The organism is Halosolutus sp. YCN4 (assembly GCF_059736495.1).
Genome location: NZ_JCASSM010000005.1, coordinates 281,137 through 334,824, shown reverse-complemented (window position 1 = coordinate 334,824; position 53,688 = coordinate 281,137). Strand labels below are relative to the sequence as shown.

The 53,688-nt window shown below is 65.9% G+C and carries 61 protein-coding genes and 1 pseudogene (2 of these 62 cut by a window edge); 34 read left to right on the top strand and 28 right to left on the bottom strand.

All coding sequences use genetic code 11. From position 1 onward, the window contains the following. The 4 genes from AC6I6X_RS19380 to AC6I6X_RS19365 form a co-directional block, all read right to left on the bottom strand. Positions 1-228 carry the 5' end (the start) of a methyl-accepting chemotaxis protein gene (locus AC6I6X_RS19380; protein WP_497932199.1) on the bottom strand. The gene continues 2,193 nt to the left of window position 1, outside the view, so the window shows 228 of its 2,421 coding nt (coding positions 1-228); its start codon is at positions 226-228; its stop codon lies beyond the left edge, outside the window. Further along, positions 228-1,487: an ABC transporter substrate-binding protein gene (locus AC6I6X_RS19375; RefSeq protein WP_497932198.1), complete on the bottom strand. Its 1,260-nt coding sequence runs from the start codon at positions 1,485-1,487 to the stop codon at positions 228-230. The genes AC6I6X_RS19380 and AC6I6X_RS19375 overlap by 1 nt, the downstream gene beginning before the upstream one ends. Before the next feature lie 444 nt (positions 1,488-1,931). Beyond that, on the bottom strand, positions 1,932-2,885 hold the full coding sequence (locus AC6I6X_RS19370; RefSeq protein ID WP_497932197.1) for an electron transfer flavoprotein subunit alpha/FixB family protein: 954 nt from the start codon (positions 2,883-2,885) through the stop codon (positions 1,932-1,934). After that, positions 2,882-3,673 (bottom strand): electron transfer flavoprotein subunit beta/FixA family protein, encoded by a 792-nt coding sequence (locus tag AC6I6X_RS19365; protein ID WP_497932196.1) that lies wholly within the window; start codon positions 3,671-3,673, stop codon positions 2,882-2,884. The genes AC6I6X_RS19370 and AC6I6X_RS19365 overlap by 4 nt, the downstream gene beginning before the upstream one ends. A 203-nt stretch (positions 3,674-3,876) precedes the next feature. Here AC6I6X_RS19365 and AC6I6X_RS19360 point away from each other — a divergent pair, with 203 nt between their 5' ends. From AC6I6X_RS19360 to AC6I6X_RS19350, 3 genes are all read left to right on the top strand, one after another. Next, positions 3,877-4,365 carry a TRAM domain-containing protein gene (locus AC6I6X_RS19360; RefSeq protein ID WP_497932195.1) on the top strand — a complete coding sequence of 163 codons (489 nt, stop codon included), beginning with the start codon at positions 3,877-3,879 and terminating at the stop codon, positions 4,363-4,365. A gap of 172 nt (positions 4,366-4,537) precedes the next feature. After that, complete coding sequence (locus AC6I6X_RS19355) at positions 4,538-5,530, top strand: MBL fold metallo-hydrolase (RefSeq protein WP_497932194.1); 993 nt, start codon at positions 4,538-4,540, stop codon at positions 5,528-5,530. A 228-nt stretch (positions 5,531-5,758) separates the two neighbouring features. Further along, the gene (locus AC6I6X_RS19350) at positions 5,759-6,217 is read left to right on the top strand and encodes a Tfx family DNA-binding protein (protein ID WP_497932193.1); all 459 of its coding nucleotides are present in this window, start codon (positions 5,759-5,761) and stop codon (positions 6,215-6,217) included. Between the two features lie 62 nt (positions 6,218-6,279). Here AC6I6X_RS19350 and AC6I6X_RS19345 read toward each other — a convergent pair whose 3' ends face one another. Then, positions 6,280-6,738, bottom strand: coding sequence for a hypothetical protein (locus tag AC6I6X_RS19345; RefSeq protein WP_497932192.1), 459 nt, complete (start codon positions 6,736-6,738; stop codon positions 6,280-6,282). A gap of 135 nt (positions 6,739-6,873) precedes the next feature. Here AC6I6X_RS19345 and AC6I6X_RS19340 point away from each other — a divergent pair, with 135 nt between their 5' ends. Continuing rightward, positions 6,874-7,659, top strand: coding sequence for an SDR family oxidoreductase (locus tag AC6I6X_RS19340; RefSeq protein WP_497932191.1), 786 nt, complete (start codon positions 6,874-6,876; stop codon positions 7,657-7,659). Here AC6I6X_RS19340 and AC6I6X_RS19335 read toward each other — a convergent pair. After that, entirely contained in the window at positions 7,656-7,868 is a 213-nt protein-coding gene (locus AC6I6X_RS19335) for a hypothetical protein (RefSeq protein WP_497932190.1), read from the bottom strand. The genes AC6I6X_RS19340 and AC6I6X_RS19335 overlap by 4 nt on opposite strands. A gap of 119 nt (positions 7,869-7,987) precedes the next feature. Beyond that, positions 7,988-8,824: an SAMP-activating enzyme E1 gene (gene ubaA, locus AC6I6X_RS19330; protein WP_497932189.1), complete on the bottom strand. Its 837-nt coding sequence runs from the start codon at positions 8,822-8,824 to the stop codon at positions 7,988-7,990. A gap of 158 nt (positions 8,825-8,982) precedes the next feature. On the opposite strand from ubaA, the gene AC6I6X_RS19325 reads away from it, so the two are divergent. The 4 genes and pseudogenes from AC6I6X_RS19325 (at position 8,983) to AC6I6X_RS19310 (ending at position 12,628) form a co-directional block, all read left to right on the top strand. Beyond that, entirely contained in the window at positions 8,983-9,168 is a 186-nt protein-coding gene (locus AC6I6X_RS19325) for an HVO_0416 family zinc finger protein (protein WP_497932188.1), read from the top strand. A gap of 171 nt (positions 9,169-9,339) precedes the next feature. Beyond that, positions 9,340-9,497: pseudogene (locus tag AC6I6X_RS19320) on the top strand (DUF7563 family protein). Positions 9,498-9,680: 183 nt separating this feature from the next. Further along, positions 9,681-11,549: a UvrD-helicase domain-containing protein gene (locus AC6I6X_RS19315; protein WP_497932187.1), complete on the top strand. Its 1,869-nt coding sequence runs from the start codon at positions 9,681-9,683 to the stop codon at positions 11,547-11,549. Further along, the gene (locus AC6I6X_RS19310) at positions 11,546-12,628 is read left to right on the top strand and encodes a M24 family metallopeptidase (protein ID WP_497932186.1); all 1,083 of its coding nucleotides are present in this window, start codon (positions 11,546-11,548) and stop codon (positions 12,626-12,628) included. The genes AC6I6X_RS19315 and AC6I6X_RS19310 overlap by 4 nt, the downstream gene beginning before the upstream one ends. Before the next feature lie 13 nt (positions 12,629-12,641). Here AC6I6X_RS19310 and AC6I6X_RS19305 read toward each other — a convergent pair whose 3' ends face one another. Together AC6I6X_RS19305 and AC6I6X_RS19300 are read right to left on the bottom strand one after the other, a co-directional pair. Then, positions 12,642-12,983 carry a 2Fe-2S iron-sulfur cluster-binding protein gene (locus AC6I6X_RS19305; protein WP_497932185.1) on the bottom strand — a complete coding sequence of 114 codons (342 nt, stop codon included), beginning with the start codon at positions 12,981-12,983 and terminating at the stop codon, positions 12,642-12,644. A 77-nt stretch (positions 12,984-13,060) separates the two neighbouring features. Beyond that, positions 13,061-13,315: a DUF7533 family protein gene (locus AC6I6X_RS19300; protein ID WP_497932184.1), complete on the bottom strand. Its 255-nt coding sequence runs from the start codon at positions 13,313-13,315 to the stop codon at positions 13,061-13,063. Positions 13,316-13,447: 132 nt separating this feature from the next. Between AC6I6X_RS19300 and AC6I6X_RS19295 the strand changes: the two genes are divergently transcribed. Next, positions 13,448-14,104, top strand: coding sequence for a riboflavin synthase (locus AC6I6X_RS19295; RefSeq protein ID WP_497932183.1), 657 nt, complete (start codon positions 13,448-13,450; stop codon positions 14,102-14,104). A gap of 3 nt (positions 14,105-14,107) precedes the next feature. Here the strand turns inward: AC6I6X_RS19295 and AC6I6X_RS19290 are convergent, their stop codons facing one another. Then, positions 14,108-14,458, bottom strand: coding sequence for a hypothetical protein (locus AC6I6X_RS19290; protein ID WP_497932182.1), 351 nt, complete (start codon positions 14,456-14,458; stop codon positions 14,108-14,110). 64 nt (positions 14,459-14,522) lie between these two features. Further along, positions 14,523-15,530 (bottom strand): PrsW family intramembrane metalloprotease, encoded by a 1,008-nt coding sequence (locus AC6I6X_RS19285; protein WP_497932181.1) that lies wholly within the window; start codon positions 15,528-15,530, stop codon positions 14,523-14,525. A gap of 199 nt (positions 15,531-15,729) precedes the next feature. On the opposite strand from AC6I6X_RS19285, the gene AC6I6X_RS19280 reads away from it, so the two are divergent. The 4 genes from AC6I6X_RS19280 to AC6I6X_RS19265 all read left to right on the top strand — a co-directional run bounded on the left by AC6I6X_RS19280 (position 15,730) and on the right by AC6I6X_RS19265 (position 19,642). Then, the gene (locus AC6I6X_RS19280) at positions 15,730-15,882 is read left to right on the top strand and encodes a hypothetical protein (protein WP_497932180.1); all 153 of its coding nucleotides are present in this window, start codon (positions 15,730-15,732) and stop codon (positions 15,880-15,882) included. 90 nt (positions 15,883-15,972) lie between these two features. After that, positions 15,973-16,350, top strand: a complete 378-nt coding sequence (locus AC6I6X_RS19275) for a DUF7532 family protein (RefSeq protein WP_497932179.1) — start codon at positions 15,973-15,975, stop codon at positions 16,348-16,350. Between the two features lie 43 nt (positions 16,351-16,393). Next, positions 16,394-17,836, top strand: coding sequence for a ribonuclease FAU-1 family protein (locus AC6I6X_RS19270; RefSeq protein WP_497932178.1), 1,443 nt, complete (start codon positions 16,394-16,396; stop codon positions 17,834-17,836). 1,152 nt (positions 17,837-18,988) lie between these two features. Beyond that, positions 18,989-19,642, top strand: a complete 654-nt coding sequence (locus tag AC6I6X_RS19265) for a ribonuclease HI family protein (protein WP_497932228.1) — start codon at positions 18,989-18,991, stop codon at positions 19,640-19,642. 180 nt (positions 19,643-19,822) lie between these two features. On the opposite strand, the gene AC6I6X_RS19260 is transcribed toward AC6I6X_RS19265, so the two are convergent. Both AC6I6X_RS19260 and AC6I6X_RS19255 read right to left on the bottom strand, forming a co-directional pair. Beyond that, the gene (locus AC6I6X_RS19260) at positions 19,823-20,398 is read right to left on the bottom strand and encodes an endonuclease dU (protein WP_497932177.1); all 576 of its coding nucleotides are present in this window, start codon (positions 20,396-20,398) and stop codon (positions 19,823-19,825) included. 6 nt (positions 20,399-20,404) lie between these two features. Continuing rightward, on the bottom strand, positions 20,405-20,578 hold the full coding sequence (locus AC6I6X_RS19255; protein WP_497932176.1) for a DUF5786 family protein: 174 nt from the start codon (positions 20,576-20,578) through the stop codon (positions 20,405-20,407). A 208-nt stretch (positions 20,579-20,786) separates the two neighbouring features. Here AC6I6X_RS19255 and AC6I6X_RS19250 point away from each other — a divergent pair, with 208 nt between their 5' ends. Then, complete coding sequence (locus AC6I6X_RS19250) at positions 20,787-21,398, top strand: MBL fold metallo-hydrolase (protein ID WP_497932175.1); 612 nt, start codon at positions 20,787-20,789, stop codon at positions 21,396-21,398. Between the two features lie 139 nt (positions 21,399-21,537). On the opposite strand, the gene AC6I6X_RS19245 is transcribed toward AC6I6X_RS19250, so the two are convergent. From AC6I6X_RS19245 to AC6I6X_RS19235, 3 genes are all read right to left on the bottom strand, one after another. Then, positions 21,538-21,687 carry a 50S ribosomal protein L40e gene (locus AC6I6X_RS19245; protein WP_497932174.1) on the bottom strand — a complete coding sequence of 50 codons (150 nt, stop codon included), beginning with the start codon at positions 21,685-21,687 and terminating at the stop codon, positions 21,538-21,540. A gap of 104 nt (positions 21,688-21,791) precedes the next feature. Next, entirely contained in the window at positions 21,792-22,292 is a 501-nt protein-coding gene (locus AC6I6X_RS19240; protein ID WP_497932173.1) for a DUF367 family protein, read from the bottom strand. A gap of 87 nt (positions 22,293-22,379) precedes the next feature. Beyond that, positions 22,380-24,197, bottom strand: a complete 1,818-nt coding sequence (locus AC6I6X_RS19235; protein WP_497932172.1) for a Rieske (2Fe-2S) protein — start codon at positions 24,195-24,197, stop codon at positions 22,380-22,382. Between the two features lie 172 nt (positions 24,198-24,369). On the opposite strand from AC6I6X_RS19235, the gene AC6I6X_RS19230 reads away from it, so the two are divergent. Together AC6I6X_RS19230 and AC6I6X_RS19225 are read left to right on the top strand one after the other, a co-directional pair. Continuing rightward, positions 24,370-25,260: a redoxin domain-containing protein gene (locus tag AC6I6X_RS19230; protein ID WP_497932171.1), complete on the top strand. Its 891-nt coding sequence runs from the start codon at positions 24,370-24,372 to the stop codon at positions 25,258-25,260. A gap of 45 nt (positions 25,261-25,305) precedes the next feature. Further along, positions 25,306-25,659, top strand: a complete 354-nt coding sequence (locus tag AC6I6X_RS19225) for a nuclear transport factor 2 family protein (RefSeq protein WP_497932170.1) — start codon at positions 25,306-25,308, stop codon at positions 25,657-25,659. Positions 25,660-25,666: 7 nt separating this feature from the next. On the opposite strand, the gene AC6I6X_RS19220 is transcribed toward AC6I6X_RS19225, so the two are convergent. The 3 genes from AC6I6X_RS19220 to AC6I6X_RS19210 form a co-directional block, all read right to left on the bottom strand. Next, positions 25,667-26,806 carry an AI-2E family transporter gene (locus tag AC6I6X_RS19220; RefSeq protein WP_497932169.1) on the bottom strand — a complete coding sequence of 380 codons (1,140 nt, stop codon included), beginning with the start codon at positions 26,804-26,806 and terminating at the stop codon, positions 25,667-25,669. 227 nt (positions 26,807-27,033) lie between these two features. Then, on the bottom strand, positions 27,034-27,207 hold the full coding sequence (locus AC6I6X_RS19215; protein WP_497932168.1) for a hypothetical protein: 174 nt from the start codon (positions 27,205-27,207) through the stop codon (positions 27,034-27,036). 121 nt (positions 27,208-27,328) lie between these two features. After that, positions 27,329-28,471 (bottom strand): MBL fold metallo-hydrolase, encoded by a 1,143-nt coding sequence (locus tag AC6I6X_RS19210; RefSeq protein WP_497932167.1) that lies wholly within the window; start codon positions 28,469-28,471, stop codon positions 27,329-27,331. A 185-nt stretch (positions 28,472-28,656) separates the two neighbouring features. On the opposite strand from AC6I6X_RS19210, the gene AC6I6X_RS19205 reads away from it, so the two are divergent. From AC6I6X_RS19205 to AC6I6X_RS19195, 3 genes are all read left to right on the top strand, one after another. Continuing rightward, complete coding sequence (locus AC6I6X_RS19205) at positions 28,657-28,935, top strand: hypothetical protein (RefSeq protein ID WP_497932166.1); 279 nt, start codon at positions 28,657-28,659, stop codon at positions 28,933-28,935. A gap of 80 nt (positions 28,936-29,015) precedes the next feature. Next, positions 29,016-30,539: a stage II sporulation protein M gene (locus tag AC6I6X_RS19200; protein WP_497932165.1), complete on the top strand. Its 1,524-nt coding sequence runs from the start codon at positions 29,016-29,018 to the stop codon at positions 30,537-30,539. Between the two features lie 51 nt (positions 30,540-30,590). Further along, positions 30,591-30,821 carry a YgaP family membrane protein gene (locus AC6I6X_RS19195; protein WP_497932164.1) on the top strand — a complete coding sequence of 77 codons (231 nt, stop codon included), beginning with the start codon at positions 30,591-30,593 and terminating at the stop codon, positions 30,819-30,821. A 15-nt stretch (positions 30,822-30,836) separates the two neighbouring features. Here AC6I6X_RS19195 and AC6I6X_RS19190 read toward each other — a convergent pair whose 3' ends face one another. After that, positions 30,837-32,213, bottom strand: a complete 1,377-nt coding sequence (locus AC6I6X_RS19190; protein WP_497932163.1) for an MFS transporter — start codon at positions 32,211-32,213, stop codon at positions 30,837-30,839. A gap of 129 nt (positions 32,214-32,342) precedes the next feature. Here AC6I6X_RS19190 and AC6I6X_RS19185 point away from each other — a divergent pair, with 129 nt between their 5' ends. From AC6I6X_RS19185 to argS, 5 genes are all read left to right on the top strand, one after another. Further along, positions 32,343-33,302 (top strand): succinylglutamate desuccinylase/aspartoacylase family protein, encoded by a 960-nt coding sequence (locus AC6I6X_RS19185; protein WP_497932162.1) that lies wholly within the window; start codon positions 32,343-32,345, stop codon positions 33,300-33,302. Position 33,303: 1 nt separating this feature from the next. Then, positions 33,304-34,449 carry a pyridoxal-phosphate dependent enzyme gene (locus AC6I6X_RS19180; RefSeq protein ID WP_497932161.1) on the top strand — a complete coding sequence of 382 codons (1,146 nt, stop codon included), beginning with the start codon at positions 33,304-33,306 and terminating at the stop codon, positions 34,447-34,449. Between the two features lie 26 nt (positions 34,450-34,475). After that, entirely contained in the window at positions 34,476-35,012 is a 537-nt protein-coding gene (locus tag AC6I6X_RS19175) for an NUDIX domain-containing protein (RefSeq protein WP_497932160.1), read from the top strand. A 69-nt stretch (positions 35,013-35,081) separates the two neighbouring features. Then, positions 35,082-35,756 (top strand): uridine kinase, encoded by a 675-nt coding sequence (gene udk / locus AC6I6X_RS19170; RefSeq protein ID WP_497932159.1) that lies wholly within the window; start codon positions 35,082-35,084, stop codon positions 35,754-35,756. 149 nt (positions 35,757-35,905) lie between these two features. After that, positions 35,906-37,696 carry an arginine--tRNA ligase gene (gene argS / locus AC6I6X_RS19165; protein ID WP_497932158.1) on the top strand — a complete coding sequence of 597 codons (1,791 nt, stop codon included), beginning with the start codon at positions 35,906-35,908 and terminating at the stop codon, positions 37,694-37,696. Positions 37,697-37,874: 178 nt separating this feature from the next. Here argS and AC6I6X_RS19160 read toward each other — a convergent pair whose 3' ends face one another. Continuing rightward, on the bottom strand, positions 37,875-38,441 hold the full coding sequence (locus AC6I6X_RS19160; RefSeq protein WP_497932157.1) for a DUF8159 domain-containing protein: 567 nt from the start codon (positions 38,439-38,441) through the stop codon (positions 37,875-37,877). Between the two features lie 337 nt (positions 38,442-38,778). Next, entirely contained in the window at positions 38,779-39,669 is an 891-nt protein-coding gene (gene minD / locus AC6I6X_RS19155) for a cell division ATPase MinD (RefSeq protein ID WP_497932156.1), read from the bottom strand. Between the two features lie 209 nt (positions 39,670-39,878). On the opposite strand from minD, the gene prf1 reads away from it, so the two are divergent. Both prf1 and AC6I6X_RS19145 read left to right on the top strand, forming a co-directional pair. Beyond that, on the top strand, positions 39,879-41,138 hold the full coding sequence (gene prf1, locus AC6I6X_RS19150) for a peptide chain release factor aRF-1 (RefSeq protein ID WP_497932155.1): 1,260 nt from the start codon (positions 39,879-39,881) through the stop codon (positions 41,136-41,138). Between the two features lie 260 nt (positions 41,139-41,398). Further along, on the top strand, positions 41,399-42,157 hold the full coding sequence (locus AC6I6X_RS19145) for a helix-turn-helix transcriptional regulator (RefSeq protein WP_497932154.1): 759 nt from the start codon (positions 41,399-41,401) through the stop codon (positions 42,155-42,157). Positions 42,158-42,281: 124 nt separating this feature from the next. On the opposite strand, the gene AC6I6X_RS19140 is transcribed toward AC6I6X_RS19145, so the two are convergent. Then, positions 42,282-42,527, bottom strand: coding sequence for a DUF8593 domain-containing protein (locus AC6I6X_RS19140; protein WP_497932153.1), 246 nt, complete (start codon positions 42,525-42,527; stop codon positions 42,282-42,284). 284 nt (positions 42,528-42,811) lie between these two features. Here AC6I6X_RS19140 and AC6I6X_RS19135 point away from each other — a divergent pair, with 284 nt between their 5' ends. After that, complete coding sequence (locus AC6I6X_RS19135; protein WP_497932152.1) at positions 42,812-43,558, top strand: TraB/GumN family protein; 747 nt, start codon at positions 42,812-42,814, stop codon at positions 43,556-43,558. A gap of 21 nt (positions 43,559-43,579) precedes the next feature. On the opposite strand, the gene AC6I6X_RS19130 is transcribed toward AC6I6X_RS19135, so the two are convergent. The 3 genes from AC6I6X_RS19130 to AC6I6X_RS19120 form a co-directional block, all read right to left on the bottom strand. Continuing rightward, positions 43,580-43,909: a HalOD1 output domain-containing protein gene (locus tag AC6I6X_RS19130; RefSeq protein ID WP_497932151.1), complete on the bottom strand. Its 330-nt coding sequence runs from the start codon at positions 43,907-43,909 to the stop codon at positions 43,580-43,582. A 168-nt stretch (positions 43,910-44,077) separates the two neighbouring features. Then, positions 44,078-44,401 (bottom strand): DUF7577 domain-containing protein, encoded by a 324-nt coding sequence (locus tag AC6I6X_RS19125; RefSeq protein WP_497932150.1) that lies wholly within the window; start codon positions 44,399-44,401, stop codon positions 44,078-44,080. 140 nt (positions 44,402-44,541) lie between these two features. Further along, complete coding sequence (locus AC6I6X_RS19120) at positions 44,542-45,441, bottom strand: acyltransferase (RefSeq protein WP_497932149.1); 900 nt, start codon at positions 45,439-45,441, stop codon at positions 44,542-44,544. A 448-nt stretch (positions 45,442-45,889) separates the two neighbouring features. Here AC6I6X_RS19120 and AC6I6X_RS19115 point away from each other — a divergent pair, with 448 nt between their 5' ends. Further along, positions 45,890-46,945: an aldo/keto reductase gene (locus AC6I6X_RS19115; protein WP_497932148.1), complete on the top strand. Its 1,056-nt coding sequence runs from the start codon at positions 45,890-45,892 to the stop codon at positions 46,943-46,945. An 85-nt stretch (positions 46,946-47,030) separates the two neighbouring features. Here AC6I6X_RS19115 and AC6I6X_RS19110 read toward each other — a convergent pair whose 3' ends face one another. Then, positions 47,031-47,651, bottom strand: a complete 621-nt coding sequence (locus AC6I6X_RS19110) for an SDR family oxidoreductase (RefSeq protein ID WP_497932147.1) — start codon at positions 47,649-47,651, stop codon at positions 47,031-47,033. Next, a complete protein-coding gene (locus AC6I6X_RS19105) occupies positions 47,584-47,811 on the bottom strand; it encodes an NAD-dependent epimerase/dehydratase family protein (RefSeq protein WP_497932146.1) in 228 nt (75 codons plus the stop codon). Before AC6I6X_RS19105 ends, AC6I6X_RS19110 begins: the two co-directional genes overlap by 68 nt. 206 nt (positions 47,812-48,017) lie before the next feature. On the opposite strand from AC6I6X_RS19105, the gene AC6I6X_RS19100 reads away from it, so the two are divergent. The 6 genes from AC6I6X_RS19100 to AC6I6X_RS19075 form a co-directional block, all read left to right on the top strand. After that, positions 48,018-49,004 carry a bile acid:sodium symporter family protein gene (locus tag AC6I6X_RS19100; RefSeq protein WP_497932145.1) on the top strand — a complete coding sequence of 329 codons (987 nt, stop codon included), beginning with the start codon at positions 48,018-48,020 and terminating at the stop codon, positions 49,002-49,004. Between the two features lie 113 nt (positions 49,005-49,117). Beyond that, entirely contained in the window at positions 49,118-49,576 is a 459-nt protein-coding gene (locus AC6I6X_RS19095; RefSeq protein ID WP_497932144.1) for an NUDIX hydrolase, read from the top strand. Between the two features lie 303 nt (positions 49,577-49,879). Beyond that, complete coding sequence (locus AC6I6X_RS19090) at positions 49,880-50,356, top strand: hypothetical protein (RefSeq protein WP_497932143.1); 477 nt, start codon at positions 49,880-49,882, stop codon at positions 50,354-50,356. 482 nt (positions 50,357-50,838) lie between these two features. Beyond that, on the top strand, positions 50,839-51,156 hold the full coding sequence (locus AC6I6X_RS19085; protein WP_310905238.1) for a nickel-binding protein: 318 nt from the start codon (positions 50,839-50,841) through the stop codon (positions 51,154-51,156). 791 nt (positions 51,157-51,947) lie between these two features. Beyond that, positions 51,948-52,550 carry a uracil-DNA glycosylase gene (locus AC6I6X_RS19080; RefSeq protein ID WP_497932142.1) on the top strand — a complete coding sequence of 201 codons (603 nt, stop codon included), beginning with the start codon at positions 51,948-51,950 and terminating at the stop codon, positions 52,548-52,550. A gap of 218 nt (positions 52,551-52,768) precedes the next feature. Further along, positions 52,769-53,688: the 5' portion of an ABC transporter substrate-binding protein gene (locus AC6I6X_RS19075; protein ID WP_497932141.1), read on the top strand. 94 nt of this gene lie beyond the right edge of the window; the window shows 920 of its 1,014 coding nt (coding positions 1-920); its start codon is at positions 52,769-52,771; the stop codon falls past the right edge of the window.

Sequence of the window (53,688 nt, the reverse complement as noted above, 5' to 3'; positions counted from 1 at the left end):
CGTCTGGACGCGCATCGTTCCGACCCATTCGCCGATCGCGTCCGCCTGTAACTCGGCGGTCGATTCGAGCTGATCGTTCGACTCGGTCCGGACTGTCCCGTCGATTTCGGCGTAGCTGACGGCGCCGACTGCACCAATGACGAGGACGACTGCCAGAATCGAGACTACGAATTTCACGAGATACCGGCGTCTGATGAACGACGGTACCAGTTCTTCGAGTTTCGTCATCACGTACTCACCCTGTCGATTTCGGTAATTCCGCTGTCCGCACTCTCGTCGAACTCCCAGTACTCGAACGTCGCGTCCTCTACGTCGCCGTACTCGTCGAAGACGATCGAACTCGAGGCACCACGATACTCGACGTTCTCCCCCTGCGCTGCGAGTTCGAGTCCCTTCGGGAGCTGTTTCGGGTAGATTACTTCGCCGGGGCCCCAGGTTACCCGCTGCATCGCGTTCCTGATTGCCGTCCCGTCGTTCTGCCCGGCGAAGGCGTTCGCGAGTAACAGGACGGCCGTCGCATCGTAGGCGTGGGCCGTGAAGATTCCAGGTTCGGCGTCGTAGGTGTCCTCGAACAGCTGTACGAAGTCGTCTTCCCTGGGTCCGGCATTGGCCGCTGCGACGCCTCGGATTCCGTCGATCGAGTGGTCGGTCGCCTCGTGGAGACTACCGTCTCGCAGTCCGTCGGTGACCAGAATGTCACCCTCGTAGCCGCCGCCGATCAGGTTGTCGAACAACTGCGCACCCGTCTCCGGGTAGCCAATCACGACCATGAGTTCCGGATCGTCGGCCGTCGCCCGCTCGATGACCTCGGTGTAGGAGTCCTGTCCGGTTTCGACGGGGACCTGTGTGAAGACCGTTCCGCTGTGGGAGTTCTGGAACGACCGGGTGAACGCCCGACTTAGCTGCCAGCCGTAGTCGTTGTTCACGTAGAGCGTGGCCGCGTTCTCGCGATTTAGGTCCGTTGACGCCTGTTCGGCGAGGACGGCTGCCTGCAGTGAGTCGGAGAGAGCCGTCCGATAGACGAGTCCGGCATCGTTCAACGCCGTAATCGTCGGCGACGTCGACGCCGGCGAACAACTGACGACTCGGCGGGGAATGAACACCTGCTGGGTCGCCTGTAACGTCACGTTGGAGGCCGCCGGTCCGTTGACCATCGGATACCCGGCTTCGACGAGGCGAGCAGCCTTCTCGACGCCGGCCCTTGCGGACGTCTCCGTGTCCGCCACCTCGTAATCGATACCGAGATCGATCTCGCCCTCGACCTGTTCGATCGGCAGTAACGCGGCGTCTCGAATCGGTTTCCCCACAGAACCGAGATCCCCACTGATCGGCTGCATCACCCCTAGTTTAAGCGTACGATCGGTACCACCACCGTCTTCGTCGTCGACGTTCGGACCGGGAATCGAACTCAGACAACCGGCGAGGCCGCCGCACCCGGCGACGCCGATTGTCGTCAGCAACTCCCGCCGACTCGATCGGTACGACATAGGTGCGATATCCAATCACGGGTATATATTTGTTCTGGGCACTCGCTGAAATATTCATATTGTATCTGTCATATTTGTCGCCGTCCGTGCGGTTTCGTCCGGTGTTTTTCACCACCTACTTACTAGAATCCTGTATGTAAAGCGAGAACTCATTTGGGGTGATCCTGCACCTTCGGAGGAGGGCTTGATCGTCGTTTCGGTTCTCGATCGCAGGGCGACGATCGGTCCTCGTTCGCCACGTCGCGGTTCTCGGCAGTCGGGGCGCACGGGTCACTGCGTTCCCCGTTCGCCACGTCGCGGTTCTCGGCCTTCGGCCTCCGAACCGCGCTCACTCCGAACCGCGCTCACCGCTCGCGCAAAAACCTCGATCTAAGAGGCCGCTCAGTTCGGTCGCGGGTCGTTTCTCCCGCGCTCCCGAGATCTGCGCGATGCGTAGATTTCGCGTTACTGGAATTCTTCGGTCAGCGCCGGGACGACGTCGAAGAGGTCGTCGTGGATCGCGTAGTCGGCGATGTCCATGATCGGCGCGTTGGGGTCCGTGTTGATCGCGACGATCGTATCGGAGCCCTTCATGCCGGCGACGTGCTGGACGGCGCCGGAGATGCCGATCGCGATGTAGACGTCGGGCGTGACGACCTTCCCGGACTGACCGACCTGCCGGTTCTTGGGGAGCCAGCCGTTGTCGACGATCGGGCGCGAGGAGGAGACCGTCGCGTCGAGCGCGTCCGCGAGGTCCTCGATGATCTCGAGGTTCTCCTCCTCTTCGATGCCACGACCGACGGAGACGAGCACGTCGGCCTCGCTGATGTCGACGTCGCCGCCGCCGACTTCCTCGAAGCCGGTGACGGTCGAGCCCTGCTGGCTCTCGTCGATGTCGGCCTCGAAGGCCTCGATCGCGGCGTCACCGGTGCCCTCCGCGGCGGGCCACTCGGCGCTGCGGATGGTGACGACGGCGTTGTCGGCGAGTTCGGTCGTCGTCTCGACCTTGCCACCGTACATTTCGCGGGTCGCGATCAGCGTCTCGCCGTCGGTATCGAGGTCGACGGTGTCGGTGACGATCGGCAGACCGAGGCGGTTGGCGACGGCCGGCGCGTAGTCGAGGCCGTTGACGCTGTTGGGCGTGAGGACGTACTGGGGGGCGAGTTCGTCGTACAGCTGGGTGACGACCTGCGTGTAGACGTTGTGGTTGAACTCTTCGCCCTCGTCGACGGTGTGGATGACGTCGACGCCGTCGCGATCGAGTTTGTCGGCGAACTCGTCGACGGTGCCGCTGATGACGGCGAGGTGGAGGTCGCCGCCCGTTTCGTCGGCGAGCTGGCGGCCGGCGGTGATGATCTCGTAGCTGACGTCGCGCAGGTCGCCGCGGCGGTGGTCGGTGATTGCGAGGACGTCCGTCATGGTGCCACCCCCTTCTCGCGGAGCAGTTCACCGAGCTCTGCGGCCGTCTCGTCGGCACTGCCCTCCCAGACGGTGACGTCGCTCTCGCTCTCGGGTTCGTACATGTCCGTCAGTTCGAGTTCGGACTCGATCGCGCTCTCGTCGACGCCGAGGTCGGCGAGGCTCTGGACGTCGAGTTCCTTGCGCTGGGCCTGGCGGATGCCCCGCAGGCTGGCGTAGCGGGGCTCGTTGATCCCCGTCTGGATCGTCAGCACGGCGGGGAGTTCGATCTCGGTGAGTTCTTCGACGCCGCCTTCGAGTTCGCGCCGGACCGAGGCAGTGTCGCCGTCGAAGTCGTGTTCGAGGTGGTTGACGACCGCACCCCACTCGTAGCCGAGGTCCTCGGCGAGCGAGACGCCGGTCGCGGCGAAGCTGTCGTCGCCGGCCTGGACGCCCGTAAGTACGAGGTCCGGGTCCTCCTCCTCGACGACGGCGCGGAAGATCTCGGTTTTCGCGCCGACGTCGAGCAGGTCGACGTCCTCGAGGGCGTCGTCCCAGACGCGAACGGCGCGATCGGCACCCTTCGCGAGCGCCTGGCGAATGGTCTGTTCGCAGTCTTCGGGACCGATCGTGACCGTGACGACCTCGTCGGCGATGCCGTCTTCCTGGAGCTGGACGGCCTCTTCGATGGCGTAGTCGTCCCACTCGTTGAGGTCGGCACCGAGGTACTGGTCGGCGATTTCGGTTCCCTCGATTTCGAACTCGTCTTCGACGGTCGCAACCTCCTTGACCGTAACGAGGATTTTCATCATCTATCACTGCGTCTTCCCCCCCCGTAAACGTTTTCGAAACGCCCCGTTCCGCACTCGACGTTCACTTGACAGAACAGACGCTCGTCGACCGATTTCGGATTTTCGGCGTCGCCTCGTCGCCGCCCACACCCGTCGTTGCAGAGACTCCTTGCCGTTCTCAAGACGGAAACGGTTTAACGTCGCCACCGGTAGTACTGGGCATGGCAGACTGTCCACTCGCCGACGACTGTCCGAGCTTTTCCGAACGGATCTCCGGAATGGGCTGTCAACACTACGGCGATCGGGGTGGCAAGGAGTGGTGTAATCATTACAGCCAGCCGATCGAGGACCTGAAGACCCAGCCTGTCAAACCGGGCGAAGAGGTCGTCATCGACGTGGTCGACATGCACGAGAGCGGTGCCGGCGTCGGGCGAACCGAGGACGGGTTCATCGTGATGGTCGACGGCATCCTCCCGGAAGCGCGCGCTCGCGTCCAGATTACCCGCGTTCACAGCAACCACGCCCGTGCGGAGGAACTGGAACTCCTGCCGATGGACGAGGAGGAGTCGGACGACGCAGACGACCTCGCGGACGCCGAAGACGACGAAGCGTCGGACGACGCAGACGAATCCGAGGCGGAAGCCGACGAGGACGATCCGGCAACCCGTCGCGAACGGCTCGGAAGCCGCGAGAACTTCTGGGGCTCGTAACGCGCCCCGGTGGACAGTCGCTGGACAGCGTCGCGACGCGCCGTTTTTGCAGTATCTCGTCCGTCTCAGGCACCGTCGGTGGACGGTACCGAACGGCGATCGATCGACGCTCTGCGGGGGAGCCGACAGGACACTCGCAAGGATTTTCTCGCTTCCCACGCCACAGGGAGGCATGGATCGGATTCCGCTGTCGAACTCCGCGTTCGAGGGCGACAACAACGCGTATCTCTTCGCGGACGGCGACGAGACGGTACTGATCGACACCGGCGACTGGATGGCGACGACCCGGGAGCAACTCGAGGCCGCCTTCGCGGACCGCGGTCTCGAGTTCGCCGACGTCGATCGGATCTTTCTCACGCACTGGCACCACGACCACGTCGGCCTGGCGGGCGAAATCCAGGCCGAGAGCGGTGCCGAGGTCTACGTCCACGAGAACGACGCACCCCTCGTCGCGGGCGAGGCGGATGCCTGGGAGGAGATGTTCGACCAGCAGGAGACCTACTTCGAGCAGTGGGGGATGCCAGAAGCCGGCCGCGAGACGCTCCGGAATCTGATGGCGGGCCCGGAGGTGTCGACCGAGAACCCGACCGTGACGCCGATCGAAGACGGCGAGACGTTCTCGGTCAACGGTCACGAACTCTGCGTCGTCCACACGTCGGGCCACGCCGCGGGGCTGTGTCTCTTCGAGACGGAACTCGACGGCCGGCGCGAGGCCTTCACTGGCGACGCCCTGCTCCCCGTCTACACGCCAAACGTCGGCGGCGCGGACGTCCGCGTGGAGAATCCGCTCCCGAAGTACCTCCGCGCCCTACAGGGGATCGTCGACGCCGACTACGATCGCGCCTGGCCCGGCCACCGCGACCCGATCGACGATCCGGCCGATCGGGCCGCCTACATCATCGACCACCACGAGGAGCGGTCCTACCGGGTGCTCGACGCGCTCGATCGGTTGGGCCCGTGTGACACCTGGACCGTCAGCGCCGATCTGTTCGGCGACTTAGAGGACATTCACATCCTCCACGGTCCCGGCGAGTCCTACGCCCACCTCGAGCACCTCGAACGGGCCGGAACGGTCGTTCGCGAGGGCGACGAGTACCGACTCGCCGAGGGCGTCGCGGAGGAACTCGCGGCGATCGACGACGAACGCTGGCCGCTCCAGTACTGACCCCTCGCAGTCGCCCGGTCCGGGGGACCTCGACGCTATTCGACACTCGACGATCGTGCGGCTCGCCGACGCGTTCCGGGACTCGCGGCTCGCCCGAACGGATCGGTTCCGGTGCCCGGTTCCCGAGACCCGTCGGATCGATTTCGGGGACAGGGGACCGTGGAAACTTTGGTCTCGCCGTCGTTTAGCCTGACGTATGAGCGTGGGAGTTCCCCGGAGGCGGTCGCCGTGATGGACGACGTCGAGGCGTTGCTCGATGAGATCGGCTTCGATCCCGAGACGAGCGTGTTGACCCACCGGCAGGCCCAGGTCCTCGCGCTCCGCGAGCGCGACGTCTCGCAGGCCGACATCGCCGACGAACTCGGCACGTCGCGGGCGAACGTCTCCTCGATCGAGGCCAGCGCCCGCGAGAACCTGGCGAAAGCCAGGGAGACCGTCGCCTTCGCGGAGGCACTGCGTGCGCCGGTTCGCGTCCGCGTTCCCGCCGGAACCGATCTCTACGACGTGCCCCAGATGGTCTACGACGCCTGCGACGAGGCGGGCGTCAAGGTCGACCACACCGCCCCGGATCTGATGAAGGTGGTCAGCGACGCCGCCGGCAACGCCGTCTCCGGTCGAAAGATATCGACGCCGCTGATCGTCGGGGTGACGTCGGAAGGAGTGGTTCGGGTCCGTCATCAAGAGTAGCCGCACCGGTCGTCACACGACCGGTACCGATGGGACGGATCGGACCGAAAAGCCGACTTTCGCTATCCACCGACGGTGTGCTGGGTTCCCCGTTCGTTCCAGAAATCCCAGATCGTCCACGGCTGGAATCCCCACTCGGTGGCGAAGTGCTCGCGAATGCCGCGGCCGCAGTGCTCGTCGTTCTCGTACTCGTCGTACCGTTCGCGAACCTGGTCCGTGTCGTCGTACAAATACGCGATGCCGGTATCAGTCGTATCGTTACAGACGGCGACGACGAGACGATCAATCGCGTACCCGTCGAAAAGTCGGCGAAGAACGTCTTCCGACCGGGGATCGGGTAGGGAATTCACGACGACGCCGGCCGCGTTCCCCTCGACGCCACAGCACCGGATCTCACCCGCCTTCCGTCCGTAGCTATCGGGCTCGCCCGCCGGGACGGGCCAGGACTCGACGATCGCCTTCGGCCCGGCGACCCCGTTCGAGTCGGACGGGACGAGCGTGTACAGCTGGTAGCCAGCCATACCGGTCGGTTCGAAGTACTATCGGATATTTACAGGGGTAGATCGACGAGACGCTACCACAGTGTCGGTTTCTCGGCTTCGACGACGATTGCCAGGTCCCGGAGAGATTAGTACACCGCCGCTGTGGATCCCGACATGGATCTCGAACTCGACGGGAACGCGGCACTGGTGACGGCGTCGTCGAGCGGTCTCGGCTTCGCATCCGCCCAGGCGCTCGCCGAGGAGGGTGCGAACGTGACGATCTGCGGTCGCGACGCCGATCGACTCGAGGCGGCGCGCGACGAACTCGAGGAAACGGCGGAAGGCGACGTACTCGCCGTCCAGACCGACCTCACCGACCCCGACGACGTCTCCCACCTCGTGAGCGAGACGGTCGATGCCTTCGGGGGAATCGATCACCTCGTCACGTCCTCGGGCGGGCCGCCGAGCACGACTTTCCTCGAGACCGACGAACAGGACTGGTACCAGGCCTACGACCTGCTGGTGATGAGCGTCGTCTGGACGATCGAGGAGGCCCACCCGCACCTGCTCGACTCGGCGCACGGGACGATCACCTGTATCACCTCGCGGACGGTGCGGGAGGTCGCGGACGGCCTGCTCCTCTCGAACTCGGTACGCCGGGGCGTGATCGGCCTCGTCAAGACGATCTCGCGGGAGTTCGCGCCCGAAATCCGGGCCAACGCGGTGCTTCCGGGGACGATCGAGACGCCACGCATCGAGGAACTGATCGAGGCCCGCGTCGAGCGCGGCACCTACGACGACTACGAGGAGGGCCTCGCCGACATGGCGAGCGAGATCCCGATGGATCGCATCGGCGACCCGCGCGAACTCGGCGAGATCGTCGCCGTCCTCTCGAGCCCGCGCGCCAGTTTCGTCAACGGGGTCGAACTGCCGATCGACGGCGGCCTGTTGCGGAGCTAATCGAACGGATCCACGGTGCCGAACCAGGGCCGGAGCAACCAGGCCCCGCCACAGACGAAGCCGACACCCACCACGAAGAGCGCTGTGTGAGCGACGATGCCGGCCCCGATCGACGCGACTCCGAACGCGCAGTAGAGGGTCCCGAGGACGGCCCGTTTCGTCACGACCCGCTCGCGTCGGCCTGCCGGGGACCCTGTCGAGGGTAGCATCGATAATTGTTTCTCAGAAGAACAATTCTCATCTTAGCACGTAAACGGGATACCAAAACGATTCGGGTCGCCGATCGACGTTCCGGACCGGGCTACCGACCCGTCGGATCGAGACGCGCTCAGTCCGCCGAAATCTCGCAGGTTCCCTCGTAGGCCACGTCCTCGACCGACTCGATCTCGGGATCGTCGCCACAGACCGGACAGGCCGGGTTCGGTTGTACGGGGACCGTCTCGAACGTCATGGCCATCGCGTCGTACATGAGGAGGCGTCCCTCGAGGAGATCGCCCTTCTCGAGCAGGCACTTCACCACTTCGGTGGCCTGGATACAGCCGACGGTACCGGGGAGGACGCCGAGCACGCCCGTCGTGGCGCAGTCGGGGACGGTGCCGGGTTCGGGGGCCTCGGGGAAGATACAGCGGTAGCAGGGCGGGTCGTCGTCGCCGGATCGCTCGTTCGTGAACGTCGTCACCTGCCCCTCGAAGCGGTAGATCGCGCCGTGGGCCAGCGGCGTCTCGGTGAGCACGCAGTGATCGTTGAGCAGGTACCGGGTCGCGAAGTTGTCGCTGGCGTCGAGGACGACGTCGTAGTCGCGGACCAGGTCGGCCACGTTCTCGGTGGTGAGGCGGGTCTCGTAGGTCTCGACGTCCACGTCAGGGTTGAGCGCGGCCACGTAGTCCGCCGCGCTCTCCACCTTGGGCTTGCCGACGTCGGCGTCGCCGTGGACGATCTGTCGCTGGAGGTTCGATCGCTCGACGACGTCGTCGTCGACGATGCCGAGTCGGCCGACCCCGGCCGCCGCGAGGTACTGGATCGCGGGCGAGCCCAGTCCTCCCGCCCCCACGACGAGGACGTTCCCCTCGAGGAGCCGTTGCTGTCCCTCGGGACCGATCTCGTCCATGATCACGTGTCTCGAGTAGCGATCGAGTTGGGTCGCGTCGAGGCGCAGGTCGCTCATACGTCTCCGTTGGGCCGAGTCGGGCAAAAACCCGCGGGTCGATCGCCGCTCTCGAGGCGTTCTCCCCGACCGATCGAGTCGGTGACCTGTCCGGAACCATGAGGAAGGTTTCTCGGCCTTCCCAATCATTTAATAGTATGGTGTGCTTTGACACACCTATGGCAACCTCACCCAACGATGCCGGTGACGATGTCCTCGATCAATTCCTCTCGGATCGCGGTCACACGGTAGAACGAATCGGGTGGGAGCAAGAGTATAACAAGAAACAGTGTCCCGAGTGCGGCGGGCTCCACGACCCGTCCGCGTCCACCTGTGCCGTCTGCGGGTGGGAGCCGACCCGGTAACCCCGCGAACCGATCGACTCCGTTTTCGCCAGGGTCTGCCGGTTTCGCCGCCGGTTTCGACCCGGCCTAACGCCGGCCCGGATAGCGCGCCGGTCGACTTCGACTGTTTTCAGCCACCAACAGGCGACACAATTATAACTCGCTCAGTTACTACAGGAAACGCACAGGACAATGCCGGAATGCCAGAACTGTGTGCGTTCGTGACCGACGCCTACGCGCGCGTCTTCACGCCGCCGGATGTCGACGATCCCCGTGTCTGTCCGGACTGTCAGGACAGGATCCGTGACGGTGCCGACGTTCGAACCGCCCGTTCGTCCCGGAATCCCTGATACGGACTGCTGTACCGAGGTACCGGCCCGATCGGACGGATCGCGGGCGTGCTGGAACTGGCGTCCAGCAGTCCGTCCGACGCACCGCTCCCGGTCGATCACGACGCGTCGAACAACGCGCCGTACGTTTCTATCGTCGTCAACCCACGTGACTTATGGGTATTGCGACCCTGAACAGGGATAATGGCTACCACGGAGACGAAGGTGACCCGGCTGTTCGGAGGCCCGGGCAGCGGGAAGACGACCGCCCTGCTCGACCACGTCGAAGAAATCCTCGAGGAGGACGGCGTTACTTTTCGGGACATCCTCGTCGTCTCGTACACGCGAGCGGCTGCACAGGAGGTTCGCGAACGACTGGCCGAACGGCTCGACGAGAGTCCCCGCGCCCTGCAGGGGAACGTCTGTACGATGCACGCGAAGGCCTACGAACTCCTCGATCTCTCTCGTAGCGACGTGATCGGCGAATCCGACAAGGAGGAGTTCTGCGAGGACTTCGGACTCGAGTTCGAGGACGAGTACAGCGGTGCCGGTCGGCGCACCGCCCGCTCGACCACGATCGGGAACAAGATCATCGCCACCAGCCAGTGGCTCCAGCGGACAAGCCGCGACGTCTCGGACTGGTACGAGGTCCCCTTCCAGTGGGACGAAGAGGAAGTTCGCCTCCCGCCGGAGATCGACCCCCACGCCCAGGAGGGCAACAAGTACACACCGACCTGGCCCAGCGACGACGATCGAATCGACGTCCCCGAGGCGATCCGCGGCTGGCGCACCTACAAGGGCGAGCAGGGGAAGATCGGCTTCGCGGACATGTTAGAGCGCGTCAAACAGCGCTCCCTGCTCCCGAACGTCGACTACCTCGTGATCGACGAGTTCCAGGACATCACCACCCTCCAGTACGACGTCTACGAGGAGTGGAAGCCCCACATGGACCAGGTCCTGATCGCCGGCGACGACGACCAGGTCGTCTACTCCTGGCAGGGTGCCGACCCCGCGCTGTTGCTCGACGAGGTGGTCGACGAGGACATCATTCTGCCGAACTCCTATCGACTCCCCTCGAACGTGCTCAACGCGGTCAACAAGGAGATCCGCCACATCGAGCACCGCCAGGACAAGGACCTCAAGCCCCGTAAGGAGGGCGGGGCCGTCGAGGCCCGCGCGAACGCGTCGATGCTCGACGTCGTCCGCAACGTCCGGCGCACCCTCGTCGAAGGCGACGGGACGATCATGGTGCTGTTCCGGGCGCGCTACCAGATGTTCCAGTTCATCGACGAGTTCATCACGGAGGGGGTGCCGTTCACGTCGCTGACCGACCAGCGCATGTGGACCGATCGACTCACCCAGTACGTCCGGGCCGTCGAAGCGATCGACGAGGGCGAGGACGTCACCGGCCTGCAGGCTCGCCGTCTCGCGGACATGCTCCAGGACTCCGCGTTCGGCACGAACGAGCGCGACGAGTTCTTCGATACGATCGACGACCTCCAGGAGGAGGCTGACGTCGAGGATCTCGAGGACCTCACGGTCCCCGCGGACGTCGTCCAGGACCACGCCCCGTTCATGCCGGGTCCCGCCTCGGCGGCCGACATGGTCCGCAAGGTGACCAACTTCCAGAAGAAGAGCGTCCGCTCGTACTTCGCGATCGGCGAGTACCGGAACATGGACACCGATCGCGTCCGCGTCGGCACCATCCACTCCGCGAAGGGTCGCGAGGCCGACCACGTCTTCGTCGGCACCGACCTCACCGAGAAGGTCGTCGAGCAGATGGTCGCGACGGTGGACGATCCCGAGGCCGTCCCTGGCTGCGAGGAGTTCACCAAGACCACCTCGCCCGTCCCCGTGCTGACGGACAACGAACGGCGCGTCTTCTACGTCGGCATGTCTCGCGCCCGGGAACGTCTCGTGCTCCTCGAGAACCTCGTCGACGGCGCGCCGACGCTCCCGATCGACGTCCTGCTGAAGAACCGCCTGACCGACATGACCCTCGAGGAACTGATCGAGGACGCCCAGCAGCCGGCCGATCCCGGGGGCGACGAGGTCGAAGCCGAAGCGCCGTGACCGGCGGCGACGACACGCTCGAGGCGGCGCTGACGACGGAACTCGACCCCCGCGAGGCGGTCGCGTTCGCCCACGCCGGCCCCATCTGGGACCCCGCGATCCGGTACTGCCTGTCGTCTGCCGAGCCGTCGGCTCTCGGCGATCGGCCGCGATCGATCGGGGGCGTCGCCCTCGCGTTCGACGGGACCGACTGGATCACGGAACGGAGCGATCGATCGGCCGGTCAAGCCGCTGCGACCCTCGCGTCCGGGCTGGCCGATCGGCTCGGTCCGGGAACCGTCCGCAGTCCGGCCCGGATCCCGCACGACGCGGCGCTGTACCTCGAACAGGCGGGATTCTCGCTCGTATCGACCGACGTGGTCGCGCGAACGCGGGCGACGAAGACGGACACCGAGCGCGAGGCCGTCGCCGCTTCGCAGGCGACCGCGGGCGAGGGACTTCGTCGCGCCGCGGCGGTGCTGGCCGACGCGACGATCGAGGACGGCCGACTCGTGGCCGACGACGCGGCGGTGACGCCCGATCGACTGCGGCGCGCGGTCGACGGGGCGATCGTCGCGGCGGACGGCGTTCCCGATGCAAACACGACGATCGCGGCACCGGACGGCGACGCGGCGCTCGAACCGGGTGTGCCGATCGTCGTCGCGACCGCGCCGCGCGGACGATCGGGCTACCACGGCGGCCTCGTTCGCACGCTCGTCGTCGATAGCGAGGGCGGAACGGAGCGGCGGGCACACGTCGCGGTGACGCAGGCGTTCCGGTCCGTGCAATCGATGCTCATGGCGGACGCCGAGTCCGTGACCGCGGTGGAAGCGGACCTCGAGGCCGAGATCCGCGGGTTCGGCTTCCCCGACGAACCGGTCGAGACGCAGGTTGCCGGGGTCGGCCTCGAACCCGCCGAACGGCCCCGCGACGGGGGCGACGAGGTCGGACCTGGCTCGGTGGTCCGCATCGAGGCTGCCGTCGAGTTCGACACCGATCGGTGGATTCGACTCGCCGACGCGCTCGCCGTTCGCGACCGCGAGGTCGAGTGGCTCGACGCGCCCTCGCGATCGATCGAACCGACGGCGATGCTCGAGTAGCCGCGGTGCGTCGTCAGTCGGGGGATAGCCGTCGCGGAAGGACCTGTCCCCAGACGTGCTTGTCCAGGAGTCCTACCGTCATCGGTTCCTCGACCGCAATACAACAGGAGAGTCGCGGGTAGCCGAACCGGACGGCCGCGGCGTCGTGCCAGTGAGTCGGTTCCGGTGCGGGATCGACCTCGACGGTGCAGGTCGAACACAGTCCCCGGCCGCCGCAGTTGGCGTGCTGCGACAGCGTCCCGTAGACCCGAAACCCGCGGTCGAGCAGGGCCTCACGGAGGTTCACCCCGCGTTCGACTTCGACGATCGTTTCCTCGTCGCCGTCGATGACCCGTACCGGGATTCGCTCTTCCATAGCTTCCGGTACGTCCCGGCAGTACGTGACCCCTTCCCCCGTCGGTGGTCGCCCCATCGTGCGGGATCGGTGGCTCCTCACTCGTCGGACTCGGGGTCCGATTCCGGCTCTTTCACCACTTTCCCGAAGACCCGCTTCACGACGAGTTCCGGAACGTCACCCGGCGTCGTCAGCCGCTGTTGGACGACGACGAGCAGGATCGCGAGCGCAACCAGTGCGCCCCCGATCAGCGTCTCTCCCTGGAGCAACAGCAGATCGAGTCCGGCCAGCGCCGCGGGGAGCGCCAGCACGAGGACGCCCGCGAGTTTGATCGTGTCGATGATGCCTCCCATTGCCCCCCGCTATGCGGAGTCCGGTCAAAAACGCGACGACTGGTGACCGGCGATCTCCCCGTTCGAACGTAACGAAATCGTTACGCGTCCCTCGTTCGGAACGTCTTTATTCGTCGGCTGTCATCTCCGAGTATGTTCACGGGAATCGTCGAGGAGACCGGCGAGGTCGTCGCCCGCGATCGAACCGCGGACGGCCTGCGCCTTCGGATCGGGGCCGACGAGGTTGCGACGGGCCTCGAACACGGCCAGAGCGTCAGCGTCAGCGGCGTCTGTCTCACCGTCGAGCGGTACGAAGAGAGCGAGTGGTTCGAGGTTTTCCTCGCGACCGAGACTGTCGAGCGCACCTATCTCGGCGACCTCCACGAGGGTGACGCGGTGAACCTCGAGCGTGCGATGCCCGCCGAGGGCCGGTTCGACGGCCACGTCGTGCAGGGCCACGTCGACGCGGTCGCCACGGTCTCGGCGATCGAATCGGTCGAGGAGGACTGGTACTTCGAGTTCGAACTGCCCGCGGGGTACGATCGCTACGTCGTCGAGAAGGGATCGATCACCCTCGACGGGATCAGCCTCACCGTCGCGGACCTGGACGACGGGGATTCGTCGCCGACGAACCGAGCGGAGGACGGCGACACCGCCGACGCGAACGCCCGCGTTACCGTGGCGATCGTTCCGACGACCTACGACCTGACGACGCTGTCCGAGAAGACCGTCGGCGATCCCGTCCACCTCGAGGTCGACGTGCTCGCGAAGTACGTCGAGCGCCTCCTCGAGGCCCGGTTCGACGCGTAACTATCAGGCGCCCGGAATTCCGAACGCACCGACCCCGAGACTCAGTACCGAGTTGAGGACGAACAGGATCCCGAGTGCGGAGAGCCAGGCGACGAATCCGATGGCCGCCGCGCTCACCCAGCCACCCGGATATCGCCGGTTGATGACCCAGATCCAGGCCACCAGCGCGATGAGCGGCCCGACGAGCGGGATCCAGGACGTCAGCGCCCACGCGATCGCACCGACGAGTGCCGTAACGATCGCGTGCGAGTAATCATCGACGTCGGCGACGACGCTCGCGCTGATGTGTATCGCTGCCCCGCCGACCAGTAACGCGACGAGGAACGCGACTAGCGAACCGATAACTGGAACCATTGGCCCGTATTTCTCGTCCGGCTAGAAGTATCCGACGATCCGATCACGCTCGGCACGACAGTTGTCACCGCTGTGAGGGCTCGAACTCGGTGAGTTCCGACGTCGGCGGTTCGCCGGTGTCGTCCCGGGTCTCGCGGTACGTGCGACGGTAGCGGGCGAGTTTCCGGTAGAGGTAGTAGCCGATCGCGGCGTCGTAGACGATCACGTAGCCGACGAACGCGAGGCCGTCGCCGATCGGGTAGGTCGCGGCGATCGCTCCGGGTACGATGCCGACGGTGACGTTGTACGTCGCGTGGACGAACGCAGCAACGAGCAGCCCCTTGACGACGAGCGGGCCGGCGTACCCGGGGTTGAACTTCGCCAGCCCGAGGTAGTAGCCCGCGATCGCGGAGTAGATCACGTGTCCAGGGCCGACGAGCGCGCGGACGGTCGCGATGCCGGTCGCGGCGGTGACCGTCCCGACCTGTGCCGCCTCCACCGTGCCCGCGATGTAGATCGCGTTCTCGATGGCGGCGAAGCCGAGGCCGGCGACCGCGCCGTAGACCGCGCCGTCGACCACCGCCCTGAAGGAGTCGCTCCGGTAGGCGAACACGCGGACCGCGAGCAGTTTGACCGCCTCCTCGACGGGGCCGACGATCAAGTAGAAAAAGAGAATCGGGCCGACGTACGCGATCGGCTGCAGGATCGGGGCCATCACCGAGTTCACGACGGCGGCGAACGTCGCGAAGAGCACGGCCAGGAGGAACGTCGCGACCAGCAAGCCGAGCGGTTCGCTCGTCGTGATGTCGGTGTACCAGATGAAGGCGGCGAGCAACGCCGCCGGGACGATCGAGAGCCCGAAGAACGCGCCGAGCCACGGATCCTCGACCGCGAGCGTGATCGGCTGGACGAGCAGTGCGAGCGTGATCGCGGCCGCCACGCCGAGGACGATCGCCCGCAAGCCGTAGCTGATCGCGCCGTAGATCGAGTACGCGAGACCGTCGACTGCCGATCGCGGCTCCCACGTCGAGACGTCGTAGAGGTCTGTCGATCCGTCGCTCGCTCGTTCGACCGGGTCGCGCCTGCGCTGCATGTGTGGCCCCTACGGTGGCGGGTCCAGTAAGCGTTCGGCGTAATCGTCCCCGATCGACCGGCGTTCGAGGCGAGCGAGACCCCGATCAATCCGCGTTCGAGACGATCGTGGCGCTCGTCGCGACCCTAGTATGATATTGACTCTCATGATACGTATAAGGACGATGCTTATGTTTCGTCGTTCGCGATGACCGACAATCATGTACAGTGGCAGCCGTGGGATTCTCTACACCGCACCGCCGACACCGACCGACGAGACGGACGACGAGACCGACGCGGAATCGACGGCGGAAGCGGGGGTCCGCGCCGCGGCCCCGACGGAGACGACCGAGCGTTCGCCCGCCGACGACTGATCGACGATCGGCGGGCCAGTTTGGGACCGGCGGGTTCGGTCGCGATCCGGACTCGGAATCCACAAAGGCGTCCCGTGCGAACCCGCCGGTATGCACTTCGACCAGCGAACACAGCGGGCGCTTCGGGACGTCGGCCTGGAGACCGACGACCTGCAGGCCGCCTCCGAGGCGATCGTCGAGGCCGTCGCCGAGGACGCGGCGGCGCTCGAGACGTTTTTCGACGAGCACGGGACGGTCTACTCGGACATGGACATGGCCCACTCGCGGGCCGAGTTTCCCGAACACGACGTCGAGACCCTGGATCTCACGACCCACGCCGACGAGATGCGCGGCTGGCTCCGGTTCGACACGTGGGGCGTGTACGTCGAGGATGGACGGCTCCTGGACGATGGCTCCGTCGAACTGACGCTCGGGCCGACGATCCACGATCGGGTCCGATTCGCGGCCGATCGGGAGACGCTCCGGTGATCCCCGTGCAGGGAGCCAGTCGACCGCGAGCGGAGGGACGACCATGATCACCGTTCGCGTCCGCGGCATCTACACCACCGCGCTGACCCACCTGCTGGACGAGAACGGCTTCGAGGTCGTCCAGGCCTCCGATCCGATCGAGGAGCGGTTCGACTCGTCGTTCGAGTCGACTCCCGCGGACGTCTCGATCGAGACGGCCCGCGACAGGCAGGGGCTCTCGGTTTCGGGGACTCCCGACGCCGTCGCGTCGGTCGTCGACCAGTTCGACTCTCTCGCGATCGATACGTTTTACTGGGACGCCGCGGCCCCTCGCGGCGCTGTCTTCGACGGCGACGTGATCGAGGCGGACGGCGGCGGCGGTGCCGTCGTCGACCTCGGCGACGGCCGCCGCGGCTACCTCGACTACGACGACGTCGACGGCTACGTCGACACCGGGAACCGCTACCGCCTGCAGGTCCACGAGTCGGCGCCCCCCTGGGACGACGATCGGCCGCGGGTCGTCCCCTCGCTCGAGGTCCAGGGTGGCCTCTGTACCCTTTCGCGGGATCGGAACGGCGTCTCGGCGGCCCTCCGCGGCGAGCGGGCTGACGAACTCGTCGGGATGACCGATCTCCTCTCGACCGACGTCCCCGAGGGGTGGGGACTGCGCTGGCAGCCGAGCGCGGCCGACGCGGACCTCGATGCGATGGGGACCGCGCTCGATCGGGCCGTCGACCGCGCCGCGGCGCTGGAGGACGCGCTCGCCGACGCCCCGGACGAACCCGGCGATCCGGGACGGCTGGCCGCACCACGGCGAACCGTCTGGTTCTGGTTCGGCCGCGAGTCGCGGTTCGCGCTCGACGAGGCCCGACGGGCGGTGACCGCGACGATGGCCGGTCACCACCGGACGAAGGCGGCCGATCGAGCCGCGAGCGCGGCGGTGGACTTCGCGGAGGCGGTCTGTGGCTCCGCGGGGTCGGGGTCCGGCGGCGACGGCACCGACAGATTCCCGTTCGCCGCCGTCACCGGCCAGTTCGGCCCGACGACGGGCGATCGGATCGAGATCGGCCACGGCAAGCCCGACGGCCGACTCATCTCGCTCGGCCGCGGCGAGGTGACCGATTGGGCCGGCGACGGTTCGGTGACCGTCGAGCGATCGATGCGCGGCGGCGGGACCTACGACGCGCTCGGCACGCCGAAGGAGAGCGGCGACGTCGCCGTGACGAAGTTCCGCGAGGGCCGGTGGTGGTATCCGACGACCTACCGGGACGCCGAGGGCACCGCGAAGGGAACCTACGTCAATATCTGCACCCCGGTCGAGTTGTTCCCCGACTGCGCCCGGTACGTCGATCTCTACGTCGACGTGATCCGCAAACCCGACGGGTCGGTCACGATCGTCGACGAGGACGAACTCGAGGCGGCGGTCGCCGACGGACTGGTATCCGAGGACCTGGCCGAGAAGGCGACGACCGTCGCGACGGCAGTCGAGCGGGCGCTGTCGAAGTGAGTCGGCGGCGCGCAGGTAGCGCAGGCCTCTCCGATCGGGCGGAATCGACGAACTCCGGCCGTCCGCGATCCCGGTCCTGCTCGGGGACGGCCTCGCTCCGTTCGACGGATCCCCGTCCGACGGATCCGGTCCCGATCGGGAACTGGCACTCATCGAGTCGGTCGCTCGCGAGAACGGCATCGTCGAACTTCGGTACGCCGTCGGAGAAACCCGAGGGGGTGGTCCTGTCGAACCCCTCGATCGACGATAGGGTTCGCACGTCGTGCTGAATAGAAAGCGCGAACGTCGCACGAGATCCGGGTCGATTTGCGTCGACGATGATCGCTCAGTACAACCACCCTAGTTCCCACTATTGAGTTCTAATCTGTCCCAAATCCAGAGAATAGCGATCGCCACCGGAACGGAAACTACCGCAATATAAGCGGTGCCCACGGAGATGTTAAACGGCACACAGCCGTACCCTTCACAAACTCCCAACAGAACCATCGTCTCGTGTGCAAGATAGAAGAACGTATCAAAACCGATAATAGCAATCAACGGAAGGACGACGAGCCACACGCATACCAATCGAAGGTAATATTCAACATCCGGATTTCGAAACATCATTCTACTACATTACAGAACTTATCTAATATTTTCTGTAGACGGTGCTCAGTAGGTTTAGCGTGAAACAGACGGAGTCATCGTACCAAATGCATCCTCTGGGCCGTGTTTAGGCGAGTGGATTTGAGGGATAGGGAGGGTTCTCGGGCGGAGTAGCTACAGAAGATTCAGAAATGGGGTGACGTGCAGCAACTCGTTTCGATCACTTCGTCGTTGCAACCGTTCTATCGAGGATGGAGAAACACGTCGTCTCGGGCCATGGTCGACACCCTCGACGGTGACGCGCAGATACTGGCCGGAGGCAAACCATAGAACTGGTCTCCGAGCGTCCAAACAAGTTCCATCCGCTGTATTCAGCAGGCCGTTTGTGCCAGCCACCGAGGATCTCAAGGCCCCGTCTGCTCCAAAACGGTCTGCCGCCGGCGCCACGTGAAGGGATTATCTCGCTCGACCACCGAGGATCTGTATGCAGTGGTGCGACCAGCCACCGAGATCGGCCGAGAACGAGAGTGTGAGGGCCAGGACCCGAAGCCCGAAGGGGCAAGTGACGTGACCGACGACCGACTCCCGGCCGAACACCTCTCGCCGCTCGCCACGCTCGTCGACGAGGTACTCGTGGGTGTCGGCTACGAGGTGGCGGCCGCCACCGACGCCATCGACGACGCTGTCCCCGGCTACGGCGGTCTCTTCGACCCCGATACTACCCCAGACGAGTTGCGGCGCGCGCTCGAAAGCCTCCTCGCGTCGGGACTCACCCGACCATCCGTCCCCGAACCGGCGGACGACACGTTCGTCCTCTACGTCGACGGCAGTTCGCGCGGCAACCCCGGCCCCGCGGGTGCGGGTGCCGTCATCGTGGACGCCGCGGAGGACCAACTCGCCCGTCTCGGCCGCCCCGTCGGCTCCCGGACGGGGAACAACACCGCCGAATACGTCGCCCTCCAGCTCGGACTCTCCGAACTGTTGGCTCGCTACGAGCCACGCAGGCTAGACGTCCGCATCGATTCGATGACGGTCATCCGAGACGTCTGGGGTGGCGACGACCCGACGGAACCGGGCGTCGAGACGTACAGCGAGGCAGTCACGGCAGCACTGTCGCGCATCCCGGACCACCGGTACACGCATCTGGCCGACAGCGACCCGAACCCCGCCGACGCACTGGCGACAGTGGGGGCCGATATCGCGGCCTTTGGACCCGGATAGTAGCGTTACGCCGCGTGACATCCGAAATCCCCGGCTCCGTTGAAACCCGCAGAAGCTACTAGAACCCACGTGCTGACTACCCCGCTGTATTTCAGCACGCTGTCTTTGATGAGAACGAGAGCGGTCCTCATCCGCCAGCGATGCCGGTAGCCGTCCGTTCGCCGAAACGGATCGACGATCTCACTCCAGATCGGCGGCGTACTCGTCACCGGCCCGCGCCGCCAGCCGAGCAACCCGGAGCGGTTCCGGGCGACCCCCGTCGGGGGTAAAGGCGCGAACGATCTCGCGGGCCTCGTCGGCGTTGCAGCCGAGGTGTCTGACGTAGACGGTCTCGCCGTCGACCGACACGTCGCGACGGTCGGGGAGCGATCGGTACAGGTCCAGCCGCTCCCGGAGTTCGGGTCCGGAAAACGCGTCTCTGAGGCCAGCCTCGAGACCGTCGCTCGCCTCGAAGGTCACGGCGAGGACCGGCCGCTCGGCCGCCCCGTGGATCCGCGAAAGATCGAATACGTTGTACCACGCCGGGGCGACGGCGCCGAGCAGGACGTACCGGACGTCCGGTCGCCCGAGGTCGTCGATCAGCGACTCGACTGCCGCCGTCGCGTCCGTGCCGCCGACGGTGCACGTCGCGTACCCCAGTCCATCGACGACGCGATCGCGACGGACGACGGCACCCGCGAACGTACTGCGATCGGCACCCGCGTCGTCACCGCGAAACGATTCGGCGACGCCCAGCGCCCGCACCCCGGGCTTCATTCGGTCTCAGCCGTCGTCTTTGATCTCCTTGAGCCGATCGAGGAGTTCGTCGCTCGACGCGCCGTTCTCGAACTCGATCGAGCCGTCGTGACTGTTCTCCGAGGATTGTATCGCGTCGTCGTCGTCAAAATCAGCGTCGACCTCCTGTTGCTCGGATTCGTCGTAGCTCCCGAATCCCATACGGATTCTACTTGGGGCTTGCGATAGAAAAATCTCGTGGTTACGCGTTTCCGACAGTTTTCACCCTCACTGATACGTTTACGGCAGAACCTCACGACTTCGAGGCCGTCAAATCCTATCGAAATATCGACATACAGATTCGATCCTGGTCGATCGCCGCCGTCGATCGGACGGTACCGTTTTGCCGTCGGCTCACGACGGGCCCCGTATGGAGGTCCATCACGTCACCGAGGACGCGGAGACGTTCACCTGTAACGCCTTCCTGGTCGTGGGCGATCGAACGACGCTCGTCGACGCCGGCGCGTGGGACGGCATCGTCGACGAGATTCGCAGTCACACCGACGACGTGGACGACGTGGTGCTGACCCACCAGCACGGCGACCACGTCGCACAGCTCGAGGCCGTAGCCGAGGCGTTCGACCCCGACGTCTACGCCTACGCCGACCACCCGACGCGAACCCAGGCGATCGACGACGGGGGCACCGTCACGATCGGCGACGAGGAGTTCGACGTGGTGTACACGCCGGGTCACGCGGACGATCACGTCTCCTTCGTCTCCGAGACGACGCTGTTCTCCGGCGACGTGGTCGTCCACGACGACGGGGCCTTCGACTACGGCAGTTTCGGCCGGACGGACATGGCCGGCCAGTCCCGCGAGCGACTCATCGAGAGCATCGAGGACCTGCTCGATCGCATGCCGGAGGGCGTCGAGCACATGTACGCGGGTCACGGCGGCGTCTTCCACGGCGACGTTCGCGACGTCGTCGAGACGGCGCTGGAGCGAGCGGAGAAGCGCGAGCCGAAGTATCCGGACGAGTAGCGGGCTGAGGACGAGCGTGCGCACGGAACGGTTACCGGGACGTCACGCCAAACGCACGTCGCGAAACGTCACGAGACGGTCGCTCGTCGACGAAATAATCGAGAGGAGAAACGGCAGGCGGTTCGAACCGGGGCTCCGATTATGCGGCGCGGGGTTCCTTCGCCTTGGGGCGGAGGTTCCCGTAGCCGCACTTCCGGCAGTTGTCGGCTCGCTTCGGGTTGCGAGCGTTACAGCGCATGCAGATCATCTTCTCGAGGGAGCGCTTCTCGGCAGCGTCGAACTGAGCCATACCCGCCGGTTGGCCCGTGGCACATATAACCGCTGTGGTCCGGCGGTGCACCCGTGGACCGCCCGGAGGTGTGCCAGCGAACCGCCCGGCTACGTGCGCACACGTTACTCGTTGGCGAGATAGTCCTCCTGGACGGCGACGATCTCGCTCGAGTCCGCACACTCGCTGTAGCGCCGCAGGGGTTCCTCGTTTAGCGTCAGGAAGGTCTCGCCCCAGCGAAACGGCTCGAGCAGTTCCTCGGCCCGATCGCGCTCGCCGAAGATGCAGCAGGCGGCGGCGAGCGCTTCGACCGTCGTCAGCCGAAACGGGCGGCCGTAGTTGACGGGATTCGCGGCGACGAGGAAGGGGAGCGCCCGGTGGACGCCGTTCATCCGGAAGGCGGCTTCGCCCGCGGACTCCCACGAACAGTCAAGCGCGACCAGCGTGCCGAGCCCCTTCTCGGCGTCGGCCGGCGAGAGCGCCTGCTCGGCGTGGGGGTTGAGGACGACGCCGTAAGGCACCTGGCCCATGTTCCGGTGGAGGATCGCCTCGTCGAACTTCTCGAGGCGGCGGGCGGTGCACTTGTCGGGGTCGTCGTCGCCCTCGTAGTAGACGTGACACTCCACACCGGGACTACGATCGGGGACGGAAAAAGACAGTCGATCCGGTCACTGCACGCACTCGAGTCCATTACACCCTCGGAATCGACCCGATCACCCCTCGTGGATCGTCTCCCCGCGGTTGAGTTGCTGGGCGATCGCGAACGTCTGCTCGGCCTCGCGACGCGTCGGGAAGTGGGCGGCCATGTAGCGGGCGGTCGCGATCAGCGGCACGCGGCGGCGACGCTCGCGATCGATCGACGCCTCCGAGGAGTCCGCGGCGTCGCTTTCGACGGCGAGATCGAACTGCCGGAACGCCGCCTCAACGTTCTGGAGCGTGTGGAAGCCGGCGTCCTCGCGCAGGAGACCGCGACCGAGCGTGCGCTTCAGGGCCGCGGGTTCGCCACCCGAATCGAAAAACTCGGCCACGAGTCGGCCCGCCTCGTTCACCGCGCCCTCCCTGTCGAACGTCTCGAGGAGGGCCTCGAGCACCGCGTCGGGATCGCGATCGGTCTCGTGCTCGCCGGGGTCGGGGATCGGCGCGGGCGGCGTGTTGAGGAACCGATCGAGGTAGACGTTGAGCGCCGCGTCGAAGACGCCGCGGTAGCACTCGATCGCGTCGGTTCGGCGGGCGAAGCCGTGGACCGCGTTCGCGTAGGTGAACGTGTGGTGGACGGTGTCCCAGTCGGAGAACTCGTTCGCCGTCCCGAACTGGGCGACGCGGGTCGCGGCGGCGTGAGCCACCTCGCTCGCGAGGTCTTCGGTCGTCGCGCCCGAGCGGATCGCGTCCGCGAGCGCGTCGACGATCGCCTCGGGGTCGTCGCCGAGTACCGTTTCATGGAAGTCCTCGGACGGCGTCCATTCCGTCTCGTCAGTTCCCTCCGTCCCCTCCGCCACGAGGTCCGCGAGGCCGCTCGTCTCGGTGACGTCGCCGCCGTAGACGTCCTCGAGCAGGGCGACGAGGTCGATCGGCTGTCGCCACGCGGACTGCTCGTCGCTCCGGGTCGCCGTGACCAGGGGTTCGACCAGTGCCGCCAGGGTGTCGTCGGCGGTGGCCCAGCCCACGTGGTCGAGGCTCTCGAGGGCCGTGTTCGCGAAATCGAGCACGTGCCCGGTCGAGAGGTACGGGTGGTCGGTCGCCGCGGCGACGAGCAGTTCCGCAATCTCGGCCTCCGAGTAGCCCGACGCGACGGCGGTGCGAAGACAGCGTTCGGCACCGTCGGCGTCGCGAACCTCGACGCAGTCGCGGAACCACGACTTCAGCCGATCGAAGTCGACCTCGCTCGTCGAGAACGACGGCTGGTCGAAGTGCGGCGGTTCGCTCGCGCAGTCGTCGGCGACGTGGCGAACGCCGGTGTACAGCGCGCGCTTTCGATCCTCGGGATCGAGATCCGCCATCACGTTCGCCATGCAGCCGAGGATCGTCAGCCCGCGGCCCCAGCCCGAATCGCGGTACCGGGTGCCGAATTCGAGCGTCACCGCCATCGGCTTCCGGTAGTCGACGCCGGCGTCGAGGAGGCCGATCGACGACTTCGCGGCGACGAGGCGGAGGTTCTCCTCGAGACCGGTCTCGAGGCGATCGGTCCAATGCTCGGCTGGCGGCCGGTCGCGCTCCGGGTTCGGGTTCACGTAGACGACGCCGTCGCGGATCTCGGTCGGGTACGTCCGGACGTCGTCCGCCCAGGGGTCGAACGTGTCGCCACAGGAGAGTTCGAATCGCGCGTGGTGCCAGTGACAGGTGAGGATCCCCTCCTCGACGGTCCCCTCGGAGAGGGGAAACCCCATGTGCGGGCACCGGTTGTCGACGACCCGGACCTCACCCTCGTGGTAGAAGGCGGCCAGCGGCGTCCCGTCGATCGAAACCTGCGTGCGGCCAGCCTCCTCGAGATCCGAAAGCGGTGCGAGTTCGTGGAAATCGTCCGTCGTCGCCATGTGCCAGTTGTCGGCACAGACCGGTGTAAACGTTCGCTGAACCAGGATTATGTAGCGTATCGTATGATTCCGGCCGATCGAGTGACGGCGACACAAACGCGCCACGTATAGGCCTCCAAGCCGTCACAGCCGCGGCCGGTGGAGATACGTAGCCGGTATTCGAAGCACGCGTATGCTCGAATCGGGAGAGAGCGCGCCGACGTTCGAACGGCCCGCGGCCGTCGACGGCGAGGTTCGGCGCGCGACGTTCGACGAACTGATCGGAGACACGGCCGTCGTGGTCGTCGTGTTTTACCCGGCGGATTTCAGCCCCGTCTGTACCGACGAACTCTGTTCGCTTCGCGACTTCGACCTGTTCGGCCTGCAGCCGGACGTGTCGATCGTCGGGGTTTCGACCGACTCGGCCTACAGTCACCGCGCCTTCGCCGAGCGAAACGACCTCGACTTCCCGCTCGTCGCCGACGGCGACGGGTCGATCGCCGACGCCTACGGCGTCCTCGAAGACGAGGGCCTGGACGGCCATCGAACCGTCGCCCGCCGATCGGTGTTCGTCCTCGACGCCGATCGAACCGTGCGATACGCGTGGACGGCCGACGAACGGGAGGAACTGCCCGATCTCGAGGCGGTTCGATCGACGATCGAGTCGGCCTCCGACGACGACACCGCGGTCGAGCGCTACCGGGTCGCCCACCGCTGGTACCACGAGGGCCGAGAGGCGTACACCCAGGGACACGCCGCGTTCGTCGAGGAGGACTGGCTGTCCGCTGCCGCGTCCTTCGAGCAGGCGGTCGACCCGCTCTCGGAAGCGATCGAGGCGTTCGACGCGGCCCGGCGATACGCCACGGACGATCGGGTCCGCGAGGCGGCGGCGACGGCCAACGAACAGGCGACCGACCGGCGCAACGCCTCGAAGTGGTACGCGGAGGCGGCCAGACGGTACGGGAAAGGCGACGTCGAGACGGGCGACGACTACCGCGCCGACGCCGATCGACTCCACGCCGTCGTCGACCGACGGGACGATCCGGCCCATCCGGACGCCCTGGTCGATCGTCTCGCGGAGTGACGGGCAGCGTCATATACTTTTCCCGCCGGCGACGAATCGTCCGGTATGGCCACCGACGCAACGGGGCTCGTCCGACGCTACTACGACGCACTCGACGACCACGACTACGAGGCGCTCGCGGACGTGCTCGCATCCGATTTCGCCCAGCGCCGGCCCGATCGGACCTTCGAGAGCCGCGCGGCGTTCGTCCGGTTCATGCGCGACGAGCGGCCGAACCCGGACACCCGTCACGAACTGGACGCGATCGTCGCTGCCGACGGGCGAGTGGCGGTCCGCGGCCGCGTGATGGACGAGAGCGCGACGGACGGCGACCGCGAGCGCCGCGCCCTGTTCGAGTTCGCCGACTTCTTCGAACTCGAGGGCGATCGGATCGGCAAGCTCGAGACGTACTCCCGGTGACGATCGGTCACTCGTCGCGGCCGCCCTCGTCGGCTCCATCGGTCCCCGTCTCCCCTTCGGCGGCCATCTCCGCGGACGCCGAATCACCACCGGTGCCCTCGAGTGCGTCCGCGGGAGCCGATTCGCCGGTGTGGCCGCGGGCGAAGGAATCGATAGTGAGTTTCGCGCCGCCGAGGACGACGGGACCGATGAAGAGGCCGACGGCCCCGAAGGCGACGAGACCGCCGAAGATGCCGACGACGACGATCGCGGAGTTGAACGCGCTGGTCTGGCCGATCAGCGCCGGACGAAGGTACGAATCGGAGAAGGTGACGAGCAGGCCGTAGACGACCATCGCCGCGCCGGCGGTCGGCCGCCCGACGGCGAGGAGATAGCCCGCGGCCGGGATCCAGATCCCGAACGCGCCGACGAGCGGGAGCAGCGTCAGGACGAACGTGGCGACGGTGAGGAAGACGACGGCGGGGACGCCGGCGATCGCCAGACCGACGCCGAGCATCACCGCCTGGATGGCCGCGACGGCGACGTTCCCGACGACCGAGGCCCACATGAGCTGATCCAGTCCCTCGCGAAGGTCGACCAGGATCCGGTCGTCGACCGGCAACACCCACTGGAACCAGTCGACGAGGCGCTCCCCGTCGCGCAACAGGGCGAAGAGGACGAACAGCGTGACGGTCAGCCCGATGAACAGTCTCGGCAAACTCCCGGCGAAATCGACTGCCCCCGTCGCAATCTGCTGGAGCGCCGTCGCGATCCGGCCCTGGTTCGCTTCGTACACGGCGACGACGTCGACGGTGTACCCGTTGGTCTCGAGAACCGCCTCGACCGTCTCGACGTCGATGTCGCCTTGCCTGATCGCGGGGACGACACCGAGAGCCTGTCGGACGGCGATCGTGACGACGTAGATGAGCGGGAGCAGGACGACGAGCAACGTCGCCACGACCAGGAGGATCGCCGCGACCGTCGGCCTGACGTACTGCTCGAGGCGTCGCTGCACGGGAAACAGGATGTACGCGAGAACGACGCCGAACAGGACGTACTGGAGATACGGCAGGAGCACGAACAGTGCGAGGAGCCCACTCACCAGGGCGATCGCGGTCAGTCCGGGCTGTTCGAGGATCCAGTCGGGCGGCGTGGGCCGATCGGGCATGGACGGGGATTCGTCGGCCCGATGAATTAGTCCACTGATATGATGGGGTACTCCACCAGTGTGGATGGACGACACCGAACGACGGCACGACGGCTCAGCGCCGAGTAGAAAACGAGCCGGGGCGGTCTCGGATGGAACCCAGTACCCGTTCAGTAGACGACCACCCAGTACCCGTTCAGTAGACGACCACCCAGTACCCGTTCAGTAGACGACCACCCAGTACCCGTTCAGCAGACGACCACCCAGTACCTGTGCCCGTTGGAGCAGGAGACGGCCGTCTGTTCACCGTACGCTGCGACCGAGTGGCTGACCCTCAGTTCGGCGTTCTCGTCGGGGATCGATACGCGCGTCCGCTCCGCACACTGCGGACACTCGACGGCCCGCGTCGCTATCGTTTGCATATGCTATCGCCATGTTATCATACTACGTAGAGAAGCATAACCCCGTTCTCAAGCGAACCGAACCGATTCCCGGATCTGACCGCCGTTGTCGCGTCGCGACAGCGCGTGCGGCCGATCGATCTCAGGCCGAGCAGTTGTTCGGCCCGAGTTCGAGTTCGGTCCGCTCTTCGGGCGGTTCCGCCGTAGCACCGCGGTTCAGGTCGATGATCTCCTCGAAGTTCGCCGGCTTCTCGCCCGCGTCGGCCAGCCGATCGACGAACGCCTCCTCGTCCAGCGCGAGCGCGTCGATCCCGGTCCGGGCCTCGCCGATCGTGGTGGTGATCGGCTCTCCCGGCTGGCCGTGTCCGAACCGGCCGTCGCTCGTGACCGTGACGTGGCCCGGCAAGACGGCGACGGAGTCGGGTTCGGCGAGGATCGTCCGGTGAAGCGTCTCGTAGAGCATTCGCGCCCCTTGCTCTCCCTCGTCCTCGCTAAACTCGAGTTCCGTCCGTCCCGTCGAATCGACGTGCAACGTGTCGGCGGTCAACAGCGCCGCGTCGTCGACGAGCAGGTTGATCATCTCGCTCGTGTGGCCCGGGGCCGCGATCGCCTTGACCACGCGGTTCCCCACCGTAAGGACCTCGTTCCGCTCGAGCGGCCTGTACTCGAATTCGACCCCCCGCTCCTCGGCTCGATCGCCCAGGTAGTAGGGCACGTCGAGTTCGGCGGCCAGTTCGCGACCGCCGGAGACGTGATCGGCGTGGACGTGCGTGTCGACGACGCCGACGATCGTGAGCCCCTGCTCCGCGGCCGCCGCCGTGAACTCGTCGGTGTCGGCCGTCGGGTCGACGACGATCGCGTCACCGGTTTCGGCACAGCCGACGAGGTAGCTCAGACAGCCCTTCGCGCGCCGCTGGAGTTGAACCACCGTCAGGTCGTCCGCGACGTCGATGGCGACCCGATCGTAGACGCCGCTCCAGCCTTTCATCCCGCCGTCGACGGCGTTGACATCGAACTCGTCGGTCGCCGAGTCGAGCTGGGTCGCGAGGTTCCCCGACGAGAGTCCCTTCGCACAGATGGTGATCACCCGATCGGTGTCACCGACCAGTTCCGTCAGATCCTCGAGGCGACCGTCGACGTCCTCCTCGGGACCGAACGGGAAGTGAACCGCGTCGGTGACGTGCCAGGACTCGTAGCTGTCCTCGGGCCGCGTGTCGACGAGGACGAAGTCGGCGTTCTCGTCCTGCAGTTCCGCCAGCCGATCGGGCGAGAGCGTGGTGACCATGCCGATCGGTACGACGCCACGTCACGTAATACCACAGTTGGGTACGGACCTGTTGGAGGACCGCAATCCCTTCGCGCCGCCGGAACGGTTCAGTTGGCCCCCACTCAGCGGACGGTCTCGAAGCCGGTACAGTCACTCCGAGATGACAATCACTACGGAACTCCACGCCCAACTCGGGACCACGCATGTCATCGATTCGCCGCCTGTTCCGGGGCCTGTTCGGCAGCGTCGTCGGAATCCTGGTCGTCGGGCTCCTCGCGACGATCGTCTTTACCGTCGCGATCTTCGTCGTCTCGACCGGCGCCGGACTGGCCGGCTACGAACCGAGCGCCGACTACGTCGTCCTCTCGGCGGCCCTCGTCGTCGTCGCCGTCATCCTGACCGGCGGCTTCACGCCGCGACTCTCCGATCGGGAGGCCGAGGACGACCCGGCGGACGAGTTCGACGATCGGACGTTCAACTGACGGCGGGCAGTGCCGAGACGCGGCCGAAATTTGGGCCGATCGGGAGGATGTTTTAACTACCAACCGTTCGACGAACAGGTATGGACCTCTCCGATTCCGTCGGCGCCGCCGTCGCGGTCCTGCGACGTCGGCCGGCCGACCTGCTCCCGTTCTACCTGCTCGGAGCCGCGATTCCCGCGATCGTCCGGGTCGTCCCGTTCGTCGGACTGGTCGTCGGCTACCTCTACCTCGACGCGACGGGTCGACTCGCGACTGTCCGCGGTGAACTGGCGAGCCAGAACCTCGAACCGCCGGATCCGGAGGGCGATCCCGAGGCGTTCGAGGCGTGGGCGACCGGTCTCGAGCCGATCGTCGAACAGCTGTTCACGCCGGCGATCGGTGCCCTCGTCGCAGTGGTGCTCCTCGTGAGCCTGCTCGTGCTCATCGTGCTGTACGCGGTCGTCGGTGCCGCCCAGATGGCGGCCTGCTACGGCCGACTGCGCAACAATCGCGGCCTGATCGCGGGTCTCGCCGGCGGGCGACGGTACTGGCTCCGGTTCCTCGGGCTCTACCTGCTCGAGGTCGTCCTCTGGCTCGTCGTCGCCGGTGCCGTCGTCGGTGCGACGGTCCTGCTCGGTGGCGTCGCGGGCGCTGCGATCGGGCGGGCCGCCGTCCTCGTCGCGCTTCCCGCCGTACTGGTCGGCGTCCTGGCGATCGCCGCCGTCCGGGCCGTCTTCGCGTTCGCGCCGGTCGCCGTCGTCGTCGACGACGTCGGGATCGGCGGCTCGCTCTTCCGGACTCTCGGCTTCGTGCGCCACCACCCGATCGCCGCCGGCTTCTACTACGTCGTCTCCGCCGGCTCGTTGATCGCGTTCTCGACCGTGACCGGGGTACTCGCGCTCGTCGACGTCGTCAGCGTCGGCGGGCTCGTCACCGCGGTGCTGGTGTTTCCCGTCCTCGACCTGCTGAAAACGGGGCTGTACACCGACGGTCGGGGACGGCTCGAACCACCCGCCGCTCCCGATCGATCGCTCCGGAGCCAGCTCGTCGACGGCGTCCGGACCGGCTGGGCCGAACTGGTCTCGTTCGTCCGGTCGGCGCCGCTGACGCACGCGTTCGTGGTCGTCCTCGCCGTCGCCTCGTTCTGGGTCGGCTGGGAGGGAGCGGCGCCGTTCGCCGACGCGTTCGAGACGTCGATCAGCGCCCGTCTCGAGGGGCACGTCCCGCCGGCCGCGGCCCTGGAGTTCTTCGCCAACAACTGGCTGGTCGCGATCACCACGGCCTACGCCGGGTTCGCCCTCGCGGTCCCGGCGCTCGTCTCGCTCGTGTTCAACGGGCTCGTGATGGGCGTCTACGCCCAGACGGAGGTCGCCCCGACCGAACTGGCGGCGTTCGTCGCTCCGCACGGGATCCTCGAGATTCCCGCTATCTTCGTCGCCACGGCGCTCGGGTTCTCGCTCGGCGCCGTCGCCGCCCGCGTTCCGCTCGGGGAGATCACCCGATCGGAACTCGCCGACGCCCTCGAACGGGCGTTCTGGGTGCTCGTCGGTATCGGCCTCCTGCTCGCGATCGCGGGATTCGTCGAGGGGTTCGTCAGTCCGTACTACTATCACCTCTTCCGCTAGCCGACGCTGAGAGGGAGTGCGCTTTTTATCGATCCGACCGACGACTCGCCTATGGCACTTCAAAAGAACGTCGGCGGTCTCGATCGACTCGTCCGCGGCGTACTCGGCGTCGTCCTGCTCGGCGTCGCCGTCGGCGCCGCGATCGGGGGCCGGCGGACGGTCGGAGTCGTGGCAGGAATCGTCTCGATCGGACTGCTGGTAAACGCCGCGACGCAGTTCTGCGGGCTGAACGCCGTGCTCGGGATCGACACCTGTTCGCGGGACGCGGACACCGGCCCCTGACCGCTCGCGAACCGCTCACTGGTAGGCCTCGAACTCCTTCCCGAACAGGAGGAAGTACGCAGTACCGCCGAGCCCGATCGCGGTCGCGATCGTGAACGCGAGCGTTGGCGACCCGGCGAACGCCTGCGCACCCGTCAACGGGTTCGCGAACCCGCCCCAGATCAGGCCGCCGAGCGCGGCGCTCGGGATGACGATCAGGTTTCGCAGGAGGTAGTAGGCCCCGGTGACGCGCCCGCCCGCCCCCGCCTCGGCCGGGCCGACGATCAGCGCCTTGTGCGCGGGGAGGCCGGCGAAGCGCAGCCCGGAGAACGCAAAGAGCACGGCGAGGACGGCGGCGCTCTCCGGCGCGGTGATGAGCAGGACCGGGAACACCGCGTAGACGACGAAGCCGAGCGCGACGACCGGTTTGAGGCCGACCCGTTCGGCCGCAAGCGCCGCGGGGAACATCACGAGCAGTGCGACGAGCATCTCGAGGCCGAGCAGGACGCCGAAGTACGACTGGGGCGAGAGCGCGATCGTGCCGACGGCGGGGACGGAGACCGTGAGACCCACCTCGAGGAACCGCGTGACGACGATCACGAAGAAGACGTAGACCATCCCGTTGGCGAAGCGAACGAGCGTGTCGCCGACGAGCAGGGGGCGCAGTTCGTCGGGCATCGCCCGGAGATCGGTGAGCAACTGCGAGATCCCCTCGAACTCCTTCCCGATGCTGTCTTCGGCGGCCTCGTAGAGGGCGTGCTGGACGACGGTCCCGAGCACGCCGAAGACGAGCGCGACGACGAGGATCAGCTGGAACGCGAGCACGACGTCGCTGTCCGTCGAGCCGAACGGGAAGAACAGCGCGGCGGCGATCAGGGGCCCGACGAGGAAGGCCGTCCGGCGGAACGTCTCCGTCGACGCGAAGCCCGCCGCGAGCCGCGAGGGCGGGACCGCCTGTTTGACGATCGCGTACGTCGCGCCGAGCCCGAACGACTTCCAGGCCTGGGCGAGGATCAGGCCGAGAAAGATCGCGACGATCGCGAGCGAGGTCGGGCCGATCGACACGTCCGCGAGAAGCGGCGCGGCGAGCCAGACCCCGAAGCCGAGCGTCGAACACAGCCCGAACGCCGTGAGCGCGTACCGCGAGCCGATCCGATCGGAGATCGCACCGCCGGGATACGGGTAGACCGCGCTGATGACGTTCCCGAACGTGCCGAAGAGACCGACGACGAACGCCGTCGCCCCGAGCGCGGACATGTACTCGGCCATGTATCGGCTGGTCATCTGGAAGCCCAGGCTGAACGCGAACATCGCGAGCGAGAGCACGAGGACGTCCCGCTCGAGCGCGAAGAACTGGCGGAACGCGTCGAGCGGATCGATCTCCTCCTCGCGGGCCTCCTGCTCGAGACTCATACGGGGCAATGTCTGCTGGAGGGGCTTTGCTCTTGTTCCCGTCCGCTCCCGAGCGACGAGCGATCCGCCCCGTCCGTAGCCGGCACAAATATCGAACCAATAAAGACCGGCGGGTCCATCGTGGTGGACATGACGACGACGCTCGGAACGGCGAGCGCGGGGCCCGGCGAGATCGATACGGGCCGGCTCGAGGTCGGCGAGACCCGGGACGGCAGCCCGATCGGTCTCCCCGTCGCCGTGATCAACGGTGCGAAATCGGGCAAGACACTCTATATGCAGGCCGCAAGCGACGGTGACGAACTCAACGGAGTCGGCGTCATCCAGCGCGTCGTGCCGCGACTCGATCCCGCCGAACTCGCGGGGACGATCCTGATCGTCGGCATCGTCAACTACCACGCGTTCCAGGTCGCCGAACACCGGAACCCGATCGACGATACGAAGATGAACCGGGCCTACCCGGGCAACGAGTCGGGCACCTCGAGCGAGCGGATCGCGGCGGCGACGTTCGACGTCGCGACGCAGGCCGACCTCGTCCTCGACCTCCACCAGGGGTCGACGAGCCGGATGATCGACGAGGTCCGGGTTCGCTGTGGCGGTCGCCACCGACTCCACGGCGAGTGTCTCGAACTGGCGAAGGCCTTCGGCTGTGGCTACGTGCTCGACCAGAAGGGGCCGGACGGGCAACTCGCCAGGGCCGGCCCCGACGAGGGCGTCCCCACCGTCGATCCCGAACTGGGCGGCAGCGTCGGCTGGGACGAGGAGAGCATTCGGAAGGGCGTCGACGGCGTCTTCAACGTGCTCAAGTACTACGACTTCCTCGATGAGGCACCTTCCATCACGACCCAGACCCGAGCCAGGGGGTTCGAACAGTACGGAGCTCCGGCCGGCGGTCTCGTTACCCTCGAACCGGAACTGGGAGCGCGAGTCAGCGCCGGCGACGTGCTGTTCGAGGTGACGACGCCGTTCGGCGAACCGAAAGCGGAGGTGACGGCGGACAGCACCGGCCTCCTCTGGCGAACGCGGCGGCTCCCGCAGGTCGCGACCGGGGAGTACGTCTGCTCCGTCGCAACCGATATCGACGAGTACTAACATGGTATCGAATCTCACCTGTCCCGACTGCGGTACGGTCTACGAGGCCGGCCCGGACGAACCGTGGCGCTGTGGCTGTGGCCACGCCCTCGAGTTCACCGAGCATCCGCTCCCGGAAGGCGAACCGCTCCCGCTCTCGCGGCTCGACACCACCGACGGCCTGTGGACGTTCTTCGAGTTCCTCCCGATCGAGCAACACGTCACCTTCTTCGAGGGCTTCACCCCGATGGTCGACGCCCCCGAGTGGAACGCCGACTTCAAACTCGAGTACGTCTTCCCGACGGGCTCGTTCAAGGACCGGGGCGCGACGACGACGCTCTCCCGTGCCGTCGAACTCGGGGTCGAGAAGGTCATCGAGGACTCATCGGGCAACGCCGGGGCCGCGATCGCGACCTACGCGGCCCGCGCGGGCATCGACGCGGACATCTACGTGCCGGCGGACGTCAAACAGTCGAAGCTGATGATGATCCAGCGGGCCGACGCCCGCCCCGTCCGAATCGAGGGGAGCCGCGAGGACGTCACGGCGGCCTGTCTGGACGCCGTCGAGGGCGAGGGCGACGACGACGGGGACGGCGACGTCCCGTGGCAGACCGGCGAGGGCTGGTACGCCAGCCACGCCTGGAACCCCGCTTTCTACGCGGGCACGATGACCTTCGCGTTCGAGGTCGCCGCCCAGCGCGGCTGGACCGTCCCCGACGCGCTCGTCCTCCCGATCGGCCACGGCACGCTCTTCCTCGGCGCGTACAGGGGCTTCTCCTTGCTGAACGAGGCCGGAATCGTCGACGGCATGCCCCGACTGCTCGGCGCACAGGCCACCGGCTACGCGCCCATCGTCGACGCGCTCGGCGGCGACACCACCGACGAGGACGGGAACGGGACCACGATCGCCGACGGGATCAAGATCGCCGCGCCCGCCCGCGAAGACGAGATTCTCGACGCGATCGCCGCGACGAACGGCGACGCCATCGCGGTCGGCCCGGACCCGATGGAGACCGCGCTCGATCGGCTCCACCGCGGCGGGTTCTACGTCGAGCCGACCTGTGCGGCCGCGCCGGCCGCGTTGCGCCAGTACCGCGAGCGGGGAACGATCGACGAGGACGAGGACGTCGTGGTCCCCCTGACCGGGACCGGACTGAAAACCCTTTGATGGCTGGAGCCCCGACCCCTCGATAGATGGTCAGCCGACCGCCGACGTTCTGTCCACACTGTGGTGACCCCCTCGAGACGATTTCGTTCGACGGTCGCGAGCGCGAGCGGTGTCCCGACTGCGATCGGATCGTCTGGCACAACCCGGTTCCGTGCGCCGCCGTCGCCGTCGTCGATCGGACGCCGCCCGACCCCTCGGTGCTCTGCGTCGAACGCGGGGTGGCGCCGGGGGTGGGCGAGTGGACGCTCCCCGGCGGCCACATGGAGGTCGGCGAGGAACCCGAGACGGCCGCGGCCCGCGAACTGGCGGAGGAGACCGGCGTCACGGTCGATCCCGACGCGCTCGACCTCCTCGACGCGACGACGGTCGCGCCGCGGGACGGCAAACACGTCGTCACGATCCACTACGTGGTCGATCGCGCGCTGACCGACGGCGAGGTGATGGCGGGGAGCGACGCGAGCGCGGCGCGGTTCTGGTCGCCCGCGGCCTTCGACGTCGCGAACGAGACGTTTCGACCGGTTCACGAGGCGCGGTTCCGGGACGCCGCGGCGTGGTTCGAGTAGGGCGACGGTCACCCGGCGGAGCGACGCGAGATCACGGGATTCATTACCGGCCCGGGCCAGGTGCGGACGATGAAAATACCGTCGTTCGCCATCGGGATCGCCGGTGGCACGGGAGCCGGGAAGACGACGGTCTCGCGCACGGTCGCCGAGACCGTCGGCGAGGCCGTCACGCGGATTCCCCTCGACAACTACTACGAGGACCTCTCCCACCTCACGTTCGAGGAGCGGGAGGCGGTCAACTACGATCACCCGTCCGCGTTCGAGTGGGAACTGCTGCGGGAGCAACTCAACGCCCTGCTGACGGGCCAGCCGATCGAGATGCCGCAGTACGATTTCGAGGTGCACAACCGCGCGGACGAGCGCGTTACCGTCGCCCCCTCGGACGTGATCGTCCTCGAGGGGATTCTCGCCCTGCACGACGAGGCGATCCGCGACATGCTCGATCTGCGCGTGTACGTGATGACCGACGCGGACGTCCGCATCCTGCGCCGGATCGAGCGCGACGTCATCGAGCGCGACCGCGACCTCGAGGGCGTCATGGACCAGTACCTCGAGACGGTCAAGCCGATGCACGAGAAGTTCGTCGCACCGACGAAGAAACACGCGGACGTGATCATCCCCGAGGGAGCAAACCGGATGGCGATCGACCTCCTGACCGAGAAAGTGGAGGCCGAACTCTCCGACGGGGCGACGCGGGACGATCCCGATCGGGAACTGACGTTCGACGGCCCGACGTCGGACTGACACGGATTGCTGTACCGATGTACCGGCGCAACCGCCGCCCGGATCGCGGTTGCGCCGGAAACGACTTACAGTAAACCGTATGAGACGGGGCCGGCCGATCGGCGACGAAACCCGACATTCCTTTACTTGCCCCCTGAATACGGGCGGGTATGTTCCGTGCCCTACGCGCCGAGGTCGAGGCCGCCCTCGAGACGGCGCTCGCCGATCGCGACTTCCCGACGGACGATCTCGGGATCGAAGAACCGCCGGACGACGTCGAGAGCGTCCTCGCCTCGAGCGTGGCCTTCCGACTGGCGGGCGAGGCCGGTGCCCCGCCGCCGCAGGTCGCCGGCGAACTCGCCGACGCGATCGACGTCGACGGCCTGACGTACGTCGCCGCGGTCCAGACCCAGGGGCCGTACCTCAACTTCCTCCCGAGCGACGCCTACCTCGCGGAGACGCTCGCGACCGCCACGGGAGACGACTACGGCTCCCTCGAGGACCGCGAGGAGTCCGTCGTCGTCGAACACACGAGCGCCAACCCGACGGGGCCGGTCCACGTCGGCCGCGCGCGGAACCCGATCATCGGCGACGCGGTCGCCAACCTGCTCGACTACGCCGGCTACGACGTCGATCGGCACTACTACGTCAACGACGCCGGCCGCCAGGTCGCGACGTTCACCTGGGCCTACGAGACGTTCGACGAGGCCGACCTCGAGAGCGAACCCGAGCGCGATCGGATCGAGTACGACCTCGTGCGGTACTACCGGAAGGGCAACGCGTTCCTCGAGAACGCCGACGACGACGCGGTCGCCGAGGCCGAGGCCGAGATCGAGGCGCTCATGCAGGGGCTCGAGGAGGGCGACGAGGAGACCTACGAGCGGGTCAGCGAGGTCGTCGACCAGGTCCTCTCCGGGATGAAGGCGTGTCTCGGACGACTCCCCGCCGAGTTCGACGAGTTCGTCAAGGAGACGCGGTTCATGTTCGACGGCTCGACTGACGTCGTGGTCGATCGACTGAAAGACCTGGACGAGGCCGTCTACGAGGACGACGCCTGGCAACTCGAACTCGACGAGCACGGGATCGACAAGAACCTCGTCTTCCTGCGGGCCGACGGCACGTCGCTGTACACCACCCGCGACCTGGCCCACCACGAGTGGAAGTTCGACAACTTCGATCGCGCGGTGACGGTCCTCGGCGAGGACCACAAGCTGCAGGCCAAACAGCTCGACGCGGCGCTGCAGATCCTCGGCAACGACACCGACGTCCTCGACTCGATCCACTTCTCGTGGGTCAACCTCCCGGGCGGCGAAGGAATGTCCACCCGCCGGGGAACCGGCGTCGACCTGGACGACCTGCTCGACGAGGCGATCGATCGCGCTCGGTCCGAGGTCGAGGATCGACTCGACGATCGGATCCGTGACGACGACCTGGACGAGGCGGACGTCGAGCGCATCGCCCACCAGGTCGGGATCGGCGCGGTCCGCTACGACATCGTCTCGAAGCAGCCGACGAAGGCGATCACCTTCGAGTGGGACCAGGCGCTCGACTTCGAGGCCCAGTCCGCCCCGTACGTCCAGTACGTCCACGCGCGGTGCTGTGGCATCCTCGAGGAGGCCGGCCTCTCGGTCACCGACGACGGCCGGATCGAGGGTCTCGCGACCGACGGCGTCGACGCGGCCCTGCTCGACGCCCCCGAAGAGCGGGACCTGCTCGAGACGATCGGCCGGTTCCCCGCCGCCGTCGAGGAGGCCGCAGACGACCTCGAACCCCACCAGATCGCGACCTACACCCGCGAGTTCGCGGACCGCTTCAACGCCTTCTACCGCGAGTGTCCGGTGCTCGCCGACGGCGTCGACTCCGACGTCCGGGAGGCGCGACTCGCACTGGTGGCCGCCTCGAAATACACCGTCGCGAACGCGCTGTCGATTCTCGGCGTCGAGGCACCGCGATCGATGTAGGGTGCACAGGGCGAGCGATTGATGTAGGTCGGCGTCGAAGCGCCGCGACTGAGGTGCCGATTCCGCTGGCTCGTTCTACCGGCCGACCGTATCCGCGTAAAAACAGAGGCCGCTATCGGGGACCGCCGTCCGATGAACCCGCACGGGAGTCGGGCCGCTGGCGAGACGCAGCGCCGGACTACTCGACCGTTTCGCGGACCAGAGCGAGGAACTCTTCGTCGGTCAGATCGTCGTTCATGTACCTGTAGATCCACACGGGGCGGACGGAGAACGACAGCACCCGGCCGTTCTCCTCGTCGTTGATCGTGTACTCGATGGTGTCGATCTCCCGTTTGAGTTCGGCGATGTCGTACGTCGGTCGCTCGTGGTCGCGGGCGAGTGACTCGAGTTCCTCGTGCAACGCGTCGCGATCGGTCGTCGTCGTCGTGGCCTCGACCCGCACCGTCGCGCCGTCTCGCTCGACGCGATCGATGCTCACCATGTCGCTGTCGATGGAGAGGTCCGGGGCGTCGAACCCGGGGACGTCGTCGAACTTCCCGTCGTCACCGTCGCCGTCGTTTCCATCACCAGTGTCGGTGTCGTCACCGTCGCTGTTGTCGTCGTCGGACCCGTCGTCCGTGCTTTCGCTGTCCTCGAGGCCGTCCTCGGGATCCTCGGAGTCGTCGTCGGTCTCGGACCCGAAACAGCCGGCCAGCGCGGTTGTGAGGGCGGCACCACTGCCGATGAGGAGTTTTCGTCGCTCCATGCACGAGGCATTGGTCGACTCCGTGATTAGTAATCAGTTCGTACCCGTTCTCGTACGGGACGCTCCAGTTCGTGCGACTCTTTCGATTTGTGAAATCAGAGCTACAGCCAATCTATGTCCAGAAAAACCCGGTTTCGCGATCGAAGACGCTATCCGGGGAGTCAGGCGATCGTGAGTGTCCGGGCCGGGTGGTAGTCACCGCGTTCGACCTGCAACCCCGTTATCCGGCGTCACGCGGCGATTCCAGACGTGATCTACCGTCAGGGTAGGGAACGACGAACCAGTCGACCGCCGGTGGGGGACGGCCGTCGCACGCGAAGCGTACGACGGGGCGGGGTCAGGGGTCCGTCTCGGCTTCCGTGATCGCGCTCGAGACGTCGTCCTGTGCGGCCTCGCGGCCTTCGGATCCATCGTCGGACCCACGGTCGGTCACGGACACGTCCACGTCCCCGATCGAGCCGCCGCGGGCCCGACTGTCGCCGGCCGTGTCGCGACCGCTCGGCGCTCGATCGGGGACGTCGATTCCGGACAGGTCGGCCGCGAGCCGGCGGTAGGCCACCGCGGCGGGGCCGTCGGGTTCGTAGACGACCAGGGGCGTCCCGGCGTAGACGCTCTCGCGGGCCGACGGATCCTCCGGAATCGTTCCCAACAGGGGGACCTCGAGACGGGCGGCGATTTCCTCGTAGGAGACGTCGCTGTCCGGCCGGGTTCGCGTGATGACGAGGCCGGCAATCTCGCCACCGGCCCGGTCGGTCAGCTCGAGGGTCTTCTTCGAGTCGTGAACGGCCGCGGGTTCGGGCGTCGAGACGAGCAAGACGGCGTCGGCCAGTCCGAGCGGGAGAACGGTTTCGTGGCTGACGCCGGCACCGACGTCGAGAAAGACGTAGTCGAACGCCGATCGCAGTTCCGAGACGACGTCCCGAAGGCCTTCGGGGGAGGTTTCGGCGTAGTCGTCGAGATCCGTTCCGCTGGGAACGGCGACGATATTATCCGCCAGCCGATAGGTCGCGTTGTCGATCGATGCGTCGCCAGCCAGCACGTCGTGTAGCGTCGTCGCGCCGGGAGAGAGGCTGACGAATCCGGCGAGGTTCGCCATCCCCAGGTCGGCGTCGACGATCGCGACGCGCTCGCCCGCCTGTGCGAGCGCCGTCCCGAGGTTGACCGTAGTCGTCGTCTTGCCGACGCCGCCTTTCCCGCTCGCGATAGCATATACCGTCTCCTGAGACATACTCGAGTACTGTCCGGACAGTTGCACGGCAGCACCTTAAATCGTGACCACACCGCGGCGGGGCGACGCTATGTCATAATTCATATGATTTCCGTATCGTCGGCACCGTCTCGGTACCGTGCTCGACGGGGACGAACGGGTCGGCTCACGATGACAGGGAACACGGTGTGTCAAAGGATACTTACACGCAGCACTGTTTTGTACGGCCAATGAGCCAGGAGGGCGAGCAGGAGCAATCCGACCGGAAGAAATACGAGTTCCGGAAGGTTATCGAGGATCTCAAGGATTACGACGGTTCCGGTACGCAGCTCGTGACGATCTACGTTCCCGACGACAGACAGATCAGCGACGTCGTCACCCACGTCACCCAGGAACACAGCGAAGCGGCCAACATCAAATCCAAGCAGACCCGAACGGCCGTCCAGGACGCGCTGACGAGCATCAAGGATCGGCTCCGGTACTACGACACCTACCCGCCGGAGAACGGACTGGTGCTGTTTTCGGGTGCCGTCGACACCAGCGGCGGCCGCACCGAGATGGTCACCAGAGTCCTCGAGAGTCCGCCCCAACCCGTCGAATCGTTCCGCTATCACTGCGACTCGGACTTCCTGACCGAGCCCCTGGAGGACATGCTCGCCGACAAGGGGCTGTACGGCCTGATCGTCCTCGATCGGCGCGAGGCCAACGTCGGCTGGCTGAAAGGGAAACGCATCGAACCCGTCAAGTCCGCCTCCTCGCTCGTCCCCGGCAAGCAGCGCAAAGGTGGCCAGTCCGCCCAGCGGTTCGCCCGCCTGCGCCTCGAGGCGATCGACAACTTCTACCAGGAGGTCGCGGGGATGGCAAACGACCTGTTCGTCCCCAAGCGTCACGAACTCGACGGCATCCTCGTCGGCGGTCCCTCGCCCACCAAAGACGAGTTCTTAGACGGCGACTACCTCCACCACGAGATCCAGGACAACGTCATCGGCAAGTTCGACGTCGCCTACACCGACGAATCCGGCCTGAAAGACCTCGTCGACAACGCCGAAGACGCGCTGGCCGACGCCGAGGTGATGAAGGACAAACAGCAGATGGAGGAGTTCTTCAAGGAACTCAACGCCGGCGACCTCGCGACCTACGGGTTCGAGCAGACACGCAAGAACCTGATGATGGGCGCGGTCGACCGTCTGCTGATCAGCGAGGACCTCCGGAAGGACGTCGTCACCTACGAGTGTCCCGAATGCGGTAACACCGATCGCGAGGTGTTCGATCGCCGGAAGTCGACGCCGACTCACGAGTGTACCGAGTGTGGCACCGAGGTCGAGGCGACCGAGGACGACCGGGAGGACGCGATCGACCACCTCATCGAGATCGCCGAACAGCGCGGCACCGAGACCAAGTTCATCTCGACCGACTTCGAGAAGGGCGAACAACTCTACAACGCATTCGGCGGATTCGCGGGCATTCTGCGGTACAGTACCGGCGTCTAGACGGTCCCGTAGGAGGAGACGGGTGCCAACGGGCGACGGTGGGACCATCCACGCCAGCGCGCTCGGACCGTGACGGCGACGATGGATCGGGCGAGACGACGCCCTCCCGCACCGGATCCAGTGAGTAGTACGAGACGGTGATCTTCTCCGCCGATCGGCCGTCCATCGTCGCGAACGGCCGGCTGGCCGCCGAACTTTTATTCGCGGAGGGGTAGTGTAGGGAAGTAGTTTCGATGCGTTCCCCGAGTCCAAGCCTGGACGTGCTCGAAACCGTCACGCGCCGACGGGACCTCCTCTCGTCGCTCGCGGACGAGCCACGTGGCAAGCGAGAACTCGTCGACCACCTCGAGTGTTCGCGGTCGACGATCGATCGGGCGGTCCGCGAACTCGAGTGGCTCGAGTTCATCCGGCGAGACGACGGTGTCTATCGACTGACGGCAGCGGGTCGACTGGCACTCTCGGAGCATCGCCGCAGCGTCAGCGTCTTCGAATCGATCGGCGAGGTCAGCCCCGTCCTGCGAGAGATCCCTCGGGACGCGCCGATGTCGACGGCGCTTCTCGACGGCGCCGACGTGACGGAGCCGCCTCAACACGCGCCGAACGAGCCGCTCCAGCAACTCGCCTGGTACCTCGACCAGGCCGATCGGATACGTGCCAGTACCACCGCGGAACGCCTCCCGCAGCTTCGACAGCGACTGTACGAGCGAACGATCGACGGCACCCTCGACGCGGAGTTGCTCGTGACCAACGACCTCGCGGAGTTCATCTGTGCGGAGTATCCCGGCCAGGTACACGACGTGGTCGTCGACGGGGGCGTCGATTTCCACGTGGTCGACTCGCTTCCCTACGAACTCACGATCGTCGACCTCCCGACCGAGTCGCGGGTCTTCGTCTTCGTGCTCCAGGAATCGGAGATCAAGGCGGTCATCGAGAACGACACGAGGGACGCGATCGAGTGGGCCGACGAGGTCTATCGCCGATTCCGTGCGAGGGCGACCGATCTGTCGTCGCCGGAGTGATCGCCGGTTCGACGGCCACAACGGCTATACAGACCGAATAGATGGCCACAAGCACCAAGAGGCGATCGCAGTGCGGTCGCTGACTCCGCGATCGCGATCCCCATCACGCGCGTCTGCGAACTGCTCAGAGCGTCCCCCTGAGGTAGATTTCGTCGTCGGTGATCTCCTGAATGCTTCCTTCGTCGAGCGGATGCGCGTCGTCACCGGCGTCAGCCCACCCGAGTTTGGCTTTGACGGTGTCGACGATCGTCGGATCGGGGTCGACGTACCCCCGGCCCTCCTCGACCGCGACGATGCGACCGACCTCGGTCCCGTCCGTGTTCAGGACGCGTTTTCCTTCGTCGGCTTTCGTGAGGCGCTCTCGTGTCATGCTGGTCCCGGTCGATCGTGGGGCCCCGCAGGGACTCCGCACCCACGTCGGGGCGGCACCGATCGGCGGTCGGCCGATCGAGGGCCGTGACCGGTCTGGCGGGAACAGGGATCTCGAGCCAATAAACGGCCGAAATCGTTTCCCCGGGACAGGGTCTCGTTTCCGCCGACGCGGTTAGTAACGGACGATTAGCGTCCACGCCGTCGGCAGGTCACAGGTCAACGCGATCCTGTCCAGCCACAACAGAAGGGTTATGCCGCTAGTCGCGTATTACTATTCGATCAATGGGCGAGTCCCAGTCCATCCCCGCTTCGATCGACGATCCGCGGGTCACCCCGCAGTTCTATCGGCGGGTCCCCGGATCGACCGACCTCCACCTCGTCGGCGTCGTCCACGACCACCCCGCGAGCGTCGCCCGGGTCGAACGCGTCCTCGAGACGGTCGATCCCGACCTCCTCGCGCTCGAGTTGCCGCCCGCGGCGCTCCCGCTGTACCGCGCCTACGCCCGCGACGGCGACGGCGGCGATCCACCCCGCTTCGGCGGCGAGATGAGCGCGGCGATCCGCGCGACCGACGCCGAAGTGGTCGGCATCGACGCGCCCAACTGGTCGTTCCTGCGACGACTCGTCGCGCGCCTCGTCGCCGACCGCGTCCCGGCGACGACGGCCCGGCGGGTCATCTCGAGCGTCGGCGGGGCGACCCGATCGGCGCTGACCTGCCGAATCGCGGCGTCGTTGACCCACGCGACCTCGATGACCGTCGCCTGCGACGACCCGATCGAGTACGAGTGCGCCCACACCGATCCGCCGGCCGAACAGGCGGCCCACGAGCGATCGCACGTCGCCGGCATCCAGGCACTGCTCGGGAGCGTCGATACCGGCGGCAGCGCACTCGCCTACCGGGACGAGACGCGCGAACGCTGTATGATCGATCGGCTCGCGGACGTCCGATCGACCGGCGAGGTCGTCGCGGTCGTCGGCGTGGATCACCTCGAGACGCTCGAGGCGGCGCTCGACGGAACGAACGCGTAGCAAACGATCACGAAGTGCCACTCAGCGAGGCGCGTACCGGTCCGTTTCGGGCGGTTCGATCAGGATTTCTCCGGCGCTCGTGACCGTAACGTAGTGGCCGTCGACGACGAACGAGAGTCGGCCACCCGTCCGCGGCGTGCCGTCGTGCCGCGGCCGAAAGAGCGCGTCGAGCGCGTCGGGATCGACGGCGTCGTACAGCGAGAACCGGCAGTCAGTGACGTCGACGCCCATGCAGTCGGCCAGTGCGTGAATCACGGTCGTGCTGAGCGCGGCGGAGCCGTCGGGATCGTGAACGGCGCGATACACCGATGGAGGGCGAGAGTGGGATGCGGGGGGTCTGTGTCCGGACATACCTGGTCGTCTTCGCCACCCAGTCGTTCCTCGAGGGATAAAAGCGTAATCGTCGATTACCTGCCAGAACGGCGGCTCTACTCCCGATTTATGCCGGATTTCGAGACCGTCACCGCTCCCGATCGGTCACGGCGGGACCGGGGCACACTGTCAGGCGGCACGCAACGGTCACTGGCGAAGCGCCGAGATGCAGTTCCAGCAGTACGTGAAGGTCTGGTCGGCCGCGTTTCGTGCGCCGCAGTGTGGACACCGGACCGTCTCGCCATCGAACTCCGGGGTCCGCGCCACGTCGTCCGGGTCGTTGGTGTCTTCCGGCGCACGGGGGTACCGATCGGCCCCGGGCGAAGAGCGTGAACTCGCCCGATTTGGGTCGGCGAGCGACGGCGACCCGGCGTTCTCACCGTCCGCGCGGCGGACGTAGACGTAGTACAGTAACAGGTGAAGCAGGGCGAACAGCACCACGTAGCCGACGAGCCAGCCCCAGAGCTCCATCGTCGTGACATACGTTCTCAACCCACTTGGGTATTCCCTGCCTCACGAGGCGATGACAGTCGATCGACGGAGAACGACAGTCGTTCCGGACGGTCCGACCACCCCCGTTGGAACCCGACGCGTTCCGGTCCGTACGTGCGCTATCGGGGCGGTTCCAGGTCGCGCCGGAATTCGTCGAACACCTCGAGATCGTTCGGCAGGTCGTACTCGAGGTGTCGTTGTTCCTGTCGGTTGATCCCGGCGTCCTCGACGGGCGTCGCGACCGACTCCCAGCCGGGCTTGATCTTGACGCTCTTGGCGGGCATCCCGACCGCGATGTGGTGTGCGGGGATGTCGTGCTGGACGACGCCGCGCGCTCCGACGATGGCGTTCTCGCCGACTTTGTTCCCCGCGCGCACCATCGAGTCGTAGGTGAGGCGCACGTCGTCCTCGACGATCGTGTGGTAGTTGCGCACCTCGGTCTGGTCGACGACGTCGTGGTCGTGGCTGTAGACGTGGACGCCGTCGGAGATCGACACCCGATCGCCGATCGTCAGTTTGCCGCGGTCGTCGAGGTGGACGTCGTCGTGGACGACCGTGTTGTCGCCGATCGTGATGTTGTGGCCGTAGGTGAAGGTGATCCCCTTGAAGAAGCGGCAGTCGTCGCCACACTCCTCGAAGAGGTGATCCGCGAGCATCCGCCGGAATCGGAGCGCGAACTCGACGTTGTCCGCGAGCGGCAGACTGTCGAACTGTCGCCAGAGCCACTGGAGGTGCTTGGAGCGGCGGAACCGTTCCTCGTCCTTCTCGGCGTAGTACTCGCTCTCCAGGGTCGTGTTACACGGATCGTAGCTCTGCAGTCGGACGCGCTCGGCCGTCGAGACGTCCCCGCCGGCCTGCCAGCGCTCGTAGGCCTCCCGATCGCCCGAGAGGTCGATCAGCACGTCCTCGACGACGTCGCAGGTGTCCTCGTCGCTCGACAGTCGCTCGTCGACCTCGTCGATGAACTCGCGCATGCCCGCCTCCGCCTCGTCGGGGAGCGAGACGTACCGCTTTGTCATATCCCGAGGTATTGCTCGCGGCACTCATAGGGGTTCGGTTGTGCGTTCGCTTTGCCGATCCCCCTAGCAAGTGGCACGCGGGTTACCGGATACGGAGTCCATCGATGATCCCGAATCCTTCTCGTCGAACGGCGATCCGTACGACACCATCACGGTGAGAACTGTATCGTACCAATCGATCACGTGCGTATGGGACGATCACGTGTGTATGGGAGAGTGAACCGCGTGCGACGTCAATCGACGAAGGCCAGTATCGCCATGCCTCTCGTAACGGATGCGCCTGGTTGTTCCACACCTCTGTATCGGCACCCAGGATCTTATTTCTATTATTATATAGAAGTAATAATTTCCTGGTCGATCGGAACAATAGTTACGTCTCCGTCGAACGTCCCCCAGTCCGCGGCGACGTTCCGCACGCCATAAGTCCCCTCGCTACGAAGGGCCGACCATGCAATACCAGGAACTCGGCGACTCCGGCGTCGAGGTCAGCGAAGTCGGCTTCGGCGCGTGGGTCGTCGGCACCGACTGGTGGGGCGATCGGTCCGAGGACGACGCCATCGAGATGGTCCAGTACGCGGTCGACCAGGGGATCACGTACTTCGACACCGGCGACGTCTACGGCCACGGCCGGAGCGAGGAGTTGATCGGCCAGGCCCTCGCCGAGGTTCGCGACGAAGTCACGATCGCGACCAAGGTCGGCTACGACTTCTACAACAACCCGCAGGCCGGCCACGGCGAACTCCCCAAGGAGATGGACCCCGAGTACCTGCGCGAGGCCGTCGAGAAGAGCCTCGATCGGCTCGAAATGGACTCGATCGACGTCCTCCAGTTGCACAACGCGAACGTCGACGAGATCACCCCCGACGTGCTCGAACTGTTCGACGAACTCGAGGAGGAGGGCGTGATCGAGGCGACGGGGCTCGCGCTCGGCCCCTCGATCGGCTGGCTCGCCGAGGGCGACCTCGCGATCGAGGAGGAGTTCGACTCCGTCCAGCTGGTCTGGAACGTGCTCGAACAGGAGGTGGGCAACCACTTCCTCGAGACGATCGAGGAGACGGGGTCCTCGACCAGCCTCATCCCTCGCGTTCCCCACTCCTCGGGGATCCTGAACGAGCAGGTCACCCCCGAGACGGAACTGGGCGAGGGCGACCACCGCGGCTTCCGTCCCGACGAGTGGTACGAGACGGGCTGGGAGAAGCTCGAAGCGCTCAGATTCCTCGAACGCGACGGCGAACGGACGATGGGGCAGGCCTCAATCGCGTGGCTCCTCTCGCACGACCCGGTCGCGTCCGTGACGCCGACGTTCCGCACCAAAGCGGACGTCGACGAGTGGGCGGCGGCCAGCGACGTCCCCAAACTCTCCGACGAGGAACTGGCCCGCGTCGACGACCTCTACGAGAACGACTTCGGGATCGATCGCGACGACGGCATGGACGCGCTGCGATCGTCCGTCGACGGCGAGGACATCCAGTCGGCCGGGCTGGACAAACTCGCGGCCGACTGAGCGGAGAGCTACCGAGACCGACGGTCGATCGTTATCTCCCCTGAAGGGCGGTTTTGCGCCTGTTCCTCCCAAGAATCGATCGGTGTCACCGGGACCGCGCCGACTTGGCCTCGCCGTCGCCTAACCACTCCTCCCACGTGGTCGTCCCGACGGTTCGGTCCGGACACAGTGCCGCCCCCGATGCGACCGAACCGGGAATCGGAACGCGGACGATCGGCCGACGCAGACCTCTCACATCGCGGTACGCATCGGCCAGTTCACGGACGGTTCGCACTTCGGGGCCGCCGACGGCCGGGACGCGACCGGACGGGTTGGTCGTCGCGTGCTCGACGATCGCATCCGCGGCCTCGCGAACGTCGATCGGCTGGAGTCGAAATTCGGTCGGGAGCGGCCACACGGGGAGGCGTGAAACGGTATCGAGCAGTTCGCGGACGAACGGGTGAAACTGCGTCGCGCGGACGATCGTCGAGGGCACCGCACTGGCCTCGGCGGCCCGCTCGGCGGCGAGTTTGTGCTCGTAGTACGAAAGCGGGATCTCGTCGACGCCGACGATCGAGACGTACAGGACGTTGTCGACGCCGGCGTCGGCCGCCGCCGCGAGCAGTCGTTCGGTGCCGCGGACGTCGACCGCTTCGCTGTCACCCCGCGGTGGCCGCGTGGACGACGACGTCCGCGTCCTCGACGGCCGATCGGAGCCCCGTTCCATCGACGAGATCCAGTTCGACCCACTCGATATCGGCCGCGTCGCTCCCGGTCGGCGGCGATCGGCTCGCCGCGCGAACGTCGTGCCCCGCGTCCTGCAGACGGGGACGCAGCGCCCGTCCGAGCGTCCCGGTGGCGCCCGTGAGGAGCGTTCGGTTCGGCATCCCGATCGATCGTTCGTGCTCCAGTGTCAAATCGTCTAGGATACGGGTCGTGGACCTGCGCTTTCTGAATCTACCGCGACCACCGCGTTCGAGGAGCGATCGACGGAGATAGTAGATAAGATTAGAGGTGATGTTCGCCAATAGAGTCAATATTACGTGATACCCACCGACGAGTGACTGTGTACGACGAACATTAGTGATATCGAATGAGTGTATCAACGAAACTAGAGCAGGTCGGACAGGTTACGAGCAAATACTTCGTCGTCTGGGTGTTGATCGCCTCGGGAATCGCACTCTACACGCCCGGCGCGTTCACCCCGATCGCGGACTACATCACGCCGCTTCTGGGGATCATCATGCTCGGGATGGGATTAACGCTGACGCCGGCGGACTTCCGACGGATCGTCGAACGACCCCGAGACGTCCTGATCGGTGCGATGGCCCAGTGGCTCGTCATGCCGCTGCTCGCCTACGTGCTCGCCGCCGCGCTCGGACTCCCCTGGGAAATCGGCATCGGCCTGATCCTCGTCGGCGCGGCGCCGGGCGGCACCGCGTCGAACGTGATGACCTACCTCGGTCGGGGCGACGTCGCTCTGTCGGTGACGATCACGTCGCTGACGACGGTCGTCGCGCCGCTCCTGATGCCGGCGTGGGTCGTCCTGCTGGCGGGTGAATCGATCACCGTCACGTTCGGGGAGATGGCCAGTTCGATCGTCCAGATCGTCCTGGTACCCGTCGTCGCGGGCCTGGTCCTTCGCTACGTGCTCGACAGGAAGGCCCCGAGGGTCGCCGAACTCGGGCTGTCGATCTTCCCGGCGATCAGCGTGATCGCCATCGTCGCCATCGTCGCGGCGGTCGTGGGGCTCAACGTCGAGAACATCCGTACCGCGAGCGCGATCGTCTTCCTCGCCGTCGTCCTGCACAACGGACTCGGACTGGGCGCGGGATACGGGATCGGACAGCTCACGGGAATGCGCGAAGACCGGGCCCGGGCCTGCGCGTTCGAGGTCGGACTCCAGAACAGCGGGCTGGCCGTGGCGCTCGCGGTGGCGTTCTTCGAGCCGGCCGCCGCGTTGATTCCGGCGCTGTTCAGCGTCTGGCACAACGTGTCCGGACCGGCGCTCGCGACGTTTTTCACCCGGATCGACGGCGAACCCGTCACCGAGTACGAGCCGGCCGTGGCCTCGGACTGACGGCCTCGCCGCCCGGAGATCATCGCGGCTCTGTCAGCCCCTGTAGCTCCTTAGTTTCCTCTAGGTCTCCCGCAGATACGCTTTTGTACCGCGATAGTATGTTACGAGTTATCATGACTGACGTGACGTACGTCCAGAAAGCCTGCGCGTACATCACCCGCGCCCCGGGCGAACTCCTGGTGTTCGAGGGGCCGGGTCACGACGGGCTACAGATCCCAAAAGGGACCCTCGAACCCGGCGAGTCGCCGCGGGAGGCCCTGTTCCGGGAAGTGATGGAAGAAAGCGGCCTCGGAACCCTGAGCGGAACGCGGCACCTCGCGACGGACGTCTGGACCCGCCGTCGATCGCCACCCAGACGGTACGTCCGCCACTTCTTCCACGCGCGAGTTCACGAACCCCGCGATCGGTGGACCCACACCGTCACGGACGGCGGCGCGGAGCACGGGGCCGAGTTCGACCTGTACTGGGTCGATCCGGCGACCGCCCGCGAGTTCGCGCTCGATCTGGACGACTACGTCTCGCTCCTCCCGAGCGCCGATCGAGCGGGCGATGCGCCGCAGGCCGCGGACTGACCCGATGGGCCTTGTTGAACCCCTTCAATTGATAGGAATCGCGCACCGAGTACAGAGGACGAGTTCAGCGCGGTAGATTCGTTTGCTTCACGTAGAACGGAGCGATGCAGACGTTTTTCAGACCTGCGAACGTACTGTTGATCAATTTGTCAGTGCCGTCAGATATTCTCACCGCCGTGCGAGAAACAGCGACCCCCTCTGGCAAGTCGGAGCGGTGGTAGGTAGCCCTCGATCGATGACACGTGGTATTGATAACAATCGAAGGGGACAGGTGTTTCCTTGCTGGGATCTGCACACGATGTAATGACGGATCGAATCGACACTGAGCGGCTGCAGGCGTACAAGCGGCGGTTCGACGAACTAGACATGCGGATCGCCTCGGCGATGAAACAGTGGAGCATTCCGATACTTCGCGTCTCCCTTGCGGTCGTGTTCATCTGGTTTGGTGCGTTGAAAGTGTTCGAAATCAGTCCGGCGGCAGACCTTGTTGCGGCGACCGTATACGTTGTCTCTCCGGAGGTGTTTGTTCCCGTGCTTGGCGTTTGGGAAGTGCTCATCGGCATCTGTCTGTTGTACCGACCGCTGATTCGCGTCGGCATTTTCTTGTTGTTTCTTCAGCTCCCCGGCACCTTTCTCCCGCTCGTTCTCCTCCCAGAGGTTGTCTACACGACCGCTCCGTACGCCCTAACTGTCGAGGGACAGTACATCATCAAGAACCTCGTCATCATCGGCGCTGCACTCGTAATCGGCAGTACCGTTAGGAGCGAAGCGAATCGATAGCACGTTCCTACCCTGCGTCTACATTTTGTCCGGGCCTTCCACTGACAAAGTAACAGCTCACAGACCGGGGCGTTCCATCCCCTGTACTGAGCGATCGCTATCTTCGCAAATCGAGCCGAATCTCGTGCGACATTCACGCTGTGTATCTCGTACGCTTCGTTCGATCTATCCAGCAGCTAACTGAATGGGCGTGCAAGATACAGAGGGTTAGTGCAGTACGGTAACCCCGTTTGTTTCAAACCGATAACAGTGAACCATCCGCCCCCTACCCGTATGGATCCATTATAAGTGTATAGGACTTTTGATGAATCGGAGTGGACTCTCCGAGACGTTCCGAGCAACATCCCCACGGGTTGGAGGGCCGCTACAACAGTCGAGTCAATATAAAGAAACCCGAAAGATTTATAAAGCCCTTTATAAGGCCTGGGAACCTACTAGCAGTGAGAACTCGAACAGTGTACTGTTCCTTCTCAGGAAATACCATGACTAACTACGACGTATTGCGGGAGTTCGATGCGGGAATCACAAGGGAGCAGTTGGAGCAGGCGGTTGAAAGCTCGGGCGAAGCCATTGAAGAACTCCGAAGCGGGGGCGTGCCGATGTCGTATCTCGGTTCCCAAACGTTTCTCAAGGAGGATGGATCAATCGGGGCGACAATGTGTCGGTACGACGCAGACTCTGAAGCGACGCTCCGCGAACACAGTGAGCGGGCCGGTCTTGCTGTGAGCGATATCTTCGTGGTCGGCCCCCCGCATGCTGGGCTGGCCCCAAAGACTGTCGGCACGTCGAAATCGGCCTGAAGCGCCGGTTACAAGCGAAAGAACAAAACATTATTTGAGAAACTGGGCCATGGATACTTGTTCTGTACTGATCGAATCGGGCGATCCTTGAATCCGGTACTGGGACGTGCAACATTCGCGTTATCTATTCAGCAGAGGCTTTGTGAACTACCGAACTGCTGTCAAGAGATGTCTGCGAGATACAGAGGATGTCTTTTGCATGACAACTTTGTTTGTTTCACGCCGAAACTGGTGAACCATGCGTTCACTACACGTGCGAACTGTCGTCGGCACTTCTGTCAGGAGCTACTGATGTTCGTTGACTCGTATCGAGAGAAGAAGAGAAAAGTTATCGCTTGAAATGTGGCCAGTTCTCTTCAGTGACCAGTTCCGTTTCCCCGCAACAGCCACACTTCGCCGGTGGATCGTACTGGGGACCGCTATCGGTTCGTGCGGAGACCGTCCCGGCGTGCATCGTCTGACAGTTCGTGCAAACGTACTTTTCTGGGCGTTCTGGGACGTGAGACATGTATATCGATACTCATACCAGCAACATATAACCGGGGTGTGACCCTCACACAGAATAGCTGATAGAAACGACGACGCCGCGCTGAACTCATCATCTGTACTGAGCGATCACCACCGTCGCAAATCGAGTCGAATCTCGTGCGGCATTCGCGCTATGAGTTCAGCACGGCTCGATCGGCGTCAACCGGACCCGCCGGACTCTCCAGCGATCGCGTCCGAAGTAGATTGCATCGCGACTGCCGCGACTCGAAAGAGGTAGGAGGTGGCCGCGTGTCCTGCCGGCCATGGGAGAGATGGAAGATCTCCGGGTCACCGCCTGCACCCGGTGTCCGGACCTCGTCGACTGCCGGAGTCGGATCGTCAACGGCACCGGTCCCGACGACGCCGACGTCCTGTTCGTCGGCGAAGGGCCGGGTGCGAACGAGGACGAGCAGGGCGAACCGTTCGTCGGCCGGAGCGGTACCGTTCTGGACGACCAGTTGCGGGCCGTCGGCCTCGATCGAGAGACCGTTCGTATCACGAACTGCGTTCGGTGTCGGCCGCCCGAGAACCGCGACCCGACGACCGAGGAACTCGAGAACTGCCGGGAGTACCTGGATCGGGAGATCGACCTGCTCGATCCGGACGTGATCGTCACGCTGGGGAAGGTGCCCAGCGAACACCTGCTCGATCGATCGGTCGCGGTGACCAAGGAGGCCGGCGACGTCGTCGACGTCCGGATCGAGGGGACGCCGCGGCGCGTGTTGATCTGCGTCCACCCGGCGGCGACGCTGTACGATCGGAGCCAGGAGGAGACCTTCGGGACGACCCTCCAGCGGGCGGCGGAACTCGCTGGCGTCGACGGCAGCGACAACGGGAGCGGACAGACCCGACTCGACGGGTTTTGAGCGCGACGGGGACGCGAGCGGCCCGGATCTCGGCCCGATTCCCGGTTCGACCCGGAAACTATTGCCGATATGTATGACGCGACTGGAACGTCCGTCGAGCCAGCAGGACGGGGCGGTACCGCGTTTTCGGGAGCGAGACCGTCTCGACGGTGTCGTGACTGCTGGTCGTACTTACCGTGACCAAACCGGGAAAGTAGCCGTCGGCCCGAGTGAGGGTAGTGACTGACGACTCGATTTCTCTCTCACGACGGGGGTATCTCGCGGGAACGAGCGCTGTCGGAACGGCGGCCGTCGCCGGCTGCTTCGCCAGCCGATCGGACGAACTCACGGTCGCGCACATGCCGATCTTCCCCGATCTGCAATACTTTGTAATGGAGTCCGAAGGCTACCTTTCGGACCTCGACGCCGAGATCGACAGCAAGGAGTTCACCGACGGGCCGGCGATCGTCCAGGCGTTCGGCGGCGGCGAGATCGACGTCGCGATGTTCGGCATCGTGCCGGCGATGATCGTCATCGACCGCGGGATTCCCGCGCGGGTGACTGCGACGAACATCAAGGAGCCGATGGCGATCATGGCCCACGAGGAGTTCCGGGCGCTGTGGGACGACCACGGGGCCGACGCCTTCGAGGTCTGGGAGGACGAGCGCGGGGAGAAGTTCCGATTCGGCACGTTCCCACAGGGATCGGTCCCCGACGTTCTGCTTCGCTACTGGCTCCGCGAGGAGGCCGGCGTCGACCCCGACGAGGCCGTCGAGATTACCGAAATCGGGGGCGCGAACGCGGTGTTCCAGGCGATCGCGAACGACGAAATCGACGGCACCTCGATCATGGAACCGGTACCAACTCGCGCCGAAACGGAGGGGCTTCCGATCCAGACGTTCCGGACGTCCGCCGAAATCATGCCCGGACAGCCGGCCGCCGTCACGCTGATGACCGACGAGGTGCGCGACTCCGAGGTCGCCTCGCAGTTCCTCGATCAACACGTTCGCGCGACGGAGTTCGTCCACGAGAACCCGGCCGAGACGGCCGACATCGTCGAGGAGGGGATCGGGATGCCGGCCGAGCAGGCCCGGCAGGCCCTCGACGGGCCGCTCGCGAACTTCGTCACCGATCCCCGCGAGATCGAGAACGGGACGGA

What these genes read in the sequence shown, in the direction of transcription:
- AC6I6X_RS19125 (WP_497932150.1), bottom strand. Translation starts at nt 44,401, where the DNA reads ATGGAGCTCTGGGGCTGGCTCGTCGGCTACGTGGTGCTGTTCGCCCTG.
- AC6I6X_RS19100 (WP_497932145.1), top strand. Translation starts at nt 48,018, where the DNA reads ATGAGTGTATCAACGAAACTAGAGCAGGTCGGACAGGTTACGAGCAAA.
- AC6I6X_RS19175 (WP_497932160.1), top strand. Translation starts at nt 34,476, where the DNA reads ATGGTCAGCCGACCGCCGACGTTCTGTCCACACTGTGGTGACCCCCTC.
- AC6I6X_RS19245 (WP_497932174.1), bottom strand. Translation starts at nt 21,687, where the DNA reads ATGGCTCAGTTCGACGCTGCCGAGAAGCGCTCCCTCGAGAAGATGATC.
- AC6I6X_RS19360 (WP_497932195.1), top strand. Translation starts at nt 3,877, where the DNA reads ATGGCAGACTGTCCACTCGCCGACGACTGTCCGAGCTTTTCCGAACGG.
- AC6I6X_RS19080 (WP_497932142.1), top strand. Translation starts at nt 51,948, where the DNA reads ATGGGAGAGATGGAAGATCTCCGGGTCACCGCCTGCACCCGGTGTCCG.
- AC6I6X_RS19095 (WP_497932144.1), top strand. Translation starts at nt 49,118, where the DNA reads ATGACTGACGTGACGTACGTCCAGAAAGCCTGCGCGTACATCACCCGC.
- AC6I6X_RS19280 (WP_497932180.1), top strand. Translation starts at nt 15,730, where the DNA reads ATGTACAGTGGCAGCCGTGGGATTCTCTACACCGCACCGCCGACACCG.
- AC6I6X_RS19230 (WP_497932171.1), top strand. Translation starts at nt 24,370, where the DNA reads ATGCTCGAATCGGGAGAGAGCGCGCCGACGTTCGAACGGCCCGCGGCC.
- AC6I6X_RS19140 (WP_497932153.1), bottom strand. Translation starts at nt 42,527, where the DNA reads ATGACACGAGAGCGCCTCACGAAAGCCGACGAAGGAAAACGCGTCCTG.
- AC6I6X_RS19195 (WP_497932164.1), top strand. Translation starts at nt 30,591, where the DNA reads ATGGCACTTCAAAAGAACGTCGGCGGTCTCGATCGACTCGTCCGCGGC.
- AC6I6X_RS19120 (WP_497932149.1), bottom strand. Translation starts at nt 45,441, where the DNA reads ATGACAAAGCGGTACGTCTCGCTCCCCGACGAGGCGGAGGCGGGCATG.
- AC6I6X_RS19110 (WP_497932147.1), bottom strand. Translation starts at nt 47,651, where the DNA reads ATGGAACGGGGCTCCGATCGGCCGTCGAGGACGCGGACGTCGTCGTCC.
- AC6I6X_RS19205 (WP_497932166.1), top strand. Translation starts at nt 28,657, where the DNA reads ATGTCATCGATTCGCCGCCTGTTCCGGGGCCTGTTCGGCAGCGTCGTC.
- AC6I6X_RS19370 (WP_497932197.1), bottom strand. Translation starts at nt 2,885, where the DNA reads ATGACGGACGTCCTCGCAATCACCGACCACCGCCGCGGCGACCTGCGC.
- AC6I6X_RS19160 (WP_497932157.1), bottom strand. Translation starts at nt 38,441, where the DNA reads ATGGAGCGACGAAAACTCCTCATCGGCAGTGGTGCCGCCCTCACAACC.
- AC6I6X_RS19215 (WP_497932168.1), bottom strand. Translation starts at nt 27,207, where the DNA reads ATGCAAACGATAGCGACGCGGGCCGTCGAGTGTCCGCAGTGTGCGGAG.
- AC6I6X_RS19325 (WP_497932188.1), top strand. Translation starts at nt 8,983, where the DNA reads ATGGCAACCTCACCCAACGATGCCGGTGACGATGTCCTCGATCAATTC.
- AC6I6X_RS19285 (WP_497932181.1), bottom strand. Translation starts at nt 15,530, where the DNA reads ATGCAGCGCAGGCGCGACCCGGTCGAACGAGCGAGCGACGGATCGACA.
- AC6I6X_RS19355 (WP_497932194.1), top strand. Translation starts at nt 4,538, where the DNA reads ATGGATCGGATTCCGCTGTCGAACTCCGCGTTCGAGGGCGACAACAAC.
- AC6I6X_RS19180 (WP_497932161.1), top strand. Translation starts at nt 33,304, where the DNA reads ATGGTATCGAATCTCACCTGTCCCGACTGCGGTACGGTCTACGAGGCC.
- AC6I6X_RS19250 (WP_497932175.1), top strand. Translation starts at nt 20,787, where the DNA reads ATGGAGGTCCATCACGTCACCGAGGACGCGGAGACGTTCACCTGTAAC.
- AC6I6X_RS19085 (WP_310905238.1), top strand. Translation starts at nt 50,839, where the DNA reads ATGACTAACTACGACGTATTGCGGGAGTTCGATGCGGGAATCACAAGG.
- AC6I6X_RS19105 (WP_497932146.1), bottom strand. Translation starts at nt 47,811, where the DNA reads ATGCCGAACCGAACGCTCCTCACGGGCGCCACCGGGACGCTCGGACGG.
- udk (WP_497932159.1), top strand. Translation starts at nt 35,082, where the DNA reads ATGAAAATACCGTCGTTCGCCATCGGGATCGCCGGTGGCACGGGAGCC.
- AC6I6X_RS19365 (WP_497932196.1), bottom strand. Translation starts at nt 3,673, where the DNA reads ATGAAAATCCTCGTTACGGTCAAGGAGGTTGCGACCGTCGAAGACGAG.
- AC6I6X_RS19200 (WP_497932165.1), top strand. Translation starts at nt 29,016, where the DNA reads ATGGACCTCTCCGATTCCGTCGGCGCCGCCGTCGCGGTCCTGCGACGT.
- AC6I6X_RS19135 (WP_497932152.1), top strand. Translation starts at nt 42,812, where the DNA reads ATGGGCGAGTCCCAGTCCATCCCCGCTTCGATCGACGATCCGCGGGTC.
- AC6I6X_RS19260 (WP_497932177.1), bottom strand. Translation starts at nt 20,398, where the DNA reads ATGAAGCCCGGGGTGCGGGCGCTGGGCGTCGCCGAATCGTTTCGCGGT.
- argS (WP_497932158.1), top strand. Translation starts at nt 35,906, where the DNA reads ATGTTCCGTGCCCTACGCGCCGAGGTCGAGGCCGCCCTCGAGACGGCG.
- AC6I6X_RS19295 (WP_497932183.1), top strand. Translation starts at nt 13,448, where the DNA reads ATGTTCACGGGAATCGTCGAGGAGACCGGCGAGGTCGTCGCCCGCGAT.
- ubaA (WP_497932189.1), bottom strand. Translation starts at nt 8,824, where the DNA reads ATGAGCGACCTGCGCCTCGACGCGACCCAACTCGATCGCTACTCGAGA.
- AC6I6X_RS19275 (WP_497932179.1), top strand. Translation starts at nt 15,973, where the DNA reads ATGCACTTCGACCAGCGAACACAGCGGGCGCTTCGGGACGTCGGCCTG.
- AC6I6X_RS19210 (WP_497932167.1), bottom strand. Translation starts at nt 28,471, where the DNA reads ATGGTCACCACGCTCTCGCCCGATCGGCTGGCGGAACTGCAGGACGAG.
- minD (WP_497932156.1), bottom strand. Translation starts at nt 39,669, where the DNA reads ATGTCTCAGGAGACGGTATATGCTATCGCGAGCGGGAAAGGCGGCGTC.
- AC6I6X_RS19130 (WP_497932151.1), bottom strand. Translation starts at nt 43,909, where the DNA reads ATGTCCGGACACAGACCCCCCGCATCCCACTCTCGCCCTCCATCGGTG.
- AC6I6X_RS19190 (WP_497932163.1), bottom strand. Translation starts at nt 32,213, where the DNA reads ATGAGTCTCGAGCAGGAGGCCCGCGAGGAGGAGATCGATCCGCTCGAC.
- AC6I6X_RS19315 (WP_497932187.1), top strand. Translation starts at nt 9,681, where the DNA reads ATGGCTACCACGGAGACGAAGGTGACCCGGCTGTTCGGAGGCCCGGGC.
- AC6I6X_RS19235 (WP_497932172.1), bottom strand. Translation starts at nt 24,197, where the DNA reads ATGGCGACGACGGACGATTTCCACGAACTCGCACCGCTTTCGGATCTC.
- AC6I6X_RS19345 (WP_497932192.1), bottom strand. Translation starts at nt 6,738, where the DNA reads ATGGCTGGCTACCAGCTGTACACGCTCGTCCCGTCCGACTCGAACGGG.
- AC6I6X_RS19255 (WP_497932176.1), bottom strand. Translation starts at nt 20,578, where the DNA reads ATGGGATTCGGGAGCTACGACGAATCCGAGCAACAGGAGGTCGACGCT.
- AC6I6X_RS19375 (WP_497932198.1), bottom strand. Translation starts at nt 1,487, where the DNA reads ATGTCGTACCGATCGAGTCGGCGGGAGTTGCTGACGACAATCGGCGTC.
- prf1 (WP_497932155.1), top strand. Translation starts at nt 39,879, where the DNA reads ATGAGCCAGGAGGGCGAGCAGGAGCAATCCGACCGGAAGAAATACGAG.
- AC6I6X_RS19270 (WP_497932178.1), top strand. Translation starts at nt 16,394, where the DNA reads ATGATCACCGTTCGCGTCCGCGGCATCTACACCACCGCGCTGACCCAC.
- AC6I6X_RS19225 (WP_497932170.1), top strand. Translation starts at nt 25,306, where the DNA reads ATGGCCACCGACGCAACGGGGCTCGTCCGACGCTACTACGACGCACTC.
- AC6I6X_RS19090 (WP_497932143.1), top strand. Translation starts at nt 49,880, where the DNA reads ATGACGGATCGAATCGACACTGAGCGGCTGCAGGCGTACAAGCGGCGG.
- AC6I6X_RS19340 (WP_497932191.1), top strand. Translation starts at nt 6,874, where the DNA reads ATGGATCTCGAACTCGACGGGAACGCGGCACTGGTGACGGCGTCGTCG.
- AC6I6X_RS19185 (WP_497932162.1), top strand. Translation starts at nt 32,343, where the DNA reads ATGACGACGACGCTCGGAACGGCGAGCGCGGGGCCCGGCGAGATCGAT.
- AC6I6X_RS19115 (WP_497932148.1), top strand. Translation starts at nt 45,890, where the DNA reads ATGCAATACCAGGAACTCGGCGACTCCGGCGTCGAGGTCAGCGAAGTC.
- AC6I6X_RS19335 (WP_497932190.1), bottom strand. Translation starts at nt 7,868, where the DNA reads ATGCTACCCTCGACAGGGTCCCCGGCAGGCCGACGCGAGCGGGTCGTG.
- AC6I6X_RS19300 (WP_497932184.1), bottom strand. Translation starts at nt 13,315, where the DNA reads ATGGGAGGCATCATCGACACGATCAAACTCGCGGGCGTCCTCGTGCTG.
- AC6I6X_RS19290 (WP_497932182.1), bottom strand. Translation starts at nt 14,458, where the DNA reads ATGGTTCCAGTTATCGGTTCGCTAGTCGCGTTCCTCGTCGCGTTACTG.
- AC6I6X_RS19305 (WP_497932185.1), bottom strand. Translation starts at nt 12,983, where the DNA reads ATGGAAGAGCGAATCCCGGTACGGGTCATCGACGGCGACGAGGAAACG.
- AC6I6X_RS19220 (WP_497932169.1), bottom strand. Translation starts at nt 26,806, where the DNA reads ATGCCCGATCGGCCCACGCCGCCCGACTGGATCCTCGAACAGCCCGGA.